We start from the raw sequence: 57,671 nt of genomic DNA on the forward strand, positions 1-57,671 counted from the left end.
ACGACCGGACCCCGGCGCGACGCGCCCGACCGCATCCGACGGGTGCGCATCACCAGGGCTCAGACAGCGAGGATCGCGACGACCGCGAGGTATCCGCCCAGGAGCAGGGTGCCCTCGAAGCCCAGCCGACCCCATCCTCGTACCTGCCGGACCAGCAGGCCGCCGAGCAGGATCGCGGTCATCAACAGGGCCGCGGCGGTCAGGAACAGCTCGTCGGGTCCGGCCGCGTGATAGAGCGAACCGCTCCGGTGGAACACGTCGCCGACGACCAGGTTGAGCGCGTCCAGGCAGTTGCCGCCGAGAACGGCGGCGACCGCGAGCGTCAGTGCCCCCCGGCGTACGGCGGCGATCGCGGTGATGGTCTCTGGCAACGCGTTGATCAGGCCCATCAGCACGCCCCCGACGAAACCGGCGCGCAGACCGGTGGCTTCGACGAGGCTCTCTCCGGCGAGCGCGATGGCCCATCCGCCAGCGGCGACGGTCGATCCGATCAGGACGAAACCGAGCCAGAGTCGACGCAGTGGCGTACGGTCCAAGCCGCCGTGACCCGCCGGACGGTCGGGACGCGTCTCCGTGGTGTCGACCGCTTGCCAGTACGGCGTACCGTCGGTGGAGTGAATGATCATGACACCGCCCACATAGCAGCCGACCATGACCACTGACACCGGATGGATTCCGAGCAGAGTGCCGTCCGGGGTGTAGGTGCCGACGAGCGCGAGCGCGAGCAGCGCCACCAGCAGGCACCCGAACAGGAGATTGGAAAGGGACGCGGTCGCGTGTTCGAGGTTGACCCGGCGATGGAACAGGTCGGCGACGGCGACCGCCGTGGTCTGCGCGGCGATCCCTCCGACCGCGTTGCTGTAGGCGAGCTGTGGCGCGTCGCCCGCAGCGGTGACAGCGGTCGTCACTATGCCGGACAGCGAGGTCACGAGCCCGAAGAAGACCGCGCCGAACAGCGCCTCGCCCCATCCGGTCCGGTCGGCGAGCGCGTCGCCGACCGCCACCAGCCGGATGCTGCCCACCACCGTGAGGGCCCCGGCGATAGCGAGGATCGCCACGCTCCAGGAGGCCGACAACACAGAATCCGACATAAAAGACATGTTTTCATATGTCGACCCAGGTGGAGGGCATTGCCCCGCAGGTGACATCCCCGCCTCGACCAACCACCGAGAACTCCGGATAACACTCGACCGCTCTCGTCCGAACTTGTCAGCGATCCCTCAGAAACACTTGCTATCTTCGGCAATCACCAAGATCCATTTTGGATCAACCGTCAACTCCGGGTCACCACGGCGACATCGCCCGGAGACACGCCAGTGAAAGGAATGTACGTGGTCTTCAAGAAGATGCTGGGAGCTCTCGGCATCGGCGCCCCCAGCGTCGACACCGTCCTGCCGAACCCCAACACCCGACCCGGCCTCGTGCTCGCCGGCCAGGTCAACCTCACCGGGGGAAGCCACGACGCCCGGCTCGACCAGGTCACGGTCAGCCTCGTCACCCGGGTGGAGGTCGAGGCCGGCGGCGAGGAACACGACGCGCTCGCGGAATTTCACCGAGTCGGGGTGGGCAGCGCCATCGCGCTCGGCCAGGGACAGCACCTGTCGCTGCCGTTCCAGATCCTGATCCCGTGGGAGACCCCGGTCACCGACCTGTACGGCCACCGGCTGCACGGGATGACCATGGGCCTGCGCACCGAGGTGGCCATCCCCGGGGCGATCGACCGAGGCGACCTCGACGCGGTCCATGTCCACCCCCTGCCGGTGCAGGAACGAATCCTGGAAGCCTTCGCCCGACTGGGCTTCACCTTCAAGGGCGCCGACCTGGAGTACGGCCGGCTGCACGGTGTGCCCCAGACGCTGCCGTTCTACCAGGAGATCGAGTACTACGCCGCACCGCAGTACGCCTCCGGGATTCGGGAGGTGGAGCTGACCTTCGTCGCCAGCGAACACGGTGTCGACATCGTCCTGGAGTTCGACAAGCGAGGCGGCCTGTTCACACCGGGTCACGACTCGTACGGACGCTACCGCGTCAGCCACGCCGACACCGACCGGGTCGACTGGACCGCCCAGGTCGACGGTTGGGTACGCGAGGCCCTGTCCCAACGGCAGGGTCTGCTCGGCGGCCATGGCCACCCGGGATACGGACATCCGGGGTACGGACATCCCGGTCATGGTGGGCATCACCGCGGCGGCGGGATGGGTGGCGTCGTCGCCGGAGCGGTCGGCGGCGCGGCGCTGGGCTTCGCCGGCGGCATGGTCGCTGGCGAGGTGTTCGACTCCTTCGGTGGCGACGACGACGGCGGCGGCGAGGAGTTCTCGGAGGAGTGATCGGCGGCGCAGGCCCTGGTACGCCCGCGTCCGGCTGGAACCAGCCGGACGCGGGCACCCTGGCCCCTACCAGTCGACGTAGCGAAACGCCACGAACGCCAGCGGCATCGACGATCGGTGATCGGCGACTCACGTCACGATGACACCCGTACGAGCTGGCGCGACGGCCGGGAATAGCTGCAAAAATAGCAGCATCAGCAATGACGCACGGCAACAGCGATAGCTGTGACCTTCAATTCCCCGGTAGCGCGGCTCGACCAGACAGTTGTCGAAGCGTTTAGTCATCCGCCGTTCAGGAATGTCGCCAGGTACGGCCACTCGTTTATCGACGGGCCGGCCGAGAGCCTCATCGAGGGGCACGGCACGCACTGCGGGCCGCGCCCTGCAGAGCCAGCGGCCGGCACAGATTACAAGAGATCGCCACGTAGTCGGTCGTTTAGTCCAACTCGGACAAAATAATTACGACCAGTGCAGAGATTCATGGCAGTCACTCGCAGTCGACCATTGCGATGTCGACCGATATTGATTTAGCTTGGGACGAGCTGACCGCCATACACGGCCAACCCGTTGCGAGCGGTGGCATTGGCACGACTGGCAAGGGTGGCGACGTTGCGTATCCAGGTCCTCGGCCAGATCTCCGCCTGGCGCCACGGTATCCAGCTGGATCTCGGACCGGCGGCTCAACGGGCCTTCCTGGGCCTCCTTGCGATCACGTGCGGCCAACCGGTACGGGAGGCCGAGATCAGGGCTGCCGTGTGGGCTGACCGACGGCCACCGCCGACCGCCCGCAACGTGATCCAGACACACGTCAAACATCTCCGCCGGCTGTTGGAGCCCGACCGGCGGCCCCGTACCCCTAGTACGGTGCTACGGCAGGTCGGTGACGGCTACGCACTCCAACTCCCCGCAGCGGCCATCGACGTGATCAGATTCCGTCAGTTGGTCACCGCAGCGGTCGCCACCCAGCGTGGTGGCGACCCGCAGCACGCCGCCGATCAACTCGAACAGGCGCTGGCTCTCTGGCAGGGTCCCCCCTTGGCCGACATCCCGGTGCTGGCCGGCCATCCCAAGGTCATCGCCCTCGTCGGTGAACGCCACGCCGCACTCGCCCGATACGGCGAGGTCATGATCGCCGCCGGACGCGCCGCCGACGCGATCCCGGCGCTGGAGGAGGCCGCCGCCGCGCAACCGCTCGACGAAGCGGCACAGGCTCGGCTGATCCGCGCCTGTCACGCCGCTGGCCGGCGGGCCAGAGCGTTCCGGGCGTACCACGACGTTCGACACCGGCTGGCCGAGGAACTCGGGGTGGATCCCGGAGCGGAGCTGACGGCGGCACACACCGCGCTGCTGCACGACGAGGAGCCGCAGGCGTCGCCGGGTCGCCGGGTGCCCCTCCCGCAGCCGCCGGATCATCGACCGGCTCTTCCCCGGCCGGGCACCGCCACGGCGGGCACCGCCGGGGCGCGACCGCGCCCACTGGTGCAGCACGACGAGCAGACAGGCACGAATCGGCGACCCGGGTCGGCCGTCGCACCCGCCCCGGCACAGCTTCCTGCGGACATCGCCGACTTCACCGGCCGGACCAGCGAGTTGAAGCAGCTCGACACGCTACTCGCCGACGCGTACCGACCGGCTGGTCCCACCAGCGGCGACCCGCCGGCGGTGGTCATCTCCGCGCTGTCGGGCACAGCCGGGGTCGGCAAGACCGCTCTCGCGGTCCGGTGGGCCCACCGGAACCGGGACCGCTTCCCGGACGGCCAGCTCTACGTGGATCTGCAGGGGTACGACGCGGAACAACCGGTCTCCCCGGGCCAGGCGCTCGCCGGATTCCTACGCGGACTCGGTCTCACCGGACCGGACCTGCCGCTGGATCCGGAGGAACGGGCCACCTGCTACCGCAGCCTGGTCGACGGCCGGCGGATGCTGATCGTCCTCGACAACGTGGCTTCCGCCGAACAGATCCGCCCGCTGCTGCCCGGATCACCGTCCTGTTTCGTGCTGGTCACCAGCCGCGACTCCCTGGCCGGGCTCGTCGCCCGGCACGGAGCTCGACGGATCGATCTCGACCCGCTGCCGTTGGCCGACGCGGTGGCGTTGATCCGCCGGTTGATCGGAGCCAGGGTGAGCGCCGAACACGCGGCGGCGGCCCGGCTCGCCGCGCAATGCGCCCGGCTTCCGCTGGCCCTGCGGGTCGCCGCCGAGATGGCCGCGACCCGCCCCGGTACGCACCTGGTCGATCTGGTGCGCGAACTGGCCGATCAGCACCGACGGTTGGACCTGCTGGACGCCGGTGGGGACCGGCGTACCGGCGTACGGGCGGTGTTCTCCTGGTCGTACCTGCATCTGCCGGCCGCCGCCGCCCGGGCGTTCCGGCTGGTCGGTCTGCATCCCGGTCCGGACGTCGAGCCGTACGCGGCGGCGGCGATCCTCGGCACCGACCTGCCGGACGCCCGGCGGCTACTCGAGCTGCTGGCTCGCGCGCACCTGCTGCAGCGCGGCACCGATCACCGCTATCGGATGCACGACCTGCTCCGCGCGTACGCCGTCGATCTAGCGCAGGCGCGCGACGCCGACGAGGACCGACGGCGCGCGATGACCGCCCTGTTCGATCACTATCTGTGCGCCACCGCCGCCGCGATGGATGTGCTGTATCCGGCCGAGCGGCACCGCCGGCCCGAGGTGACCGAATCTACGGCACCGGTGCCGTCGACGAGCGACGCCGGGGCCGCGCGGGGCTGGCTGGAGCAGGAGCGCGCCAATCTGGTGGCCAGCGTCGTACACGCCGCTGGTCGGGGCTGGCCGGAACACGCGCGGCGGCTGGTACTGACGGTGTTCCGCTACCTGGAGGGTGCGGGCCACTACCCGGACGCGGTGACCGTGCACCACCACGGTCTCCACGCCGCGCAGGCCACCGCCGACCGGAACTCCGAGGCACACATGATGACCAACATCGCCGTGGTCTACGGGATGCAGGGGCATCGCCCGCTGGTCGCCGACCATCTGCGGCGGGCCCTGGCGCTGTACCGGCAGACCGGCGAACGCGCCGGTGAGGCGCGGGCGTTGGGCAACCTTGGCGTCTTCCATGGTCGGCAGGGCCAGTACGGCGTGGCCAGCACTCATTTGAAGCAGGCTCTGCGGTTGCTCCGCGAGACCGGGGAGACCCACGGGGAGGCCATGGCGTTGGGCAATCTCGGCTGGGTCCACATGCTGGAGGGCCGGTACGGCGAAGCCGGCGAGTATCTCGGGCGGGCGGTCGACCTGTGTCGACGGATCGACCATCGGGTGGGACTGGCCTTCGCCTTGGATTCGCTGGGCCAGTTGCAGGCCCGTCTCGGACGGTTTCGCGACGCGGCCGAACACCACGGTCGGGCGTTGGCGATATACCGACAGACCAGTCAACCGGTCGGCGAGGCGTCGGCGCTGATCGGACTGGCCGACGCGCTGCTGCGGGTCGGTGATCCCTTAATCGCCCGCACCTACTACCAACGGGCGTTGGCGATCTCGGCCCAGATCGGCGACCGGGCGCAACAGGCACGGGCGCACGCCGGACTCGCCAGGGTGGGGCACCACCTGGCCGACGACGTATGGGAGCACTGGTGGCAGGCGCTGGCCCACTACAGCGCGATCGGTGCGCCGGAGGCCGACGAGATCCGCGCCCGGCTCACCGCCGCCGACCGGCCGGAACCAACCCGGTCGCCGGGCGAACCGGAGCGTGTCGACCACGCGATCGACACGCCGCTGGTCACCGGGCCGGCACCGGGTCGGTGACCGCCTCGGATACCGCGCCGGGGGGTGGCGCTGTCGCGCGGATCCGCCGACGATGCAGCACCTGCGCCAGCAGCAGCCCACCGGCACCGATCGCGACGTCGCTGAGCACCGAGACCAGTCGGCTGGCCAGCACCACGGTGCTGGCCAGCGGCAGCGGCAGCACGGTGGCGAGGGCGAGGGCGAGCACCGCCTCGCGGACCCCGATACCGTCCGGCGCGACCATCACCAGCAGGCCGGCGACGGTCGCCAGCGCGAACCCCGCGACGCAGATCAGGTACGACCGGCCGGCCGGGGCGCCGGCGGTGACCGCCAACAACCAGAGGTGGTGCCCGGAGACGATCCACGACAGCGACTGGGTGACGATCGCCGATCGGATACCACGCGGTGACGCGGACACCTCGGGTGCGGGCCGGCGCAGCAGCCGGGCGGCCAGCCGGATCATCCGGTCCAGCAGATCCGGCCGGACGAGCAACGCCACCACCGGCAACGCCGCTGCGAGCAGCCACCACATCCCGACCCCGGCGACCGAGGGACCCGCAGCGATACCGATGGTCAGACCGGTAAGGGCCACGATGCTCCAGCTCAGCATGAACACCGACGCCAGCCGGACCGGACCGACGTCGATCGCCTTGCCCATCCGCAGCAGCACCGGTAGGGCGACGAACCGGCCGGGCACGAACTTGACCAGGAATCCGACGAAGAAGATCCGGGCGGCGGTCCAGGTGTCCACCCGCGCACCGAGATCCAGGAAGACCGCCCGCCAGGACAACACGCCGAAGACCAGTCCGACACAGTTGATCGCGAACGCCCCGCCGAGGGCCAGGTACACGGTCGCGGGGTTCAGTGACGCGGTCAGCTCCCGGACCGGTGTCCAGTCCTGGGTCCGCAACACGGTCACCAGTCCGGCCGTGAGCAATCCGATGAACAGTACGACGAAGATCCGGTTGACCGCCCCTCGCCACCGTCGCCACCCGGTCGGCGATTCCGGGGTGATCGGTGGGGTCGGTGGATTCGGCGGGGTCGGCGGGGTCGGCGCTGCGCTCATCGGCCGGCTCCGGCCGGCACCGGATCCGGCCGGCCGTCCCGGGCCGCACGCGTGACGCCGACCGCCATCCCGGCGAGTTGGGTGGTGTGCATAAGGAAGTGCATCGCGACGAAGTACACCAGGAACCGGTTTCCCTTCCGGCGACGGACGAATCGCAGCAGTCCACGGTCGACGTACCCGAAGGTCGCGAACGTGGCGGCCGGTAGCAGGGCCAGCCACCAGGAGAACCCGGCCAGTGGCAGGGTGAGCAGGGTGAGCCAGCAACTGGTCATCGCCGTCACCGCCGCGACGTCCACTCCGGACGCATTGCCATGATCGGGATCGGCCGGGCCGGCCCGGCGGCGGGGCGCCCGACGTCGACGTCGACCGGCGACGACGGTGGTGGCGAGCAGGCCGCCGTAGCCGATCGCCCGGCCGACATGTTCCCGCAGGTACGGCCACAGTCTGTCCACGTCGTCGTGACGCCCGAGAACCTCCTCGCTCATCCAGATCTCGTAGCCGGCGGGCAGCCGGGTGCCGAACTCGATGTCCTCGGCGTCGCGCAGGTTCTCGTCGAAGCCACCGACTTGCTCGAAAACGTGCCGGGGAATCGCGGTCAGCGCGAACAGCGTCGCGTCGGCCGGTCCTGCGCCCTGACGCCGCCAGTAGTGCTCGAACAGGGTCTTGTAGACCTCGACCGGGCCGTCGACGGCGAGCGGCTCGGCGTCGTAGATCCCTTGTACCACTCCGCAACGCGGACGTCGGTCGAGGACGGCCAGCGCGTTCGCGATGGCGTCCGGGGCCAGCGCGATGTCCGAGTCGACGAAGAACAGCACGTCGCCCACGGCCGCCGCCGCCCCGGTGTTGCGCGCGGCGGACACCCCACGATTGGTGGGCAGGGCGATCAGCCGGCAGTGCTGGCCGGCGGCGATCCGCCGGGACTCGTCGGTGCTGGCGTCGTCGACGACGATCACCTCGACCGGCTGGTGGGTCTGCGCGTGCACCGCCGCCAGGCAGGCCGCCAGCGTCTTCGCCTTGTTGTGGTTCGGGACGACCACCGAAACGCGGGCACCGCCGGTCACAGTGAGACCGACACAAGCTGCGGGCGATGGTCGGACATGCTGTCCGGGTCACCGAACTCGTACCGGTGCACGGCCACACCGTCGGAGACCAGCACCCAGTCCAGCCGCCACAGCGATGTCTGCTCGGTGGGCCAGGACGCCGGATAGAACGACCGGTTGGTGGAGACGGCGTCGCGCAGCTCCGACGGCAGCCGCCGGGTGTCGCCCATCACCGAGGTCATGTTGAGGTCACCGGCGACCACGATCGGATTGTCGTTGGCGGCGACGTCGTCGGCCAGGACCCGCAGCTGCGGCAGCCGGCGCTCGCGCTGGTCGCGGATCGTGCGATGGAACTCGGCGCTCCACACGCTCGGACCACCGACCCACACCGGTACCGGCAGGTGCGCGTTGTAGGTCGACAGCACCCGATCGCCGACCCGCACATCGACTCGCAGTACCTGATACTGCCAGAAGTCGGTGAAGTCGGTTGGCGGCGGCGGGGCGTCCGGGGCCTCCAGCGGCGTGGACTCGACGATCGGAAACCGGGACAGGGTCACCAGCTCGCCGATCATCGCCACGTGGTAGCCGGGCAGTTCCCGACGCAGCCGGGCCAGGTCGTCGATCGGCACGAACTCCCCGTCGACCTCCGCCAGGTATTCCTGCAGCAGGTAGACGTCGGCCCGCTGCGCGCGCAGCAGGCGGTAGAAGTCATCGGCCCGACCCGGTGGATGCCAGTAACCGGTGTTCCAGGAGACGATCCGCAGCGCGTCAGCCGGCACCTGCCCGGCCCCCCGCAGCGGGCCGGGCAGGTTGACCCCGGTCATCCCGATCCCGGCCAGCAACGCGGCCGCGCTCAGCAGCGCCGCCGGTCGGCGGGTCCGGCGGCAGCCGGCCGCGGCGGCCGCGAACAGCACCGGTACGGCCAAGAAGGTGATCGGCGGCAGCAACTCGGCCAGCAGCCACCACCAGACCCGGCCACGCAGCGCCAGGTGGACGAGAACGAACACCAGCCACAACGCCGAGCCGACCACGAAGATCCGGCCCAACCACCGCCGCCACCACCGACCCCATGGTCCCGGTCCCGCCCCGGCGGCGGGTGCGTCGGCGGCCGGCTGCCCGGAGGCGTCCGAGCGTCCGTCCAGGACCGGCGGTGGTGCCGTCATGCGGTGACCTCCACGGGAAAGGTGCTGTCGTAGAGCTGCCGGAACGGCCGCGACAGCAGCCATTGCAGGACACCCACCCCGATCCCGGCGGTGATGGTCACGTTGACCAGGAAGTGCACCGCGACGAAGAACATCAGGAACCGAGCCCCCCGACGTCGGTAGGCCAGCAGGTACATCTGCTGGTCGACGGCGACCGACCCGGCGACCAACGCCAGCGGCGCGATCAGCCACACCGGACCGAACAGCGCGGGCAGTGCCGCCGCCGGCAGGGCCGCGGCAGCGGCCAGACTACCCCAGGCGCGCGAGGCGGTCTCGAACCCGGTGGCGAAGCGCCGGGCCCGGGCGTACAGCGGAATCCGCAGCCGGGCCCGGTGGAACAGCTTGCGGAGCAACGGCACCAGCTGATGGTCGTGGTCGTGACGGCCCCGGACCCGGGAGGTCAACCGCAGCTGGTGGCGGCGGGAGATCCGGTAGCCGTAGTCGACCTCCTCGGTCTGCCTCAGCGCCGGGTTGAACGGACCGACCTCGTCGTACACCGTACGGCGGATGGCGCACATCGCCGGGAACAGAAACGTCACGTCGCCTTCGCCACTGATCGACCAGTGGTGGTACTGCAGGCCGCGATAGCGGGCCACCAACGTGTCATGCAACAGCGGTTCCGGGTCCTCGATCCCGCACACCGCACCAATCCGTGGTTCGGCCTCGAGCAGCGCCACCGCCTCGGCGACCGCGTCGGGCGCCATCGCCACGTCGGCGTCGAGGAAGAACAAAATCTCACCGGAGGCGTGGGCGACCCCGATGTTACGGGCACGACCGCAGCCGCCGTTGTCCGACAACGCGATCACCCGTACACCGGCCGCCTCGGCCACCGCCACCGAGTCGTCGGTGCTGTGGTCGTCGACGACCAGCACCTCGATCGCCGGGTAGGTCTGCTCCGCGACGGATCGCAGGCAGACCGACAACGAGTCGGCGTAGTTGTAGCTCGGCACGATCACCGACACGAGCGGCGTCGACATCAGAGCGCCTCCGCCGGCTTGTCGTACAGCCGCCGGAACGCCCGCGAGGTGAGCCAACTGGCCAGCCCGGTGACCGCCGCGACCGCCATCACCACGTTGAGGAGGAAGTGCATGGCGACGAAGTATCCGACGAACAGCGGGTTGCGTCGGGCGGCGACGAACCGGTACATCGGCCAGTCGCAGCCCAGGTAGCCGACCGCGACGAGTGCCGGCACCAGCGCCCACCACGGCCCGAACAGCACCGGCAGGACCGTGCTGAGCACCACCGCCAGCGCCGCGACGCTGCTCCAGGCGCGGGGGCCGCTGCGCAGCCCGCCCGGGAAGTCCGGGTTCGCCGCGTACATCGGGATGTGCAGCATCGTGCGGGTGAACACCTTACGGATCAGCACGCCGAGTTCGTGGTCGTGGTCGTGCACGCCGCGTACCGCCGGGGTCAGCCAGATCTCGTAGCGGCGCGCCATCCGGAAGCCGTAGTCGGCGTTCTCGGTCTCCCGCAGTCGCGGATTGAATGGCCCGATCTCGGCGAACACCTCGGCCCGCATCGCCAGCAGGGCGGTGTACATCGTGTGGATCCGCCCCTCGTCGGCGATCAGCCAGTAGGACTGCTGCATACAGCGGTACTCCTCCAGCAGGCTGTCGCGGATCAGCGGCACCGGGTCGTAGTTGCCGCAGATCGCGCCGATCTCGGGTCGCTCGGTCAGCAGCGTCACCGCGTTGGCCACCGCGTCGGGTTTGGCGGCCACGTCGGAGTCGACGAAGAACAGGATGTCACCGTTGGCGTTGGCCGCGCCGAGGTTGCGGGCGACCGACGGTCCGCCGTTGACCGGCGTGCGCACCACCCTTACGCCATAGGACTCAGCGACCGCCACCGAATCGTCGGTGCTGCGGTCGTCCACGACGATGATCTCCATATCGGGGTACGTCTGGGCCCGCAAGGCGGTCAGGCACAGGCCGAGCGCGCGGGCGTAGTTGTAGTTCGGCACGATGACCGACACGAGTGGTTCAGGCATGGGCGGTCCACTTTCGGGTTTCACGGCGACGGGTTTCACGACGACGGCTGGTGGTGGGCGGCGAACAGAGCGACGCCGACGACCGCCGCCAGCAGGGCGGTGGTCGCGACGATGAACCGGTCCCGCAGCAGGGTCCGCACCGGGTCGCCGCCGCCCCGACGGACCAGCACCGCCTGCAGGTAACGGGACACCCCGAACAGGGTCAGCGGCACCGCCGCCAGCAGCAACGCGTTGCGGTACACGCCGACCGGCGCCTCGGACCGCAGGTAGAGCAGGAAGCCGACGACCGCGACGGTCGCGTTCACGGTGAGCAGCTGGTCGACCAGGCCGAGGTTGTAGCCGCGCAGGGCCGGCCGGTGCGTCGCGCCGGCGACCGCGAGTTCCTGCCGGCGTTTGCCGAGGATCAGCACCAGGCAGGTGGCGAAGACCGAGGTCAGCAGCCAGACCGCCACCGGCCCGCCGGTGGCGGCGTAGCCGAGCACGACCCGCAGCACGAAGCCGGCGGCGACGACGCAGATGTCCAACAGTGGTACGTGTTTGAGCCACCGGCTGTACGCCAGGTTCAGCCCCAGGTAGGCGGCCAGCGGCCACCAGGACATCGCCGGGCCGGCCGTGATCGCCAGGATCAGCAGCGCTCCGAGCACGGCGGCGAACAGGGCGGCGCCGGCCGGGGAGATCCGGCCGCTGGCGACGGGACGGGCGCGTTTGACCGGATGCCCTCGGTCCAGTCGTCGGTCGGCGACGTCGTTGACGGCGTACACCAGTGACGAGGCGAGGGTGAACAGCAGCACCGCCCAGCCGATCCGGGCCAGGGTGGTCGCCGACCAGACCGGGGCGTCGAGCAGCGCGAGCGGTACGGCGAACAGGTTCTTGATCCACTGCCGGGGGCGGGTCAGGGCGACCAGGTCCGCCGTGGCGCGGGTCAGGTGGCCGGCGAGCCGGGCCACTCGCCCGGACCTCCCGGGCCGGCCGGACCTCCCGGACCTCCCGGGCCGGCCGACGGTAGGTGGTGCCGGGGCGGGGGCCGGTGTCGGACCGGCCACCACGTCGACAGCGGTCATGGGCACCTCCTCGGCTAGAAGAAGACCTTCGCGGCGCCCAGGACACCCTGGCGCCACGGGTCGCGGCTGGTACGCCCGTTGCTCGCCGCCACAGCGGGACCGCTCCACCGCGCGCGCCACCAGCGGAAGGTCTCCAGGACCGCGTCCTGGTTGCTGTATCTGGGGGTGAACCCGAGCCGTCGACCGGCTCGGCCGATGTCGACGTAGGAGTCGGCCATCAGCTTGTGCAGCAGCCGCCCGTACACCGGCGACAACCCGGTACGCTCCAGCAGGCCCAGCGCGGCCCGGGCCGGACGGGCCGGTAGCGCCACTACCCGTTTGCCGTGACCGGCGGCGTCGAGCACCGCCTGGAAGTCGTCGCGGAGGGTGCCGAACTCGGCCGCCCCGATGTTGTACGTGTCGTTCGCCGTGTCGGCCGGGGCGTGCAGCGCGGTGACGACGGCGTCAACCAGATCGGCCACGTGCAGCATCTGGATCCGGACGCCGCCGTCACCGAGGACCGGAAAATTGCGCCCTTCGTGCGCCCACTGGAACAGCATGGCGAACAGGCCCATCCGGCCCGGGCCGAGGAACGTCTTGGGCCGCAGCACCGTCAGGATCAGGTCGTCGTCGCGGTAGCTGACCGCCAGCCGCTCGGCGTCGGCCTTGGCCGTGCTGTAGCTGTCGACCGGGGCGTACGGATGGTGCTCCGGGGTCGGTACCTGCCGGGGCAGACCGTAGACCGCGGTCGAGGAGATGTAGACCAGCCGGGGAACCTTGGCGCTGCGGGCCGCGTCGAGCACCGTCCGGCTGCCCTCGACCACGATGGACCGGATCTGGTCGGCCGGGTAGCTGGGCAACGCGGCGGCGCAGTGCACCACCGCGTCGGCGCCGGCGAACGCCGCCGCGAGGACCGAGGGATCCCGGACGTCACCGATCAGGTGCCGGTAGCCGCTGTCGGCCACCTCGGCCGGTGGCTCGCGTAGGTCGACTCCGGCGACCGCGACGCCGTCGGATCGCAGCCGGGTCACCACGGCGGAGCCGAGCATGCCGGCGGCCCCGGTGACCGCGATCACCACAGCGATCCCACCTTCTGCGCGACGAACCGGGTGAGCAGGCGGGTCAGGCCCTGGTCGAGAACGGTCTCCAGGCTGTCGAGGAAGTACTCGACGTCTGTGTCGCTGGCGACCAGCGGCGGGCCGACCACCAGTGGGCTACGGCCGTTGAGCGTGTAGTAGGTGTAGATGTCATGGTCCCGGTACAGCGCGCTGATCACGGCGGCGGTGATCAGCTTGGTGCGCAGCAGCGGATCCCGGGCCAGGCCGGCCGGGGCCAGTTTCGCGGCCAGGTCCAGCACCCGGGGTCCGCCGTCGACGAACACACCCCACAGGGCCCCCGAACCGGTGACGTCGGCGACCGCCTCGGGATGCTGCTTGGCGATGCGGCGCAGGCCGGGGGCGAGCAGCCGCTCGATCCGCCGGGCCTGGGCGGGATAGTCGTCGTCGACGGCGATGTTGATCGCTTCGATCGCGGTCGCGCACTCTTCGCCGAACCCGTAGTAGGTGGTGGACGTCGAGTGCAGCAGGGCGTCGATCGGGCTGTCGTAGGCCCGCCGGAAGACCGGTTCGCGCGCCACGTACGCCGAGATCGACGACTTGCCGCCGCCGAAGGACTTGGAGGTGGTCAGCACGTCGGGCAGCAGGCCGGGGTAGCGCATGAAGTAGAACAGGCTGCCGGTCTTGCCCCAACCGGTGTAGATCTCGTCGAAGACGAGGACGATGTTCTGCTCCGTGCACAGTTCGCGTAGTCCGCGCAGGAATTCCTCGGAGCACCACCGCATGGTGGAGGCGCTGAAGGGTTCGATCAGGATGGCGTACACGTCGTTCGGATGCGCCGCGACCGCCGCCCGGACGGAATCGAGGTCGCCGTAGGAGAACGACACGACGCCGGGAATCCCGGGAAACGCGAAGTGGTTCTGCGCGCCGCCGGTGAGACTCCCCGATCCGAGCAACTTGCCGTGGAAGCTGATGTCGGCGCGCAGGATCGTGTTGCGCCGACCGCCATGATACTTGTAGGCCAGTTTGACCGCGCCTTCGACCGCCTCGGCCCCCGAGTTGGGCAGAAAGGACATGTTCAGGTCACCGGGCAGCACCTCGGCGAGATTGTGCGCCAGCGCCGCCACGTACGGCGAGAAGTAGGTCTTGTGCACCTCCATCCGCCGCCGCTCCGCGAACCGACGCCGGGCCGCCATGATGCGGGGATGGTTGTGACCGTGGTTGAGGACGCCGACGCCGCCGGTGAAGTCGAGCACGCGTCGACCGTCCCGCAGGTACAGGTACGCGCCGTCGGCGTGGTCGACGAGCTCGCGGCCGAAGCCGAAGGACGTCATGAGGCCCACCTGGCTACGGTTGACGAACCGCCGGTAGAGGTCGTGCACCTCTTTGACGGACATTCCGTCGCAGTCATCGACGGTGAACAAAGTCGACACGCATCGACCCTTTCTCCAGAGCGATCGGAATGAGCTGGATCATCGATCCACGGATCTCCTGCCGCGAGTCGTTGAAATTGTGCCGGAACCGGTTGGACACGAACTGGATGGCGACTGAAGTACGACTGGACGTCTGTCAATGTCCACTTGCCGGTTGAGGCGAATGTGGCTACCGTCTCGCACAGCTAGGGACGGGGAACTCTCGTGCCACACCCGTGATCGACAAGGTGGTGTCCGTGCTCCCGGACGTATCCGTCGTCATTCCCGCCTACAACAGCGACCGCACGCTCCGCGCCTGCCTGTCGGCGGTCTTCGCCCAGACACACCCCCCGGTCGAGGTGATCGTGGTCGACGACGCCAGCACCGACCAGACTCGTGAGGTCGCCCGGCGGTTCCCGGTCACCCTGCTCGGCACACCGGTGAACCGGGGGCCCGCCGCCGCCCGCAACCGGGGTATCCAGGCCAGTCGCGGCGAGGTGATCTTCTTCGTCGACGCCGACTGCGCGCCCTCGCCGGACGCCGTCGCCGCCGCGCTGCGGGTGCTGACCGAGACGCCCGACGTCGACTGTGTACACGGGATCTACCTGACCGAGCCGCTCTACGACGACGGCCCGATCGAGGCGTACCGGCTGCTGCACGCCCACTACTGGCGAATGCGCAACACGGGTCGGGTCCGGACGGCGATCTTCGCCCTCTGCGCGGTCCGCCGCTCGGTCTTCGACGACGTGGGCGTGTTCGACGAGAACCTCCGCGCGTCGGAGGACGTCGAACTCAGCGACCGGATCGCCGCCCGGCACGGCATCTGGCTGTCCCCCGAGGTGACCTGTCGGCACGACGACGACAGCCGGCTCTGGCCGATGCTGCGCAAGCAGTTCGGCCGCTCACAGCTGCTGGTACCGGTCGCGGTCCGCGAACGCGGGCCGGCCGGGCTGCGCGCAAACCGGCCCGCCGGGGTCCTGGCCACCGCCGTCGCGGTCGCCACGCTTCCGCTGGCGGCGCTGACCCCGGTGCTGCTCGCCCTGCCGGTGCTGGCCGTCGCCGGGTTCGCCCTGGCGGATCCGGGGCTCGCCGGCTTCGTACGCCGGGAACGCGGCCTGGCGTTCCTCTGCTTCTTCCTCGCCGTCCACTTCCTGGTCCACCTGGCGATCGTCGGCGGAGCCGCCATCGGCGGGCTGCGGTTCCTCGTCGACCGCGACTTCGGTCCGAGCCGCGAGCTGGCGGTCGGGGCGGGCCGGTGAACGCCGTACCACGGCTGCGGGCGCGGGCGCTGGAGGCCGCGTTCCTCGGCGTACGGACCTACCACCGACTTCGGCCGACGACCCCTGCGGGGCGCGGCGGTCGGCCCGTCTTCCGGGTCGCCCCCGGCACCATCGCCCTCACCATCGACGACGGCCCCGATCCCCGGTGGACACCGGCCGTGCTCGACCTGCTCGCCGCCCACGGCGTACCGGCGACCTTCTTCCTGATCGGCGACCGGGTCGCCGAACACCCGGCCCTGGCCCGACGGATCGCCGACGCCGGACACGAGATCGGCAACCACTCGATGCGCCACCCGATGCCGTTCGCGGCCCTGCCCAGCGGCCTGATCAACGCCGAGATCGGTCAAGCCCAGCGGCGCATCACCGACGCCACCGGCACCGCGCCCCGGCTGTTCCGGGCACCCAGCGGCGGCTGGTCCGCCAACGTGCTGGCGGCGACCGCCGACGCCGGTCTGACCCCCGTCGACTGGACGGTCAACTCCAGCGACTGGAAGGAGCCCGGGGTCGGCCGCGTCACCCGGGCCCTGGCCCGCAGCGGCTCCGGACACGTCCTGCTCTGCCACGACGGTGGCGGCGACCGCTCGCAGACGGTGGCCGCGCTGTCCGTGGTTATTCCCCGGTTGCTGCGCCGTGGGCTCCGGTTCGTCGCGGTACCCGCGCACCCCGCCGCCGGTCGGGAAACGTGATGCCACGTCCGGCGTTGCACCTGGCCGCTCGGGTGGTCAACTGGCCGCTGACGGTGTTGATCCGGCCCTATCCTCGGCTGAACGCGCTCGTGTGGGACCTGCAGTACGCGCTCGGTCTGTGGCGCTATCTCGACACCTCCCCGGACAGCGGGCCGCTGGATCTGGTCCGCCGTCACGTTCCGTACCCCAGGATCCTGGATCTGGGCTGCGGAACCACGGCGAACCTCGCGCTGCCCCCGGGGCGGTACCGCCACTACCACGGGGTGGACATCAGCCGGGCGGCGATCCGTCGCGCCAGGTCGTTGCGCCGCCCCGACGCCACCTTCGAGGTCGCCGACGTGCTGCGCTACCGAGGCACCGAGACGTACGACGCGATCCTGTTCCGCGAGGTGCTGTACTACTTCCCGCCGGACCAGGCGGTCGGGCTGCTGCTACGGGCCGCCGGCATGCTCCGCCCCGGCGGCCGGATCCTGATCTGGGTCTACGACACGTCCAGCCCCACCAGTCAGGAACTGGTCGCCCGGATCCGGGACTGTGGGCTGGTCGTCCACGAGGAGTCGATCGACAGCGTGGCGCGGCGCCCGGCGATGACGGTCGTCCTCGGCGTACCCGGTCCCAGTCCCGCCGGGTTCGCGTCGTGACCGATCAGGTGACCCGCGCCCGGATCGCCGGCGGACAGTGGATCGAGCCGGCGGTCGTGCTCGCCGTGGCGACGGCGGCCGGCACCCTCGCCGCGGCGGTCTACCAGCTGACCGGGCTGTTCTGGGGCGATCTGGCCACCTATCGGGCCGGCGCAGAGGCTGCCGGCCTCGGCGACGGGCACCTCTACCAGGCCGCCTACCGGGGCACCGACGGCATCGCACTCGGCTTCACCTATCCACCGTTCGCCGCGTTGCTGCTGCGACCGCTGGCCGCTGTCGGGATGCCGGTGGCGATCGCCGGCTGGACCCTGCTCAGCGTCGTGGCGTTGGTCGCGGTGATCCGGCTGGTGGTCCGCGAAACGGGTGTCCCGCGTCGACTGTCCACCCGGTGGACCGTGCTCTCCACCGTCGCCGCGCTGCCCGTCTTCGCGGTCTCCGGGCACCTGCAGGTCGGTCAGGTGGGGCTGCTGCTGATGTGGCTAGTCCTGGTCGACCTGCTCGCCGGACGGAACAGCCGGTGGTACGGAGTCGGCGTCGGTCTGGCCGCCGGCGTCAAGCTCACCCCGCTCATTTTCATCGGCTATCTGGTGCTGACCGGCCGATGGCGGGCGGCGGCCACCGCCCTGGCCACCTTCGCCGCGACCGTCGGCGTCGGGTTCGCCTGGCGATCAGCGGACTCCGCCTGGTTCTGGGGCGGCGGCCTGTTCGACACCGCCCGGGTCACCGCGGACCCGCGTACGGTGCTGAATCAGTCGTTGGCCGGCGCGGTGGCCCGCATCGACGACGTGGGCGAGTCGGGACCGGTCTGGCTGGCCTGCGCCGGGGTGGTCGCCGTCGCCGGGATGGCGCTCGCGGTCTGGGCCAGCCGGGCCGGATCCGAGCTGGTGGCGGTGCTCGTCTGCGCCGGCACCGGGCTGTTGGTCTCCCCTGTCTCCTGGCATCACCACTGGGTCTGGTGGGTACCGACACTGGTCGCGCTCGCCGTGGCCTGCTGGCGAGCGCGACACCGGGGCGGGGCCGTCGCGCTCAGCGTCGTCTGGCTCACCCTGGTGGGCAGCACCGGTTGGGTGTTGGCCAGCCCCGGCGGGTGGGACCTGCACTTCACCGGGGCGGGCCTGGTCTACAGCAACCTGTACGTGCTGCTGGCGCTGGCCGGGTTCGGCGTGGCGGCGTGGTTGCTGCACGACGGCCGGGCTGCACGACGGCCGGGCGCCTCGCCGTGACGATCGTCGATAGGCTGACATCCGGAGAACGTCAGCCGCGGTCCACCTGGTGCCCGAGGACCTGTGGGGCGAGCAGCACCGCCGTACCCGAGCCGTCCCGGCGCGGATCGACGGCCGGCAGGGCCACCGATTCGCCGGCCTCGGTCGCGCCCACCGGCCGTGGGCCGATCCAGGCCAGTTCCAGTCCGGATTCGTCCTTGAGGAAGCGCTGCGCGCGGACTCCCCCGGTCGCCCGGCCCTTGGCCGGGTACTGGGCGAACGGCGTCACCTTGACCCCCCGACCGGTCGACGTGACGACCATCGGCTCACCGTGCTGCGGATCGTCGGTCCGTACCGCGCCGAAGAACAGCACCTCGGCACCGGCGGTGAGGTGGATCCCGGCCATGCCGCCGCCCTTGAGCCCTTGTGGACGGACCAGCGTCGCGGGGAACCTCAGCAACGCGGCGTCGGTGGTGACGAACGCCAACGTCTCCGTCCCGTCGGTCAGCCAACTGGCACCCACCACCTCGTCGCCGTCGCGCAGGCCGATCACCTCGAACTCGTCGGAACGCACCGGCCACTCCGGCGCGCAGACCTTCACCACTCCCCGACGGGTGCCCAGGGCCAGACCGGGGCTGTCCTGCCGGGCCACCGGCACCAGCCCGACCACGTGTTCGCCGGCCCGTAGCGCGACGAGTTCGGCGGCGGCCATGCCGCCGGACAGCGACACCGTGCCGGGCCGGTCCGGCAACACCGGCAACGGCAGCACCTCGGTCCGGATCGCCCGGCCGGCGTTGGTCACCAGCAGAACCTGACCGCGTGCGGTCGCCGGGACCACCGCCCGAATCGCGTCGTGTCGGGTCCGGCCGGGTCGGCGGGCACCGTCGATCGACTCCTCGGACTGCGCGACGGTCCGGGCCACCAACCCGGTCGCCGACAGGATCACCTGGCACGGATCGTCGGCCACTTCCAGTGGGCCGGCCGGCGCGGAGGCCGCGAGGACCTCCTTCAGATCGCCATCGATCAACGTGGTCCGCCGAGGGCTGGCGAACTGCTTGGCCACCGCCGCCAACTCGTCGGAGACGACCTTACGCAGTACCTGCGGGTCGTCGAGGATCCGAGACAGCTCGGCGATCTCGGTTCGCAGCCGGTCCTGCTCGGCTTCCAACTCGATCCGGTCGAAGCGGGTCAGCCGGCGCAACGGTGTGTCGAGGATGTAGCCGGCCTGGACCTCGGAGAGCCCGAACTCGGCCATCAAGGCGTCGCGGGCGGCCCGGGCGTCGTCGCTGGCCCGGATCAGCCGAACCACCCGGTCGATGTCGAGCAGCGCGATCAGCAGACCGTCGACCAGGTGCAGTCGTTCCTGACGCTTTCTGCGCCGGTAGGCGCTGCGTCGGGAGACGACCTCGTAGCGGTGGTCGAGGAAGGCTTCGAGGAGTTCCTTGAGGCCGAGAGTACGGGGTTGGCCGTCGACCAGGACCAAGTTGTTCACGCCGAACGACTGTTCCATCGGGGTGAGCCGGTAGAGGTCGGCGAGCAGCGCCTGGGGGTTGACGCCGATCTTGCACTCCACCACCAGCCGGGTGCCGTTCTCCCGGTCGGTCAGGTCCTTGACGTCGGCGATGCCCTGCAGCCGCTTGGTCTTGTTGACCTCTTCGGTGATCTTCTCGATGATGCGTTCGGTGCCGACGCCGTACGGCAGTTCGGTGACCGTGATCGCCTGCCGCCCCCGGCTGCCCTCCACCTGGCCGATCTGCACCTTGGCGCGCATCCGCACCACACCGCGGCCGGTTTCGAAGGCCCGGCGTACCTCGTCGAGACCGAGCAGCAGTCCTCCGGTGGGCAGGTCCGGTCCGGGTACGAACTCCATCAGCTTGTCCAGGTCGGCGTCGGGGTGGCGGATCAGCCACCGGGCCGCCGTGACGACCTCGCCGAGGTTGTGCGGGATCATGTTGGTCGCCATCCCGACCGCGATCCCCGACGCCCCGTTTACCAGCAGGTTGGGAAACGCGGCCGGCAGCACCTTGGGCTCGGTCAACGATCCGTCGTAGTTGGGTTTGAGGTCGACGGTGTCCTCGTCGAGCTCACCGACGAGCAGCATCGCCGGCTGGGACATCCGCGCCTCGGTGTACCGGCTGGCCGCCGGGCCGTCGTCGGGCGACCCGAAATTGCCGTGCCCGTCGATGAGCGGCACGTTGAGCGAGAAGCCCTGCGCGAGCCGGACCATGGCGTCGTAGATCGCGGTGTCCCCGTGCGGGTGGTACTTGCCCATCACGTCGCCGACCACGCGGGCCGACTTGACGTAGCCGCGGTCCGGGCGATAGCCCTGCTCGCTCATCGAGTAGAGGATCCGGCGGTGCACCGGCTTGAGCCCGTCACGGGCGTCCGGCAACGCCCGGGAGTAGATCACCGAGTAGGCGTACTCCAGGTAGGAGTCCTGCATCTCGGTGGCCAGCGAATTGTCCAGCACCCGCGCACCGGCCTGGTCGAAGGCGGCCAGGTCGATCCGGGGCGGTCTGCTCTTGCTACGTGCCATCTGGGTATCAGCGCTTTCCTCGGTCGAGCAGGTGCTGCTCAGGCATCGATGCTTTCCTGGTCGACCCGGCCGGCCGAATCGATCAGCCAGTTCCGGCGGGGCTCGACCTTCTCCCCCATCAGCAGTTCCAGGGTACGGTCGGCCACGTCCGCGTCGTCCAGAGTGATCCGGCGTACCGACCGGGTGGCCGGGTTCATCGTGGTCTCCCAGAGTTCGTCGGCGTCCATTTCGCCCAGTCCCTTGAACCGGGGCACCGGGGTGACCACCTGTCGACCGGCGCGTTCCAGCCGGCGTACCGTCTGGTCCATCTCCGCCTCGGTGAAGGTGAAGATGGTCTCCGCGTTGCGACCTTTGGTGACGATCTTGTGCAGCGGGGGCATCGCCGCGTACAGCCGGCCGGCCTCGATCACCGGGCGCAGGTACTTGGCGAACAGCGTGATCAGCAGGGTACGGATGTGCGAGCCGTCCACGTCCGCGTCAGCCATCAGGATCACCCGGCCGTAACGCATCGTGGTCAGGTCGAAGGTCCGGCCGGTGCCGGCCCCGAGGACCTGGACGATCGCCGCCACCTCGGCGTTGCGCAGGGTGTCGGCCAGGTTGGCCTTCTGCACGTTGAGGATCTTGCCCCGGATCGGCAGCAGCGCCTGGTACTCGGCGACCCGGGCCATCCGCGCCGAGCCGAGCGCGCTATCACCCTCCACGATGAACAGTTCGCTGCGCTCGACGCCGGTGGACCGGCAGTCGACCAGCTTGGGTGGCATGGACGCGCCTTCCAGCGCGGTCTTGCGCCGGGCGGCGTCCTTCTGCTGTTTCTGGGTCAACCGAACCCGGGCCGCGTCGACGACTTTCTGCAGGACCGTGCGGGCTTCGCTTCGGGTCTTGCGGTCCTCGACCCAGGATTTGACGTGCCGCTCCACCACGGCCTGCACGACGCGGGTGATGCCCGCGGTGGACAACTCGTCCTTGGTCTGCGAGGTGAACTGTGGCTCAGGGATCCGGACGTGGACGACGGCGGTCATCCCTTCCAGCACGTCGTCGACGGTGGGCGGGTCCTCCTTGGGCTTGAGTAGTCCCCGGGTGTTGCGCACCGCCTCGACGATCGCCCGGGCCACGCCCCGCTCGAATCCCTTACGGTGCGTACCGCCGTGGACGTTGCGGATCGTGTTGGTGAAGCACTCGACGATCCGTTCGTATCCGGTGCCCCAGGCGAGCGCGATCTCGATCTCGGCGCGGCGTTCGACGTCGGGCTGCATGACGCCGTTGGCGTCCGCCGCGTTCTCCTTGTAGCTGCCGGTGCCGTTGATCAACAGGGTGCCGGAGACCGGCTTGTCCCCGGTCGGGGTGAGGAAGTCCACCATCTCCACCAGCCCCTGTGGGTGGTGGTACACCTCCTCGACCGGCTCGGTGCCGGTGGCGTCCCGCAACACGTAGGTGACCCCGGGGACCAGGAACGCGGTGTTTCGCAGTCGGGCCCGGACGGCGGCCACGTCCAACGCGGCACCCGAATCGAAGTAGCGGGCGTCGTACCAGTAGCGGATGGAGGTGCCGGTGGCCGCGCCACGCTTCATCCGGCCGGTGTCCCGCAGCCCGGATTCGGGGGTGAACCCGGCGGCCGGGCCAGGTCCGTCGAACACTCCGGGGACGCCGCGCTGGAACGACATCTCGAACACCCGGCCGGCGCGCTTGACCTGTACGTCGAAGCGCAGCGACAACGCGTTCACCGCCGAGGCGCCAACACCGTGCAGGCCACCGGACGCCTTGTAACCGGAGCCGCCGAACTTGCCGCCGGCGTGCAGTCGGGTCAGCACCAGTTCGACACCGGACAGGCCGGATCGGGTGTTGATGTCGGTCGGGATGCCCCGTCCGTCGTCGTCGATCTGCACCGAGCCGTCGGCGTGCAGGGTCACCTCGACCCGGGTGGCGTGCCCGGCGATCCCCTCGTCGGTGGAGTTGTCGAGGATCTCGTTGAGCAGGTGGCCGACGCCCCGGCTGTCGGTCGAGCCGATGTACATGCCCGGGCGCTTGCGGACCGCGTCCAGCCCTTCCAGATGTGTGAGGTCGTCCGCTCCGTAGAGCGTCTCAGGTTGTGCAGTCAACGCGTCGAACTCCCCGGTGCCGGCAGGTGGGCCACGCCCGGTGGCAGGCGGGACCACACGGCGACCCGCAGGTCACCGCCCGGAGAGCCTAGCTGCCGCGACCGACACCATGACGCCGACCTAGCGAACGGCAACGGCCGGTGTCGACGCCGATTCCGATCGGGCCGGCGGGTACGCGGCCCCGATGGCGCGGTGGTCTCCGCACGTGGCGGAGCCGGTGCGCGAGACGAGCTCGCGCACCGGCTCCGTACGGTACTACGTGAGCTGGATCGATCAGCTGGAGCTACAGGTCGGGGTCATTCCACCGCCCGTGCCGGTGCCCTGGAAGCCGAACTGAGTCGACTGTCCGGCACCGATCTGTCCGTTCCAGGGTGCGTTGGTGAATCGCACGGTGCCGGTGCTGCCACTGGCCTGCGAGTTCCACGCGTTGGTGACCGCCGCTCCGGACGGCAGGGCCATGGTGACCGTCCAACTGCTGGTCGCGGCGGATCCGGCGGTGACCCGTAGGTTCGCCACGAAACCACCCGGCCACTGGTCGATCGAGATCACCGAGGCCGTACAGCTGCCTCCGCCCGGCGGCGGGGAGGTCGGCGGTGCGGTCGTGGGCGGGGCGGTCGTCGGCGGGGCCGTGGTCGGCGGGGCCGTGGTCGGCGGCGCGGTCGTCGGCGGCGCGGTCGTCGGCACCGGGGTGGCGCTGTTCAGTGCGGCGAGGGTCGCGTCGTACGCCTGCTTCTTGTTGCCGTTGCACTCGAACAGCAGTGGGGTGCCGCCGCTGCGCCACGAGTCGCAGTCGCGGACGCCCCAGACGGTGATGCCGGTGCAGCGGGCGACGGCGAGGCAGTCGTTCACGACGTTGCGGTAGGTGTTGGCCTGGGTGCTGCCGGAGCCTTCGATGTCGAGTTCGGTGATCTGCACGTCGACGCCGAGGGCGGCGAAGCTGGACAGCGTGGTGCGGTAGTTCGACGGGTACGGCGAACCGCTGTTGAAGTGCGACTGCAGGCCGATGCAGTCGATCGGCACGCCGCGTTGTTTGAAGTCGCGGACCAGGTTGTAGGCGGCCTGGGTCTTGGCCCAGGACCAGTTGTCGATGTTGTAGTCGTTGTAGCAGAGTTTGGCGCCGGGGTCGGCGGCGCGGGCGGCGCGGAACGCGGCTTCGATCCAGTCGTTGCCGGTGCGTTGCAGGTTGGAGTCGCGTCGGGCACCGGTGCTGCCGTCGGCGAAGGCCTCGTTGACCACATCCCAGGAGTGGATCTTGCCCCGGTAGTAGGAGGCGACCTGGGTGACGTGGTTGAGCATCGCCTGGCGCAGCGCGGTGCCTTCCATGCTCTGCATCCAGCCGGGCTGCTGGGAGTGCCAGGCCAGGGTGTGGCCGCGCACGGCCATGCCCCGGGAGATGGCGTGGTTGACGATCCGGTCGCCGTTGGTGAAGTTGAACTGGTTCTGCTGCGGCTCGGTGGCGTCGAGCTTCATCTCGTTCTCGGCGGTGACGCTGTTGAACTCCCGGTTCAGGATGTTCACGTACGTCGAGTCGCTGAGCTTGTTCGCGGCGACGGCGGCACCGAAGTAGCGGCCGGACTGGGCGGCGGCCGCACCGAGTGTGGATTCGGCGGCGCTGGCGGAGGTCGCGTAGAGCAACGCGGCGCTGGCGGCGACCGCGACCGCTGCGGCGGAGGCCAGCAGGGCGCGACCTGTTCTCGTCCGTCTGCCGACGGATTGGTGGGTCATGTCGTATTGCCTCTCGGGTGCGGGGTACGGACGGGCACGGTTCCGACACTCCATCGACTATGGTCGAAGTAATGCTGCCCAGATGCTAACGGAAGTTTTCCGGTAACTCAACGGCAACACTGTTGCCCAGCACAGCGCGACCAACCCACCCCAGGACGTGACGACACCGAGGACTTCGTCGCTCACCCGGAGGTCAATGGCTACCGAAAGTTCCGCGCGCCGCCACCCACCGCAGTGGGCAGCATGCGGCGGGCAGCATCAGGAGCGGCCCAGCGCCATCGCCGGTCCGGTCGGTGACGTGAGGAGCGACGATCCACGCTCGCCGATCCGGCGTCGAAGCCGGGGTCCGCAGTGGCGACACACCACGATCCCCGACTCGACCGGGTACCACCCGAATCGAAACATCCCACAAGGTGTATAGGTCACCGATCACCCCTCAGGGAGGATTGTGTCCGTGATGCGGGTGGTAGCCAGGTGATGTTCACCGCCATCACAATCGAACATTGGTGGATGCGGGACGGAGTGGATAACTTCGAGCCTCAGGGTGGACGACGGGTGGAGGCTGGATGACGCATGGCAATGCCGTGTATCGCTACACGAACACAGCGATATTGTCGGTCGCGGCCCTGGAGGCACCGGTCGTCGTCACCTCCGATCAGTTCGACGACCAGCTGAGCGAGACCTATCGTCGGCTACGACTCCGGCCAGGGATGCTGGAGCGGATCGCCGGGATCCGCCAACGGCGTTGGTGGCCGGAGGGCTTCAGTTTCGCCGACGCGGCGGCGATGGCCGGAGCCAAGGCACTGTCCGAGGCAGGCGTCGACGCCCGCGACGTCGGTCTACTGATCAACACGTCCGTGTCGCGCAGCTATCTGGAGCCGTCGACGGCGGTGGAGATCCACCACACCCTGGAGCTGCCACCGTCGGCGTTGAACTTCGACATCGCCAACGCCTGCCTCGGGTTCGTCAACGGAATCCAGGTCGCCGCCAACATGATCGACGCGGGTCAGATCCAGTACGCGCTGGTCGTGGCCGGGGAGAGTTCCCGGGAGGCACAGCAGGCGACGATCGACCGGCTCCGTGGCCGCGACTCCACCCGGAACGACGTCCGGGAGCAGTTCGCCACCTTGACCCTCGGTTCCGGCGCGGCCGCGATGGTGCTGGCACCAGCGGACACCCATTCACACGGTCACCGCCTCATCGGCGGCGTCGGCCGCGCCGCGACGCAGCACCACAGGCTGTGTGTCGGGGACAATACCCGCATGCGGACCGACGCCAAGGGCCTGCTCGACGCGGGTGTGGAGCTCGCCGAGGCCACCTGGGCACTCGCCGGATCATGGGGATGGGACACCATGGAACTCTACGTGATGCATCAGGTCTCGGTGGCCCACACGCGCGGTATCGTCGACCGGCTCGGCCTCGACCCGCGACGAGTCCCGGAGACGTTTCCGCTGCTGGGAAACATCGGCCCGGCCTCACTGCCGTTGACACTGGCCCACCACGCCGAATCACTCCGGCCCGGGGACCGGGTGTTGTGCATGGGAGTCGGCTCCGGCTTGAACACCTGCGCGCTGGAGATCGTGTGGTGACCGGCCGACCCTCGGCGTCGTCACCCGGACTGCCCGGACTGGACAGTGCCTGGTCACGGTGGGTCACCGCGGTGGACAGCCAGGGCGTACGGCGTACCTGGCACGTTCTGGACACCGCCGCCACGACGAACCCGGCGGACCCGGTCCGAACCATCGGGACGCTGTTGTGTGTCCACGGCAACCCCACCTGGTCGTACCTGTGGCGGCACCTACTGGCCCGGTTCGACCGGCCGGACGCACCGCCATGGCGGGTGGTCGCCGTCGACCATCTCGACATGGGCTACTCCGAGCGCACCGGCACGGTACGCGGGCTGGCGCAGCGGATCGACGACCTCACCACGGTCACCGACGCGCTGGGTCTGACCGGGCCCGTGGTCACCGTCGGACACGACTGGGGCGGATCCATCTCGTTGGGCTGGGCACTGCGTCACCGCGACCAGCTGCGCGGCGTGGTGCTGACCAACACGGCCGTGCACCAGCCAGCTGGATCGCCGGCCCCCGCCCTGATCCGGCTGGCCGGACTTCCCGGTGTGCTACCCGCTGTGACCGTGTGGACACCGACCTTCCTGCGGGCCGCCCTCGCGTCGGCGTACCCGCGGCTGCCAGCCCCGGTCCGGGAGGGCTACCTCGCTCCCTACCCGACGGCGCGGCGCAGAACGGCGATCGGCGGTTTCGTCGCCGATATCCCGTTGCGACGCGACCATCCGAGCTGGCCGGCGCTGTCCGAGATCGCAAGGGACCTGCACATGTTGGCGCCCACACCGGCGCTGCTGCTGTGGGGACCACGCGACCCGGTCTTCGGTGACGCGCACCTGCGGGATCTGCGTACCCGGCTGCCACACGCGCGCCTGCACCGGTTCGAAGACGCGGGTCACCTGCTTCCCGAGGACGCCGACGTCGCTGGAGCGATCTCCCAGTGGCTGGCCGATCTGGACCACCCGCCCACCGCCCCGCCGGCACCACCGGAACCGGCCGCACCCTGGCGTCCCTTGTGGACCGCACTGGCCGAACGGGCCGAACGGGCCGACGACCGCGCGGTCGCGCTGGTCGAACTTGCCCACCGGGGCCGACGGGTCAGCTGGTCACTGCTGTGGCGGCGAATCCGGCAGATCGCCGCCGGCCTGTCCGCCTCCGGGGTGCGTCCCGGCGATCGGGTGGCGCTGCTCGTTCCACCCGGCGCCGACCTCACCGCCGCCGTCTACGCGTGTCTGCGCGTCGGCGCGGTGATCGTGGTGGCCGACCCGGGGCTGGGCCTGGCCGGGATGAGCCGCGCACTGCGCAGCGCCGACCCGGCGTACCTGGTCGCCGTCGGACGCGGGCTCGCCCTCGCCACGGCCATGCGGTGGCCGGGACGGCGGATCGGGGCCGGCGTGGGGGCCGCCGCGATGGGCGCGCTCACCCTCGGCGGGCTCGCCCGTCTCGGTGCCGGCACGGCGCGACTACCGGCAGCGCCCGGCCCGGACGACGAGGCGGCGGTCCTGTTCACCTCCGGCTCCACCGGGCCGGCCAAGGGCGTCGTCTACACCCACCGCCAACTCGCCGCGATGCGGGACGCCCTGGTCCAGCTCGGGGTCACCGCCGATACCGGGATCGTCGCGGCGTTCGCGCCGTTCGCCCTGTTCGGGCCGGCGCTCGGAGCGCCGTCGGCGATCCCCGACATGAACCTGGCCGCACCCCGGACGTTGACCGCCGCCGCGCTGGCCGACGCGGCGGCCGCGATAGACGCTACGACGGTCTTCGCCTCGCCCGCCGCGCTGCGCAACATGGTCGACACCAGCGAAGCGGTGGACGATCGACAGCGCACCGCGTTGGAGCAGGTGACGTTGCTGCTCAGCGCCGGTGCGCCAGTGCCCGCCGCGCTGCTCACCCAGACCCGGACGGTGATGCCCAAGGCACAGCCGCACACCCCGTACGGGATGACGGAAGTCCTTCCGGTCACCGACATCACCCTCGACGAGATCCTCGACGCCGGGCCGGGTGACGGAGTCTGCGTCGGCCGACCGTTGCCCGGTGTCGAGGTGGCGATCGCCGCCCTGGACCCGACCGGCACACCCGCCGACCGACCCGGCCACGAGCCGGGCGTGACCGGCGAGATCATGGTCCGGGCCAGGCACGCCAAGCATCGTTACGACGCGCTCTGGCTCACCGAACGGCACAGCTCCCGCAACCCGGGCTGGCACCGTACCGGCGACGTCGGCCAGTTGGATCCCACCGGCCGGCTGTGGGTACAGGGCCGGCTGGCCCACATCATGGTCACGTCCGACGGTGTACTCAGCCCGGTCGGCATCGAACAGCGGATCGAGACGGTGCCGCAGGTGGCCCGGGCCGCCGTGGTAAGTGTCGGACCGCCCGGCGCCGCGCGGGTCGTGGTCGTCGCCGAGACCCGGCCCGGGGTACGCCGTCCCCGGCTGGCGAGCCGGGAACTCACCGAGGCCGTCCGCGCGGTCGCCGACCCGCCGATCGCGGCGGTGCTGGTGGTCCCCGCCCTGCCCACGGACATCCGGCACAACTCGAAGATCGACCGTACCCGGCTGCGTCGCTGGGCGCAGCGGGTGCTCGCCGGCGGAAGGTTCAGCGGCCTGTGAAGATCCTGGTCACCGGTGCCAGCGGCATGCTCGGCGGTGCCGTCGCCACCGCCCTGCGAGCACGTGGCGACGCCGTACGCGTCCTGCAGCGTCGACCCAGCGGCCTGACCGAGGTCGACGAACGACGCGGCGACATCACCGATCCGGCGGCCGTCCGCGCCGCCGTCGACGGGGTCGACGCCGTGATCCACCTGGCCGCGAAGGTGTCGATGGTCGGCCCGTGGCACCAGTTCGAGCGGACCAACATCGGCGGTACGGCCACCATGCTGGACGCCGCCCGGGCGGCCGGCGTGACGCGGTTCGTCCACGTCTCCTCGCCGTCGGTCGCCCATCACGGTGTCGGTCTGGTCGGTGTCGGTGCCGACGAGGCCGACCCGCAGCGGGCCCGGGGCCACTACGCCCGCAGCAAGGCGTTGGCCGAGTTGCGGGCGTTGGCCGCCGACGCGCCCGACTTCGCCGTGGTGGCGGTCCGCCCGCACCTGGTCTGGGGACCCGGCGACACCCAGTTGGTGGGCCGGATCGTCGAGCGGGCCAGAGCCGGCCGGCTGGCCCTGGTCGGCCAGGGCACCGCACTGATCGACACCACGTACGTGAGCAACGCCGCCGACGCGCTCGTCGCCGCGCTGGACCGCGCACCCGAGGCGGACGTACACGGGCAGGTCTTCGTGGTGACCAACGGTGAACCCCGGACCGTACGGGAACTCGTCGACCGGATCTGCGTCGCCGCCGGCGCCGCGCCGCCGAAGCGCCGAGTGCCGGTTGCCGTGGCCAAGACGGGCGGTGCCGTGGTGGAGCGGCTCTGGTCGGCGCTTCGGCGCGCCGACGAGCCACCCATGACCCGGTTCCTGGCCGAGCAGTTGTCCACCGCGCACTGGTTCGATCAACGCCGGACCCGGCAGGCGCTGGGCTGGTCGCCGCAGGTCACCCTCGACGAGGGCTTCACCCGGCTGGCGATGGCGTACCGGCGCGGCGTCGACGCACCCTCCCGGTGAGACGCTCCCGGCGGGTGTCGCTCGTGGGCGGCACGGCATGCCCTGACTACTCCCGCCAACCGGTCAGCTCGATCCCCTTGGCCAGTTCGACCCGGAAACCCAGCGCGACCTCACCACTCTCGCCCGGCGCGAGCGACAGCCGCCAGGTCAGCTCACCCAGCTCCGTACGCTCGACCGGCGGCGGCACGACGGTCGTCTCCCGCACCACCACCGACTCGTCACGCGACACCGGGAGCTGATCACGCACCTCGACGATCGCCGGGCGGGGCGTGTGGTTGGCGACGGTGACGCGGTACTCCACCTCCCGCCGCCGGGTCGACCCGAGCGTGGCCTTGGACTCGACGCGCCGGTGCAGTTTGCGCTCCACCCGCAGCCGGTCGTCGACGCCCAGCGCCAGTTCGGTCTCCTCACCCGGCGCCCACATCGGCAGCGTGGTCGACGCGACGAAGTCGGCGTCGTGGAACACCGCGGCCGGACCGGGGAGCAACGTGTGCTCCGACGTGTTGCCGACCGTTGCCCGCAGGTGCGCCTCGGCGGCGCGGACCGGTGCGGTGACGTGGTCCAGCCGGACCGGCAGTTCCAGCACCGCGATGGTGGCCCGGTGCGCGCTACCGTCGGCCGGCACCGCCACCGGGCGGGCCGGGCGGTAGGTGGCGGCGCTGACCCCCTGCTCGACGTCGGCGACGCTTTCCCGTAGCCGGGGCGGGGCCGCCGCCGAACGAGCCGGGCCGCCGGCTGCCATAGCGCCGGGGGCCGGCATCTTGGCCATCATGTCCGCCGACATCGTGCGCGAGGGCGCCGGCCGGAGCCGATCGAGATACCAGGGCGACAATTCGGGTACGCCGGTCGTCGCCGCTGGCCGGGCGGTGGACAGGCGAAGGTCGCACTCCGGCCAGTCCTCCCCGGTGGTCTGGCTGACCATCCCGAACCAGGTGACGGTCATCGTGGCGTCGACCAGTCGCAGGTCGTAGGAGGGTTGCCAGCTCGCCCCCTGCACCAGGTAGGTCAGCTCCAGCTCGACCTCGGCCTCGGCCTCGGCCTCGTCGATCTCCACCGCCACGGTTACCTCGACGGCCAGCCGATCCGGCTCCCGCTTGCCGTGCGCGGCGTCGAGGTCGCGTCCGACCACGGCCAACTCCTCCGCCAGCTCGGTCCGCCGACGGGTCAGCCCGCGCCGGCGGGCACGCGAGTCGGCGAGCTGAGCGGCCACCGAGTCGGTGAAGGCGGCCACGTCGCTCAGCGCGGCGTCGCCAGCGGCCAACGCCCGGGCGTATGTACTGCCGGCCCGCTCGGCCAGCCGGGTGAGGAACTGTCCGCGCTGCTCCTCGATCCCGTCCGCGTCGTCGACCTCGGCCAACTCGTCGGTCAACTCACGACGACGCTGTTCCAGGCCGACGACCTGCGGGTCGCTGCTGCGGGCCTGCCGCCAGGTGGTCACGTCCACGCCGAGCACGGTGGCCGCCCCCCGACCGCCGACCCGGACCGAGTCCCGCCGAAGGCCGAGCGGGAGTGGCGCGACGCGTACCCGATGCTGGCCGGCGGCCAGCCTGGCACCGCCTCGCCGGGTCACCCGGGCCCGGTCCGGATAGACGGTGACGCCGACGATGGGTGCGTCGATCTCTACGGTGTTCACGGCGGCGAGGATAGTCGAGCCGCGCTCGCGCCCCCCGTTCGACGGCAACGTGGCGGGCGGCAGCTGGCGCGCTCAGTGCTCGGGCGCGACGGCTGACCGCCACTCCTCGGCCGGGGTGAGCGGGACGGGTGTGGGGCGTTCGACCGTCGTCGTCAGTTCGACCCGCCGGCCATCGGCGGCCGACCGGAGCAGGGCGGTCATGACGTCGAGTACGTGCAGTGCCACCTCGCCGCTGGCCCGGGGCGGACGCGTTTCGGCCGCCCGTACCAGGTCGATCAGGCCGACCCCCCGGGCGGCGGCGACGTAGCCGGCCCGCGGTGCGAGCGTGTGCCATCCTGGATCACCGAGCGCGAGATGGCGGACCTCGCCGTCGAAGGTGTTCGGATCGGGTACGGCGAGGGTGCCCTCCTCCCCCAGCACCTCAATCGGCGCGGCCGTCGTCGCGACACCGTCGAAGCTGGTCGTGAGGGTGCTCAGGGCACCACCGGCGTGTTCCAGCACACCGGTCACATGAGTCGGCACCTCGACCGGGATCCGCTGCCCGAGGCGGGGACCCGAACCGATGATCCGGGTCTCCCGCAGCTGGCTGGCCGCCCCGATCACGGCACGGACCGGCCCGAGCAGGTGGATCAGCGCCGAGATGTAGTACGGCCCCATGTCCATCAGCGGGCCGCCGCCCGGGGCGTAGTAGAAGTCGGGGTCAGGGTGCCAGCGCTCGTGTCCCGGAGTGACCAGGACGGCCGACGCGGACAGTGGGCGCCCGATCAGTCCATCGTCGATCGCCGCCCGGGCGGTCTGCGTACCGGTGCCCAGCACGGTGTCCGGCGCGCAACCGACGCGGACGCCGGCCGACACCGCCCGGTCGATGATCGACCGGCCCTCGGGGAAGGTGACGGTGAGCGGCTTCTCGACATAGACGTTGCGGCCGGCGTCGATCGCCGCGTCGGAGATCTCGGCGTGCGCCGCCGGGATCGTCAGGTTGAGTACCGTCGCCACGTCGGGGTGGTGCAGCAGCCGTTCGACGCTCACCGCCGCGGTGCCGGGGATCGTGGCGGCGGCGGCGACAGCCCGGGCAGCGTCCAGGTCGGCCACCGCGACGACCCGCACCGTGGGATGGTCGACGAGCGTTTTCAGGTACGCGCGGGAGACGACCCCGAGGCCTACGACGCCGACGCCATGCGGGTCGCCCACACCATGCCCCTTTCGATGACGGTACGCACACCCGGGTGTTCCAGCACGTCGAGGCTGTGTCCCGGAGTGGTCACGACGATCCGACCCGCTCCCCAGTTCCGGGTCCAGATCGCCGGCGAAGTGACCGGCCGCTGCCACGGATGCCACGCCCGCGTCGGGTGGGTGGTGGTGGCCAGCACCTCGATCAGGTCGTCGTGCAGCACCCAGTACTGCTCGGTGACCAGGTCGAAGTCGGCGATCCCGGCGGTGATCGGGTGGGTCCGGCCGAGGTCGGTGATCGTGATCGAGTGCGGCAGGAAGTTGTCCGTCTCCGCGCCGCTGCGTTCGCACGGCTGGATGCCCGGGTGGGTGGCGAACTGGCCACCCACCAGGTGTAGGTAGTCGGAGCTGGCACGGAACGAGTCGACGATGCCGCCGTGCCAGCCGGTGAAACCCGTACCGGCGACGATCGCCGCGCCCAGACCCGCCACCTGCTCCCCGGTGATCCGGGACATCGTCACGCACTGCACGATCAGGTCGGTGTCGGCCAGTTCGGCGGCGTCGGCGTAGATCTCCGCCGACTCCTCCACCCGTACCGCGTAGCCGTTGCGTTCGAGGAACGGGATGAACAAGTCTGTCGCTTCGACCGGCCGGTGCCCCTCCCACCCGCCGCGGACCACAAGGGCTCTGCGTCGCGTCACACCTGCTCCCTCCCACGGGTCCGGCACCCGGGCCACCGTCGCTGCCCGGTCGACGCCCGAGCGTTCGACCATCGACAACCGTACCCGGGCCGCCGCCCTGGGCGGTTATCCCCGCCAGGCTGACAAGACCTCCGAAGGACCCCACACCACATCCACTTTGGTCGAGTCGATCTGGGGCGACAAGCCGCTGAGGGAGATGATGCAAGCCCGCAACGGCCGTACTCGAATCCGGGTACCTGGGTGGCGCCCGCCGTCAGGTCGGCGAGGTCGCGCGGGTCAAAAGGACTGCCGAGCCATTTGACGGAACCCGCGAAGTAGACGTTCCCTGCCACCGGTGCCCGGTCTGCGCCGACGATGTCGATCTCCGGATCGAACTTGCGGTTCCACCAACCTCCAACCGCCTGCACGTCCGACCAGGGCAGGCTTCCGGCGATCGCGGCGAGTTCCAGGGACTCCCGGATGAGCGGTTCAACGGCGCGGCCACGCCATCCCTTTCAGCGCCGCTGGACGAGTTTGAATGCCGCTTCCGGTCGGCCTCGACGGGTCTGGTCCTGGGCGCTACAAGAATCGCTAGGCCCGTCGGCCCCCAGGCGGTCCCCAGCTACGCGCGGTCTAGATCAGCAATCCCCTACCGGAGCACGATGCGCTAGAAGCCGCTGACCAGGGCCTATCCCCTGGTCAGCGGTTTCTTTAGCAAGTGTCGGGACGGCCGGATTCGAACCGACGACCCCTTGACCCCCAGTCAAGTGCGCTACCAAGCTGCGCCACGTCCCGCCGCCAGCAGGCCTACGCCCCGGCAGCCGCTACAGCGTAGCGCACCGGCGATCGAGACACCGCATCGGCCCGCGCCGGCAGAGTCAGCCGAGGGTCAGCCGTGCGCCTTGCCCCGCCCGCCCGGGCCGACCTGCTTACGTGGCCGGACCGACACCTCGATCGGGGTGCCTTCGTACCCGAACTCCTCCCGCAGCTTGCGCTCGACGAAGCGCTGGTAGCCGGCGTCGAGCGGGCCGGTGGTGAACAGGACGAACCGGGGTGGTGCGATGCCGGCCTGGGTGGCGAAGAGAATTCTGGGTGCCCGCCCCCCGCGTACCGGATGAGGGGTGGCCTGTGCCAGGGCGGTGATCCACTGGTTGAGCTGACCGGTCGGCACCCGGGTCTCCCAGCTGGCCAGAGCGGTGCGCAACGCGGGCGCGAGCCGCTCCACCGATCGACCGGTCTTGGCCGAGATGTTGACCCGGATCGCCCACGGGATACGCCGCAGGTCCCGTTCGATCTCCTTCTCCAGGTAGTAGCGCCGGTCCGCGTCGACCAGGTCCCACTTGTTGAAGGCGATCACCAGGGCCCGGCCCGCCTCGACGACCATCGACAGGACCCGCTGATCCTGTTCGCTCAGCGTCTCGCTCGCGTCGAGCAGGACGACCGCGACCTCTGCGGCTTCGATCGCCCCGGCGGTACGCAGACTCGCGTAGTACTCGGTGCCGCTCGCCCGGTTGGATCGCTTGCGTAGTCCCGCCGTGTCGACGAACTGCCACGGCTCGCCGCCGATCTCCACGATGCTGTCGACCGGGTCGACGGTGGTGCCGGCGACCGCGTCAACCACCGCGCGGTCCTCGTGCGCGAGCCGATTGAGCAAGCTGGACTTGCCGACGTTCGGCCGGCCGACCAGAGCCACCCGACGGGGTCCACGCGGGCCGCCCTCGCTGATCGGGGGCGGGTCCGGCAACGCGTCGAGTACGGCGTCGAGCAGGTCGCCCGAGCCCCGTCCGTGCAGGGCGGAGACCGGGTACGGCTGACCGAGCCCGAGCGACCACAGCGAGGTGGCCTCGACCTCGATGGCGGCGTTGTCGGCCTTGTTGGCGATCAGCAAAACCGGTTTGGCGCTGCGGCGCAGCATCTTGACGGCCGCCTCGTCGACGTCGGTCGCCCCGACCATGGCGTCGACGACGAACAGGACCACGTCGGCGGTCGCCACCGCCACTTCGGCCTGGGCCGCGATGGCCGCCGCCCGGTCCCGGGCGTCCGGCTCCCAGCCGCCCGTGTCGACGACGGTGAACTGTCGACCTGACCATTGGGCGTCGTAGGGGACCCGGTCCCGGGTGACGCCCGGGGTGTCTTCCACCACCGCCTGCCGGCGGCCGATGATCCGGTTGACCAGAGTGGACTTTCCGACGTTGGGTCGGCCCACGACGGCGACGACCGGTACCGGGGCGCTGGGCTCGGCGGTCCGGGCCACCCCGACCGGCTCGTCGGCGACACCGTCGGCGATCATCGGGCGGTCCGGTCATGGAGCAGATCACGCAATCGGGCCACGACCTCGTCGATGCCCATCTCGGTGGTGTCCAGCGCGACCGCGTCCGGGGCCTGCTGCAACGGGTCGGCGGTGCGGGTCGAGTCGAGCCGGTCACGGCGGGCGAGCGCTTCGGCGGTCGCGGCGACGTCCGCGGCGGTCTCCGCGCTGCGCCGGTGCGCGCGGGTCTCGGCGGATGCGGTGAGGTAGACCTTGAGGTCGGCGTCGGGCGCCACCACCGACCCGATGTCACGTCCTTCGACCACGATCGGCGCGTGCGCCGCGATCAGCGCCCGCTGTTCGACGACGAGCATTTCCCGTACGGCGGGTACGGCGGCGACCGCCGAGACGGCCGAGGTGACCTCGGATCCTCGGATCTCGTCGTCCACCGCGACCCCGTCGGCGACCACATGGGGTGCCGCCGGGTCGGTACCGATCGACAGCGTGACGTCAGCGGCGACCTTTTCGACGCCGTCGGCGTCGTGCGGGTCGACGCCGGCCCGCAGCACCGCCCAGGTGACCGCCCGGTACATCGCCCCGGTGTCCAGGTAGCGTGCGCCGGCGACGCTCGCCAGTCGCCGGGAAACGGTGGATTTGCCAGATCCGGACGGACCATCTACCGCGACCACGAAGTTCCCGGTCCGCGCCTGCTCAACCACCGTCACTCCTCCTCGCCTGCATCGTCGTTCCCAGTCGTCCCACCAGGTACCGCGTACCGCTCACCCTGGGGTGCCCACCGAACCGGTCCATCATGCCTGGTCAGCCATCCGTCGCCGCGAAGAGGGCGGAGACCTCGGGATTGCCGAGCCGGCGGGTGCGGCCGGGCCTGAGGTCGCCGAGGCGGATCGGCCCGATGGCGGTGCGGATCAGCCGCGAGACGGGATGCCCGACCTCGTCGAACAGTCGCCGGACGATGTGGTTGCGCCCTTCGTGCAGCACGACCTCGACCTGCGCAGTCCGCCCCAGAGTGTCCAGCAACGTGTACTTGTCCACCTTGGCTACCCCGTCGGCCAGTTCGACGCCGGCAAGCAACCGGCGTCCCACCACGCGGGGCAACGGACCGGCCACCTCGCACAGGTACGTCTTCGGCACACCGTACGAGGGATGCATCAGTCGGTGGGCCAGGGTGCCGTCGTTGGTCAGCAGCAACAGGCCCTCGCTGTCGGCGTCGAGTCGACCGACGTGGTAGACCCGCTCGTCGACCCGGTCCAGGAAGTCGGCCAGCGCGGTGCGGCCCTTCTCGTCGGCCATCGTCGAGACCACCCCACGAGGCTTGTTCATCGCCAGGTACACCAGCCTGCTGTCGGTGACGATCCGCTCACCGTCGACGTGGATGACGCTGACCTGCGGATCGACTTTGTCGCCGAGCTGCGCCACCCGACCATCCACTGTGACCCGCCGTCGGAAGATCAGATCCTCACAGGCTCGTCTGGAGCCGATCCCGGCCGCGGCCAGCACCTTCTGCAGGCGCTGCGCACCGCTGTTGTCATCGCTGGGCATCGGCTATCTCTTCCACGTCGTCGGGCAGGAACGGAGCGAGCGAAGGCAGCTCGTCGACGCTGTCCAAGCCCAGTTTCTCCAGGAACAGCGGGGTCGTACGGTAGAGGTAGGCACCGGACTGGGGCTCGGTCCCGCACTCTTCGATCAGCCCCCGGGACACCAGCGTACGGATCACTCCGTCACAGTTGACACCCCGGATCACCGATACCCGCGAGCGGGTCACCGGCTGTTTGTAGGCCACGACCGCCAACGTCTCGAGCGCCGCCTGAGTCAGCCGGACCGACTGCCCGTCCAGGACGAACCGTTCGACGTAGGCAGCGTATTCCGGCCGGGTGTAGAGCCGCCACCCGCCAGCCGCCCGACGCAGGTCGAACCCGTGCCCGGCAGCGGTGTAGCCGGCGGAGATCCGGCCCAGTTCCGCGGCGATCCGCTCGGTCGGCTCCTCCAGCACCTGCGCGAGTACCACCTCGGAGACCGGTTCGTCGACGACGAGCAGAATCGCCTCCAGCGCCGCCCGAAGATCCAGCGGTACGGACGGGTCCGGCTCGCCGAGCGGACCGGACGGCGCCAACGGGTCGGGCTCGGCCGGCACCGTCGTCCACGCCGGCGCGGTGAGTTCAGCCTCGGACGAGGCAGGTGGCACGGCGAGTTCAGGATCGGCCCAAGGCTCTGCGGGCTCGGCCCGAGCAGCAGACTCGGCCTCGACCCGATCAACGGACTCGGCCGGGGCGACGGACTCGACCCGGCCAGCCGGTCCGTCGGCCTGCGGCGGCGTCGACCGGGCCCATGGCGGTACCCACGCGGCAGCCTGTTCGGCGAGCGAATCAGGCTGCTCGTCACTGCTCACTGCGTCGTCTCCTTCGTCCGCGGCGGTTCCGGCGGCAGCGCATCGGGCGACGCGGCTGGCCGCTCCGGCGATCCCGCGTACTCGTCGATGGTGAGCTCCGCTCCCCCGTCGGTTCCACCTGTCCAGCTGACGGTCAGCTCACCAAGGGCCTGATCCTGACTGAAGCCGACCAGGCCTTCCCGGTAGAGCTCCAACAGCGCCAGGAAGCGGGCCACGATCTCCAAGGTGGACTCGCAGTCCAGGCAGAGTACCTGAAACGACGCCGAACCCATCCGGCGCAACCGGTCGCGCAACACGGTGGCGTGTTCCCGGACGCTGACCCGTACCTGATGGACGTGATCGACCGAGACGACCGGGACCGGGCGCGGGGTCATCGCCTTGAGCGCGAGCTTGGCCAGTCGCTCCGGTCCGATCCCGAGCACCAGCTCGGGCAGGGCTTGCGCGTAGCGCGGTTCGAGGGTGACCGACCGGGGGTAACGCCGCCCGCCGACCGCCTCCAAGCCGGCGATGTGCGCGGCGGCCTCCTTGAACGCCTTGTACTGCAGCAACCGGGCGAACAGCAGGTCCCGGGCCTCCAACAGGGCGAGGTCGTCCTCGTCCTCCACCTGCGCGGCCGGCAGCAGCCGGGCGGCCTTGAGATCGAGCAGAGTGGCGGCGATGACCAGGAACTCACTGGCCTCGTCGAGGTCCCAATCGTCACCCATCGCCCGGATGTAGGCGATGAACTCGTCGGTCACCTGATGCAGGGCCACCTCGGTGACGTCGAGCTTGTGTTTACCGATCAGCTGCAGGAGCAGGTCGAACGGGCCGGTGAAGTTGGCGAGGCGGACGGTGAAGCCGGAACCCTCCACGACCGGTGCGGCCACCGCCTCGGTGGCCTGCTCGGGGGCTACGGCATCGGCTGTCGGGGCGCTCACCAGTCGACCGTAGTGCACCTGCGTGGCGGGCCACACCGGCAGGTCAACGCTCCGCCTGTTGTGCGATCACCTCGCGGGCCAACTGCCGGTAGTTGCGGGCACCGGACGAGGCCGGGTCGAGGCTGGTGATCGGAGCGCCCGCGACGGTCGACTCCGGGAACTTGACGGTCTTGGTGATCACCGTCTGATAGACCTTGTCACCGAAGGCCTCGACGACCCGCTGCAGGACCTGACGGCAGTGCGTGGTCCGGCTGTCGTACATGGTGGCGAGGATGCCTTCGAGCTCCAGGTCGAAGTTGAGCCGCTCCCGGACCTTGTCGATCGTGTCGAGCAGCAACGCCACGCCACGCAGGCTGAAGAACTCACACTCCAGCGGGATCAGTACGCCGTGCGCGACGGTCAACGCGTTGATGGCGAGCAGACCGAGCGACGGCTGGCAGTCGATCAGGACGTAGTCGTACTCCTTGCGGATCGACTTGAGCACCCGGGCCAGGGCCATCTCCCGGGCGACCTCGTTGACCAGCTGGATCTCGGCGGCCGACAGGTCGATGTTGGCGGGCAGCAGGTGCAGACCGGCGACGTCGGTCTTGATCAGGACGTCTTCGGCGGTGACGTCGTCCTGCATGAGCAGGTTGTAGACCGACAGGTCGAGATTGTGGGGATTGACGCCGAGACCGACCGACAGCGCGCCCTGCGGGTCGAAGTCCACCAGCAGGACCTTGCGACCGTACTCGGCGAGCGCCGCACCGAGGTTGATGGTGGTGGTGGTCTTTCCGACGCCACCCTTCTGGTTGGCCATCGCGATGATCCGCGCCGGCCCGTGCCGGTCGGTCGGCATCGGCTCGGGAATCGGCTTGCGCATCGTGTAGGCCGTGGGGTCGGCCGGCCCGAGTTCGGCGCTGAGGTCGAGCCCGGCCTGCTGCTCCCGCAGCGTCGAGGTCCACGCCTCGGCACGGTCACTGTTGCCCGCCATGTCCTGTGCGCCCCCTCCCGACGACTGCTCGGCGCCGGAACCGACCGGCGTCTCCAGCGGTGTCGCCGCTGCGGGCTCGTCTGCCGCCGTACGATGCCCGCGCCGTTGCTCGACTGTACGCCACCGGCCGCAGGTGCGGCGGACACCGGCCCGGCGTGTCGACCCGGCACGACCTGCGTCCCGGTGCGCCGACCAGACGGGTGCCCGGCCGGTCAGCGGCGGGCCCGTGGGTGTGCGAGGGCGTACACCTCGCGCAGCCGGTCGACGGTCACCAGGGTGTAGACCTGGGTGGTGGTCACCGAGGCGTGGCCGAGCAGTTCCTGCACCACCCGGACGTCCGCGCCGCCGTCGAGCAGATGAGTGGCGTACGAGTGGCGCAACGTGTGCGGGGACACCGCGTGCACGCCGGTGTCGGCCAGCCCGGCGCGCCCGGCACAGCGACGCAGCACGGTCCAGGCGCTCTGCCGGGAGAGCTGGCCACCACGCGCGTTGAGGAAGATCGCCGGGCTGCCCCGGCCGGCGGCGGCGAGCGCCGGACGGACCCGGGTCAGGTAGGCCCGCAGCGCCTCGGCGGCGTACCGCCCGACCGGCACGATCCGCTGACGTCCGCCCTTCCCCCGCAACAGCACCACGCCGGCGTCGAGGTCCAGGTCGTCGACGGCCGCGCCGACGGCCTCGGAGATCCGGGCACCGGTGCCGTAGAGGAACTCCAACAGCGCCCGGTCGCGCACCTCGAGCGACACACCCGGGCGGTCGACCTCGCCGGCGGCGGCCAGGAGGCGCTCGACCTGGTCGACGTCGAGTGCACGGGGCAACCGTCGGGGTGGGGCCGCCGGACGGATGTCCCGCGCGGCGTCGACACCGGCGTAGCCTTCGCGGGCGGCGAAGCGGTGCAGTCCGCGTACGGCGCTGGCCGCGCGGGCCGTGGAGGCGACCGACAGCCGCGGTTGGCCGCCGTCGCCCGCCCGCAACGCGGCGAGGTGCCCGGTGACGTCGGCCGGCGTGACGTCGGCGAGGTCCCGCACTCCGGCCTGGGCGAGCGTGTCGAGGTACCGGTTCAGATCACGCCGATAGGACCGCAACGTGTGCGTCGACAGCCCGCGTTCGACGGTGAGATGGTCCAGATAGGACCGCACCGCCTGGCTGAGTGCCGGTGCCGGTGCCGGTGCCGGTGCCGGTGCCGGTGCCGGTGCCGGTGCCGGTGCCGGTGCCGGTGGAGTTTCGCCGCTCAGCCGAGGACCTCCGTCAACGACCGACTGGTCATCGCGTGGGCCTCGGCGACCGGACCGTAGGTGAGTTCGCCGTCGTGCGTGTTCAGGCCGGCGGCGAGCGCGGCGTCCCGACGCGCGGCGTCGCGCCAGCCCCGGTTGGCCAGTTCGAGCGCGTACGGCAGCGTCACGTTCGTCAGCGCGTACGTGCTGGTGTGCGGAACAGCGCCGGGCATGTTGGCGACGCAGTAGAAGACCGAGTCGTGCACCCGGTAGACCGGGTCGGCGTGGGTGGTCGGTCGGGAGTCTTCGAAGCAGCCGCCCTGATCGATCGAGATGTCGACCAGCACGCTGCCCGGCTTCATCCGGGACACCAGGTCGTTGGTGACCAGCCTGGGGGCCTTCGCGCCGGGTACAAGGACCGCGCCGATCACCATGTCGGCGTCCAGCACCGCCCGCTCGACCTCATAGGTGTTGGAGGCCACGGTCTGCAGATGCCCCTGATAGATGGCGTCGGCCTGACGCAACTTGTTGATGTTGCGGTCGAGCAGCAGGACCTCGGCCTGCATGCCGAGGGCGATCGCGGCGGCGTTCATCCCGGAGACACCGGCGCCGATCACCACGACCTTGGCCGCGTACACCCCGGAGACGCCGCCCATCAGGACTCCCCGGCCGCCGCCGGAGCGCATCAGATGGTACGCCCCGACCTGGGGAGCCAGTCGGCCGGCGACCTCGGACATCGGGGCGAGCAGCGGCAGCGCCCGGTCGGCGGTCTCCACCGTCTCGTACGCGATGCCGGTGACCCGTTGCCGCAGCAGCGCGTCGGTGCACTCCCGGGAGGCGGCGAGATGCAGGTAGGTGAACAGCACCTGGCCGGGGCGCATCCGGTGGTACTCCTCGGCGATCGGCTCCTTGACCTTGAGTACCAGGTCGCTGTCGTGCCACACGTCGTCGGCGGTGGCCAGCACGGTGGCGCCGGCGGCGGCGAACTCGTCGTCGGCGATGGACGAACCGACGCCGGCACCGGTCTCCACCAGCACCTGGTGGCCGGCTCGGACGAACTCGTGTACGCCGGCCGGGGTGATCGCCACCCGGTACTCGTGGTTCTTGACCTCGCGGGGGATGCCAACCTTCACGTCGATGTCACCTCTCTGCCCGGCGGCACTGCCCGAACGTCCCTGTCCGGCGCAGTGTAGATCCGCAGCGACGGCGGGGCCGGCCGCATGGTGCCAGCGGTACGGCGACGGGGTTGACGATCTGTCATCCGACCCGGCCCGGGATCATCCAGCCGGTTCGGCCCTTCATTGGGTCGGACGTAGGAGGCTTCGATAGCCGTACGGTCAGTGCCGCCCACCCACCGTCCCACTATATGGACCACCCGCCGATCGGAGCCACCATCGATCGCTACATTGCCCCCTTATGACCACTCCTCAATATCCAGGCGCCTCGGGCGTCTCGGACAAAAGCAAGGTCGTCGCCGGCATCCTCGGCATTCTGCTGGGCGGATTCGGCGTCGGCCGGTTCTACATGGGCGACACGAAGACCGGCGTACTCCAGTTGGTGGTAAGCCTGGTCACCTGTGGGCTAGGGGGAATCTGGGGCTTCGTCGACGGGATCCTCATCCTCATCAATGGTGGAGTGGACGGGCAGGGCCGGCCGCTGCGGGACTGACCTTCGGCCCGGCACCACCAGGATGCACCGAGTGCCGGATGGCCGGGGTTGTCGTCGACTCCCCCGGCCACCTGAGCCTCACCCACGCCAGCCCCGGGCCAGCATCCGTCGCCAACCGGCGATCAGCGGATCACCGGGGCGGTCGCCGGTCGCAGCGCCGCCCACCCGCCGGCCCGGGCCCGTGCGGCGGCCAGCAACCCGGCCACCGCCGCCGCGTTGGTGATCTCCCCCGCGAACACCATCCCTACCGCGTCGTCCAACTCCACCAGCCGTACCTGCATGTCGGCTTCCTCGTCGTGGCGCGCGTGCCGTTGGTCGACCGGCACCGGTGCGAGATCACGCGCGACGAAGATCCTGATCATCTCGTTGGAGCAACCCGGCGAGGTGTGCAGGTCGATCAGCAGATCCATCCGACCGGCCGTCAGGTCGGCCTCCTCGGCCAACTCGCGTCGGGCGGCGGCCGGCAGGTCCTCGCCGACCACGTCGATCAGCCCGGCCGGCAGTTCCCACAGCCGACGGCCCACCGGGTGGCGGTACTGGCGGACCAGCACCACCCGGTCCGCGTCGTCGATCGCCACCACCCCGACCGCGCCGACGTGACGCAGGTAGTCACGGACCGCGACGCCACCGCCGGGCATCGTCACTTCGTCGCTGACCACCGAGAACATCGTCCCGGTGAAGCGATCCGTCCGCGATCGGACCTGATAGGAGTCCTCGGGTCCGGACGTCACGCCGTACCGCCGGACGCGCCCATGTCCACCGGCAACTGGTCGGCCATGGAGTAGTCGATCACCGCGCCGACGAAGGCGTGGAACAGCGGGTGTGGCCGGGTCGGCCGGCTCTTCAGCTCCGGATGGGCCTGGGTGGCGACGAAGAACGGGTGCTCGGCACGGTCGAGCTCGACGAACTCGACCAGCCGACCGTCCGGCGAGGTGCCGGAGATCCGCAGGCCGGCTTTTTCCAGAACGTCCCGGTAGGCGTTGTTCACCTCGTACCGGTGCCGGTGCCGTTCGCTGACCTCGGTGGCCCCGTACGCCTGCGCCACGATCGATCCCTCGACCAGCCTGGCCGGGTAGGCGCCGAGTCGCATGGTGCCGCCCAGATCGCCCTTGCCGGCCACGATCTGCTCCTGATCGGCCATCGTCGCGATGATCGGATGCTCGACCTCCTCGTCGAACTCCGCCGAGTTCGCGCCGACCACGTCGGCCGCGTTGCGGGCCACCTCGATCGCCATGCACTGCAGACCGAGGCAGAGGCCGAGCACCGGGACGCCGTTCTCCCGGCCGTACCGGGAGGCACCGATCTTGCCCTCGATGCCGCGCACCCCGAATCCGCCGGGAATGACGATGCCGTCGACCCCGGCCAGCGCGGTGGCCGCGCCGTTCGTGCTCACGCACTCGTCGCTGGGCACCCAGCGGATCTGCACCCGGGCCCGGTGTCCGAACCCGGCCGCGCGGATCGCCTCGCTCACCGACAGGTAGGCGTCGGGCAGGTCGACGTACTTGCCGACCAGCGCCACGGTCACCGTGTGTCGGGGATGGTGCACCCGCTCCAGCAGGTCGTCCCAACTGCTCCAGTCCACGTCCCGGAACGACAGCCCGAGCCGGCGGACCACGTACGCGTCGAGCCCCTCCCGGTGCAGCACCTTCGGGATGTCGTAGATGCTCGGGGCGTCCGGGGCGGCGATCACCGCTTCCCGGTCCACGTCGCAGTAGAGCGACAGCTTGTGCTTGAGCTTGTCGGGAATCTCCCGGTCCGACCGGCAGACGATCGCGTCCGGCTGGATGCCGATGCTGCGCAGCGCCGCGACCGAGTGCTGCGTGGGCTTGGTCTTCAACTCACCCGACGGCACCAGGTACGGCACCAGCGACACGTGCAGATAGAAGCAGCGGTCGCGGCCGACGTCGTGGCGGACCTGACGGATCGCCTCCAGGAAGGGCAACGACTCGATGTCGCCGACCGTGCCGCCGACCTCGGTGATCACCACGTCCGGCACCAGTCCGTGCTCGTCCGGATCGCCCATCGCCCGGATCCGGGCCTTGATCTCGTTGGTGATGTGCGGAATGACCTGCACGGTGTCACCGAGATACTCGCCCCGGCGTTCCTTGGCGATCACGGCCGAGTAGATCTGCCCGGTGGTGACGTTGGCCTTGCACGACAGGTCCCGGTCGAGGAACCGCTCGTAGTGCCCCACGTCGAGATCGGTTTCGGCGCCGTCGTCGGTCACGAACACCTCGCCGTGCTGGAAGGGGTTCATGGTGCCGGGGTCGACGTTGAGGTACGGGTCGAGTTTCTGCATGACCACGCGCAGACCACGGGCGGTGAGCAGATTGCCCAGACTTGAGGCGGTCAGCCCTTTACCGAGTGAGGAAGCGACGCCTCCGGTGACGAAGATGTGCCGTACCGTCTGTGTCGAAAGGGCCAAGGCGTGCTCCCGTGGGTCGTCTGACTGGTCGTGCAGACCGGCGCGTCACTGGTGAAGCTGCTGGCGCGATCCACGGGACTCCACGGTAACACCTGCCGAAACGGCCGGTTCGTCGCCCTGGGTCGGCGGTCGTGCGGGGTGAGCAGGCCGGACCGCGTGCGCCGGGTGCGGCGCTCGCCCCGGATCGACGGGACCCGGTCCGGTCACCGGTCCGGTCACCGGTCTGGTGCGGTCCGCCGAGTGTCCCAACACCCGCAACGCGACCAACGTCGCCATCGGCACCGCGACCGCGGCCGCCGCCCCCGCCACGTCCAAGGCGGTACCGGACAGTCCTCCGCCGATCACCGCGGCGACCACCGTGCCCGCCATCGCGGCCCGGACCGCCGGGTAGATCCCGAACAGCCGCTTCAACCCACCCCACGGCTGCATCAGGCCGAACCAGACCAGCACCGCGCTGACCACCGCCAGTACGGTGAGCGGGCTGCCGAGCAGGGCCGACACGTTCGCCGCCGATGACCGGTGCAGCGTCAGCCCGGCCGTACCGTCACCCAGGGCGGTCAGGAAACGCCCCAGGCTGCCCCGCTCCGTCTCGGGCCGCTGCAGGTCGATCACCGCGAAACCGGCGGTGACCACGAGCCCGGCGATCGCCGCCCACGCCAACCGGTGGAAGCTCAGCCAGCCACCGGTGCTGATCGCGGCGGCGGCGCACACGCCGGCGGTGAGGGCGATCGCCCCCACCGGATCGGCGCCGAGGTACGGGCTGCCGATCACGATCACCGCCGTACCGCCGATCGTCACGACGACCGCCGGACGCCAGGTACGCCGTACCCGCTGGGCCAGACAACCGGCGGCGAGCAGTGTTCCGGCGATCAGCACACCGAGACCGACCGTGCCGAGACCGGCGTACCGGCCGCCCTCCGACGCGGAGTAACCGGTGACCCCGTTGAGCTGCAGCCGCGCGCCGGTGAGCACGTCGACCGCGACCACCACCGCCGCGATCGCGGCGACCAGTGCCATCGGACCGAGCGTGCGCCGGTACGGACTGCTCAGCCGGACCGCCGCCGTCGCCACCACCAGCAGCAGTACGGTGACCCCGGCCAACACGACCGCCGGCTGCCCGGTACGCCACCAGGGGACCGCGTCGGCGACCAGCGCCGCCGGGATGGCCAGTGCCGCCGCGATCAGCAAAACCTCGACCACGCCGTTGGCGCGGCGGGTCAGTGGGTCCGACCGTGGCCGTCCCGCCTCCCGGCGGGCCCGGTGCAGCAGCGGGACGACGGCGATGGCGAGCAGGGTCTGGAATCCGGCGAGCAAGGCGAAGAACCAGGCGGCGGCACGGCGCTGCGCGCGAGCTTCCTGATCCGCGTCCGCCGGCGCGGCCATCGCGTCGGCCAGGTCGGCCGGGCGGCCCGGGACCGGACTCGCCGGTTGCCCGATGAACAACCGCTCGGGCTGGTCGCGGTCCAGTACGTGCAGCGCGGTGGGAGCCAGGTCGACCAGTTGCAGATAGCCGTCGCGGCCGGTGGTCGGTGAGGTGATCCAGCCGTTCTCCCAACCGGGGCCGTCAGCGACGGCGACGTGCAACCGGGACGTCTGGCCGGTGTCGGCCAGTCCGACGACCAACACCAGGGACCGCTGCGGGCGGGCCGCCAAGACCCTGGCGAGCTGCGCGTCGGCCTGCCGGGCCGCCTCGGCCCGGCGCGCCGGGTCGTCGCCGGCGACCACACCGGCGTCGACCACGCTCAGCACACAGGAGGCGAGCAGGTCACCCGGATCCGGCGGGAGTCGCGGCTCGTAGCGGTCGACGCGGCCGAACGGACGCGCGGCCGCCAGCGCCGCGCCGGGGCCGACGGCGACGGTACAGCGCACCGATTCGGCCAACGCGCCGGGAACGGCGCCCCACGACAGTCGTTCCTGGTTGTGTCGCACGGTCGCCGCCTGCGACGGAAGATAGCCGCCGATGCCGTCCGGCTGGTCGACCGCGATGTCCGTCGGCGGGCACTCGCCCAAGACGGCCACCTGGTCGTACGCGGCGTAGTTGCCGGCGCCGAGGGTGACCCAGCCGTCGACCGGGCAGGTGGGACGCCGTGCTGACCGGACCGACAGCGACCCGATGGAACCCTGCTCGGCCAGCGCCCACAGCGCCGGGGTGGTCTGCGGGTCGACGTCGTCCCACCGCAGTCCCGGCACACCGACGATGACGACGTAGTCGGCACTGCGCCCGGACGCGCCGACCGCGCCCCGGTCCGCCACCGCGGCCACGCCGACGGCCAGCAGCACCGACATCAACAGCAGGGGCACGATCCGGTGGCGCATCAGCCACGCCCGTCCACGTGCCCGTCGTCCGGTCCGACCAGCCGACGGCCGGCATCGGCGCGACGGCCGGCATGGTCGACCAGGTCACGGTAGACGGCCCGGACCTGGTCGACGGTGTCGGCCTCGGTCGGCCAGTGGCGGGCCCGCGCCGGACCCCGTTCGGCGAGCTCGGCTCGCCGCTGGTGATCGGTGAGTAGCTCCCGTACGGCCTGGTCGAGCGCGTCGGGATCGCCCCGTGGGACCAGCACCGCCGCGTCGCCGACAAGGTCCGGCAATCCCCCGACAGCGGTCGCCACCAACGGTACGCCGGCCCGCAGCGCCTCCTGAGCGAACAGTTGACGGGCCTCCCAGTCGCTGGACACCACGGCGACGTCCGCGCCGAGCAGCAGGTCGGCGACGTCGTCGCGGTGGCCGAGCAGGGTGACGGGTGCGCGTACCGAGGAGATCCGGGCCGCCAGTGACAGATAGCTGGGCCCGGTGCCGGCGATCACCACCTGCGCCGGTGGTGTGAGTTCACGCCACCGAGCGGACACGTCCACCAGCAGGTCGTAGCGTTTCTGCGGGTGCAGGCGACCGACCGACAGGATCAACGGCTGGTGGGCTCCGACGCCGAACTCGGCCCGTACCGCCGCTCGGCTTCGTCGGGGCGGCGGCAGATCGGGGGCGGCCACCGGGCCGAGCCGGGCGTCCGGCGAGCCGAGCTCCCTGGCCCGGGCGACCAGGTCGACGGAGGCGCCCAGGCTGACCTGCGCGGACCGGGCGACCCGTCGTTCGATCCAGCGGGACAGCCGGCCCCGTAACCCGGTGGCGAGGACGCTGTTGTGCCAGGTGACCACGATCGGTGCCGCCGGCCGGGCGAGTGCCGCGACCAGTCCGGCCCGCAGGCCGTGCGCGTGCACGACGTCGATGTCGCCCGCGCACAGTCGCCGGACCGCGCGGATCGCGGCGGCGTCGGCCGGCGTCGGGTTGGCGGGGATCTCCACCGGGACGAAGGTCGCCCCGCCGTCGGTGAACCGGAACTGTTGCTCGGTGGCGAGTGGCCCACCGACCGTGACCCGAGCGCCGCCGGCGTGCAGACCTCGGGCGAGCGAGGCGACGTGCTGCCCGATCCCGCCGGTGCTGCTGGCCAGCAGCACCAGGACCGAGCCGGTCCAGTCGCCCTGTGTAGGATCGCTCACCGCGACACCGTTCCCTTCCTGTCCGGCCGGGCGGCGGCGAGCTTGCGCGCCCGGCGGATCACCACGACGACCATCGGTCGCAGATCCCGGCGATCGAATGGCAGGGCAACGGCGAGGAAGGCCGCCACCGCCACCGCCCCAGACAGCATGCCCTGCACCAGCGCACCGGGCACGGTCGGGGTGCCAGAGCCCACGCCGACGAGGTGGGCGATCACCGTACCGGCGGTGCCGGCGACGACGCCCGCGCCGACGCCGACGGTCATCGCCCGCCCCAGGCCGGCCAGGGTGGCCGGGCCCACGGCCCGACGTACCACGCCGATCAGCAGCACACCCATCAGGGACAGGCCGATCGCGTACGCCGACGCCAGCGCGAGCAGCCGGTCGGCACCGGGCAGCGCCGTGGCCAGCAGCATCGCCGCCAGGATCACCCCGAGCCATCCGGCCGCGATGGCCCCGGCGGCGGCGACCGGTCGGCCGGCGGCGTAGAGCGCCCGGGAGCAGACCGCGAACAGGCTGTAGCCGACCAGGCCGGGCGCGAATCCGACGATCCCGGCGGCCATCGGGCCGACCTGGTCGGCGGGAATCAGGAACGCGGCGACCGGACCCGCCACGGCGACGAGAGCCGCTGCGCCGAGGCAGGCGAGTAGGACGATGGCCCGCACGGCCGGTGCGAGGGTGGCCCGGTACACCGCCAGGTCACCACCGCTGTGGCTGGCCGCCAGCGTCGGGTAGGCGGCGGTGGCCAACGGGACCGCCAGCACCGACCACGGCAGCAGGAACACCGTCTGGGCGAGGGTGAACAGCACGACCGTGCCGGCGGGTGCGTCCGTGGCGAGACTGAGCCGCACCGCGACCAGGAGCGCGAGTTGTTGCGCACCGACGGTGACCGCGCCAGCGACCGCCAACCCGCCGATCGCCCGGCGGGCGTCGCCGGTGAACCGGTACGCCGGCCGCAGCCGCAGCCGGAGCCGACGCAGTGGCACCAGCAGGCTCAGCGAGAGCACGGCGACCCCGGCGGTGGTGCCGACGGCGAGCAGCAACTGGCCGGGCTCGCCGACCCCGGGCAGGTCGGCCAGCCGGCCCTCGCCGATCGCGAACGCCAGATACGTCCCGATCACCGTGACGCTGGACAGCAGCGGCGCGATCACCGGCCAGGCGAACCGGTGATGCGCCTGCAGCACGCCGGTGAGTACCACGGCGATGCCGTACAGCGGCAGTTGCGGGGCGAACACCCGCAGCATCCGCACCCCGGCCTCGGACTGGTCGGCGCTGATCTCACCGGCGAGGAACCCGATGATCGGACCGGCGGCGACGGCGACCACCACGGCGAGCGGAACCAGCAGGCTCATCGTCCAGGTGAGCAGCGCCGAGGTGGTAGCCGCGACGGTCGAGCGATCGCCGGCCGCGACGGCGCCGGCGAGCAACGGTACGACCATGCTGGCCAGCGCTCCACCGGCGACGATCTCGAAGATGATGTTCGGCACCGTGTTGGCGGCGGTGTAGATGTCACCGAGCCGGGTGGGACCGACCGACCAGGCGAAAACGGCGGTACGTCCGAATCCGGCGAGTCGGCTCGCCACGGTCAGCACCGCGATCAACGCCGCGGCGCCGGCGACCCGGGTGGCTACCGCGGGGGTGCTCATCGCCGGTGGCGTCAAGGTGTCCGGCGGCCCAGGGCGTCCAGCTCCCGTAGCCCTGGAGTACGCCCGATGACCTGGGTGAAGCTGACCCGTTCGCTGGTCGCGGTCAGCGCGGCGAGGACCGCGAGCGCGCCGGCGCGGCCGATCGGGCCGCACCGGTCGGCGATCGCCACGCCCAGCAGGGCGCCCAGGGCGTTCGCCCCGCAGTCGCCCAGCATCACCCGCTCGTCGAGGTCGTCGGGGAGGATTCCGACGACCGCGCCGGCGATGCCGGCCGCCGGGCCGCCGTGGGCGCCCCTGGTCAACGGGGCCGCCACGAGCAGGCTGGCCTTGGCCGCCCGGCCGGGCCGCAGATCGAGCAGGTTGACCAGGTTCGCGGTGCCGGCGATCACACCGGCGCCGAGCAGCAGGTCGGCACCGCGCCCGACCAGATGACGCGGTCGGCGTCGGGCGGGGTCCACGGCGAGTAGGGCCGCGGCACCCAATCCGGCTACGCCGACGCCGACGATCTTCACGACGCCGCTGGTGACCCGGCCGGCCCGCAGCGCGGCGAGGTGGCCGGCGAAGCCCTTGACGGCCCGTTGGTCGGGTCGTGACCCGGCGACGTCGTCGTAGAGGCCGACCGCGCCGGCCCCACCGCCCGCGACGAGTGCGGCGGCGGCCACCGTCGGGTTGGCCGCGCCGAGGGCGGCGGCCAACGACGCACCCGCGGCGACCGCCGGGCCACCGGCCAGGCTCACCGTACGGCCACGAAAGTTGGTCCGGTCCAGGGAGCCGGGAGACGCTGCCCGCCGGACGGCCCGCAGCGCGGCACGGGCGGCGAGTACGCCGGCCCCGACGACCAGCAGTCGGCCCAGCGGGCCTCGGTTCCACATCAGGGTCCACTCCGGGGGTTTGGGGAAGCGTGTTCGGTCCGTCGAACCGGCAGTCCTGGCTGGGTCCTACTGGCTCCGTCCTACGCTCCGTCTTTTCCTACTCGCTCCGTCTTTGCTCGCTGCGTGCCTCACTCGGGCTTTGCTCGCTGCGTGCCTCACTCGGGGCGTTTCGGCATCAGGGAGGTGGCGCCGGCACCGAGACCGAAATGCCCGGCCTGGCCGAGGGTGAACTGTTCGGCCAGGGCGAGCGCGGTGATCGTCTGACCGGCGGTGGTGTTGCCGTTGTCGACGGTCGAGATGCTCTGGTTCAGGGCCGGATCGCCACGGACCGCCGACACCAGGTTTCCGTCGCTGGAACCGGTGCCGGCCACCACCGTTTCGCTACCCCGGTCGAACTGGACCACCATGGTCACCACGGCGTTGTCCTTCTTGGCAGCGTCCCGGTCCACGTACGGCTGGCCGCTGACCACCACGACGGCCTCGGCGGGTCCGGTCACCGTCTGCTCGACGGTGACGTATCCCGCGTCGCCGTAGGCGTCCAGCACCGCCACGCGGTCGGCCGGAGCGACCGCCGGTTGCTCGGCGCGGTCGAGCAGCGCGCTGGCCAGCAACGCGCTGGAGGTCTCCACGCCGTCGCTGTTACCGGGCAGGCCGGTGGTCGGGACGGTGGGTCGGGCGGCGCTGGACGCCAACTCCAACAGCTCGACGCTGTTGTCCGGGTTGACGAACTTGTCCTGGACGTCGACCCGTCCCGTCACCGTCGCCCCGGCGAGGTCGAGCGCCGACACGACCCCTTCGACGTGGTCACGACCGCTGGGCAGGCAGATCACCAGGACACGACGACCGGCGAGCTTGTCGGCCAGCAGAATCGGGGCTGCCTCGGCGACGAAATCCTCTTCACGATTGACTTCCTCACGAAGACTGTTCACCGTTTCCCGCAACTGCTGATTATCCTTGCGCAACGCGTTCACAGTGTCACTAAGCGAGTCGGCGACCGGGCCGTTCAACGCGGCGGTGCCGACCACCAAGCCGATCGCCAGGGCGAGAAACACCGCGGTGAGCGACACCACGTGGTAACGGAAATTGATCACACCTGCCGCCTTATCGATCCGTCCTGGCGCTTTGCCGCTCCTGCTGGGAGTTCAGAAGAGCTGACCCAACTGGAAGACGAAATTGTCCCACCACTCGGAAGCGACTCCAAGGTAGGCCTGTCCGACCGTGGACACCGCGACGGCCGACGCCATCGCGGCGATGGCGGAGAGCACGAGCAGCAACAGCGATGAACCCGAAATGCTCTGCCGGTAGAGCCGGCTGACCCCCTTCGCGTCGACCAGCTTACCGCCGACCCGCAGCCGCGTCAGGAACGTGGAGGCCATTCCACCACGACCCTTGTCGAGGAACTCGACAAGGGTCGCATGGGTGCCGACCGCGACGATCAGCGACGCGCCCTTTTCGTCGGCCAGCAGCATCGCCAGGTCCTCGCTGGTGGCCGCGGCGGGAAACGTCAAGGCCTCCAGCCCGAGTTCGCGGACCCGGTCCATCCCCGGAGCGCGACCGTCCGGATAGGCGTGCACGATCACCTCGGCCCCGCAACGCAACACGTCGTCGGTGACCGAATCCATGTCGCCGACGATCATGTCCGGGGTGTAGCCGGCTTCCACGAGCGCGTCCGCTCCGCCGTCCACCCCGATCAGCACCGGCTTGAACTCCCGAATGTATGGCCGCAACACGTCCAGGTCAGCCTTGTAGTCGTAGCCCCGGACCACGATCAGGCAGTGTCGGCCGGCGATCCGGGTCTCCACGTCCGGGACGCCGACCCCGTCGAGCAGCAGATCCCGCTCCTGCTTGAGGTACTCCATGGTGTTGGCGGCGAAGGCCTCCAACTGGACCGACAACCCTTCCCTGGCGTCGGCCATCGCCCGTGTGACGGAGTCAGCGTCCTGCCGGACTCCGGCCGCCACCTGCTCGCCACCGATGAACACCGCCGCACCGTCGATCCGGACGGTATCGCCGTCGCGGACCCGTTCGAAAATCTCCTCGCCCAGGTCGTCGACCAGCGGGATACCGGCCTGGATCAGCACCTCCGGGCCCAAGTTCGGGTACCGACCGGACACCGACGGCTTGGCGTTGAGCACCGCCGACACACCGACTGCCACCAACGAGTCGGCAGCCACCCGGTCGACGTCGACGTGGTCGATCACCGCGACGTCACCTGGTCGCAGCCGGCCGACCAGGCGCTTCGTCCGACGATCGAGGCGCGCGGTGCCGGAAATCGTCCCGGGCTCGACGTTACGAACCCGGCGCAAGGTGGGTAGACGCATCCTGACCATCCTGGCATGGGGGGCAGAGAATTCCCGCACGACATGCTTCGCTGCGCCGTCGCGACCGCGAGTGCCCCGCCGCCCGACCCGGCGCACCCTGTCTCCAGCGAACCACATCAACGCCCGCCGACACCGGTCCGGGCCGACCCGCGTACGCCTCAGCCGCCGTATGCCTCAGCCGCGCCGTTCCCGGGCGGCGACCGCCAGCAGCTCCTCGGCATGGGCGATACCCAGATCCGAGTCGGGCAAACCAGCCAGCATGCGGGCCAGCTCCCGGGCCCGCTCGGTGTCCTCCACCACCCGTACGCCACTGGTCGTGACCGCTCCCCCGGTGTCCTTCGCCACCACCAGATGCCGGTCGGCGAAGGCCGCGACCTGCGGCAGGTGGGTCACCACCAGCACCTGGTGGCTACGAGCCAACCGGGCCAGCCGCCGCCCGATCTCCACCGCCGCCTGACCACCCACACCAGCGTCGACCTCATCGAACACCAGCGTCGGCGGACCGCCGGAACCGGCGAACACCACCTCGATGGCGAGCATCACCCGAGACAACTCACCACCGCTGGCTCCGCGTTGCAGCGGCAACGCCGGCGCCCCCGGATGCGCCAGGAGCCGCAGCTCGACCTCGTCGGCGCCGTCCGGTCCGATCCCGGCCCGGGTACCGTCCAGCGCCAGGGTCGGCTCGTCCCGCCCCACCGCGCGGGGCACCACCGCGACGTCGATCCGGGCATGCGGCATGGCGAGACCGGCGAGTTCCACGCTGACCTGGTCGGCGAAGCGGCCCGCCGCCTGCCGACGCGCCGCGGTGACCCGCCCGGCGAGTTCGGCGACCTCGTCGGCCAGTCGGGCCCGCTCCCGGTCCAGCTCGTCGAGCAGCTCGTCGGAGGTGTCCAGCTCGGCCAGCCGGCCACGGGCCCGGTCGGCCCAGGCGATCACCCCGTCGACGTCGTCGGCGTACTTGCGGGTCAACCCACGCAGCGCCATCCGCCGCTCGTAGACGGCCTGCAGGCGGTGCGGGTCGGCATCCAGCCCGGCCAGGTAGGCCGACAACTCGGCGGCGACGTCACCCACCAACGTCGCCGCCTCGGTCACCCTGGCCGCCAGGTCACCCAGGGCGCGATCCACACCGGCCTGCGCCTCCAACGCGCGACGGGCCGCACCGAGCAGACCGGTCGCGTCAGGGGCGTCCTCGGCCAGTTCCGCGCCACCGGCCAGCGCCACCGCCGCCACCTGTGCCGCCGTACGCAGCCCTTCGGCATGTTCCAGACGCTGCGCCTCGGACTTGAGGTCGTCTTCCTCACCGGGCTGCGGATCCACCCGGCTGATCTCGTCGAGGCCGAGCCGGAGCAGGTCTGCCTCCTGGCTGCGTTCGCGGGCGTTGCGTCGCCGATCGGCGAGGTCGTCGCTGACCTGTCGCCAGCGGCCGTACACCTCGCGCAGCGATTCGAGCAGCTTCTCGTGATCCGGGCCGGCGAAGCGGTCCAACGCCGCCCGCTGCTCGGCCGGACGCAGCAGACGCAGCTGATCGGACTGCCCGTGTACGGCGACCACCTGCTCGCCGATCTCGCCCAACACCGACACGGGCATGCTCCGGCCAGCCACGTGCGCCCGGGACCGTCCCTCGGCGGTGACGGTCCGGGCGAGCAGCAGCACCCCGTCGTCGTCGGGTTCGGCCCCGGCGTCGGAGATCCGGCCGTGCACCGCCGCACCGGTGGTGCCGATCAGCCTCAGCCGGCCCTCCACGATGGCACGACCCGGATCGGCGCGGACCCGACCGGCGTCGGCCCGACCTCCGAAGAGCAGCCCGAGCCCGGTCACCACCATCGTCTTGCCGGCCCCGGTCTCACCGGTGATCACGTTCATGCCGCGGGTCAGCGGCAGCGTGGTGTCCTCGATGACGCCCAGCCCGGTGATGCGCAGCTCTTCCAGCACAGCCACCGACAGTAGTAGCGGCGGGCGACGTTGACCACCCGGGTGCCGGGGCGACCTGCCGTCGAGAAGTCGGCGGGCGGACACCGCTCGCCGCCAACCCGAGTCGAGCGACACCGATCCTGATCAGCGCCGGTTGCCGCGCCAGCCGTTGACCGGCAGGTCGAACTTGGCCACCAGCCGGTCGGTAAACGGGCGTGGATGCAGCCGCACCACCCGTACCGGCAACCCACCCCGACGGACCGTCACGCGGGCACCCGGCGGCAGGTCGTAGACCCGCCGACCGTCGCAGCAGAGCACCGCGAAGGTGGTGTACGGGTCCACCGTGATCACGAAGGTGGAACTCGGCGCGGTGACCAGCGGACGGCTGAACAGCGCGTGGGCGCTGATCGGTACCAGTAGCAGTGCCTCGACCTCGGGCCACACCACTGGGCCGCCGGCCGAGAACGCGTACGCCGTCGAGCCGGTCGGTGTGGCGCAGACCACACCGTCGGCACCGTACCGCGACAGGGGGCGTCCGTCCACGTCGACCATCAGTTCCAACATCTGGGCCCGCTGGCCCTTCTCGACGCTGATCTCGTTCAACGCCCAGGACTCGATGGTCACCCCCTGGTCGAGCTCGGCCCGCACGTCCAGGGTCAACCGCTCGTCCACAGTGTACTCTCGGGCCACGACCTGGCGTACCGCCCGGTCCAGGTCACCGATCTCGGCCTCGGCCAGGAAGCCCACCTTGCCGAGGTTGATACCCAGCAGCGGCGCCTTCGCCGGACGGGCGAGCTCGGCGGCGCGCAGGAACGTGCCATCGCCGCCGAGCGCGAAGACGATCTCCACCCCGTCGGCGGCGGCCGGACCGCCGATCGGATGAACCCCGGGTAGGTCCAGGTCCTCGGCCTCCTCGGCCACCACCCGTACCTCGAAGCCGGCCTCGATGAGGTCGGCCGCGACGGTCCGGGCGTGGTCGGTGCTACGCCGCCGGCCGGTGTGGGTCACCAACAGCGCGGAACGCGCCCCTGGCACCGCCACCGGGATACCGCCGGAGGGGATCGTCGCGTTCACCGCGTCCTACCTTCTTCCATGACCGGGCCCGCCTCGACGACCGTCCTGACCTGTAGCGGGTCGACAGGTGGCGCACCGGTCCGAAACCAGACGAAGAACTCCACGTTGCCCCGGGGACCGGGCAGCGGACTGGCGACCACGGCCGCCACGCCCAGGCCGCGATCCGCACCGGCGCGCGCGACCGCCAGGACCGCCTCGGTACGCAGGTCCAGGTCACGCACCACCCCGCCGGCACCCACCCGTTCCCGGCCCACCTCGAACTGTGGTTTGACCATGAGCAGCAGGTCACCATCCGATCTGGTGCAGGCGGCGAGCGCCGGCAGGACCAGACGCAGCGAGATGAACGACAGGTCCGCGACCGTCAGCGCGACCTGGCCGCCGATCAGCTCCGGGGTGAGGGTACGCACGTTGGTCCGTTCCTGAACGCGTACCCGCTGATCGTTCCGTAGTGACCAGGCCAGCTGGCCGTAGCCGACGTCCACCGCCACCACCTCCGCCGCTCCACGGCGCAGCAACACGTCGGTGAACCCGCCCGTCGAGGCGCCGGCGTCCAGGCATCGACGGCCGGACACTGCCAACCCGGTGCCGTCCAACGCGCCGATCAGCTTGTGCGCCCCCCGGGAGACGTAGCCGAGCGTCGGATCGTCGCCGACCACCCGGACCGGATCCGCCGGGTCGACCATAGCGGCGGCCTTGCCGGCCGCGACGCCGCGTACCTCGACACGCCCGGCGTCGATCAGCGTTGCGGCCTGCTCGCGGGACCGGGCGAGTCCACGGCGGACCAACTCGACGTCGAGACGATTGCGGCGTGCCATG

Annotated in this window: 41 protein-coding genes, 1 tRNA gene and 4 pseudogenes; 11 read left to right on the forward strand and 35 right to left on the reverse strand. The window is 70.9% G+C overall.

The annotated features are described in order from the left end of the window. Positions 1-59 precede the first annotated feature (59 nt). A complete protein-coding gene (locus O7632_RS19900; protein ID WP_278116436.1) occupies positions 60-1,091 on the reverse strand; it encodes a cation transporter in 1,032 nt (343 codons plus the stop codon). Between the two features lie 240 nt (positions 1,092-1,331). Between O7632_RS19900 and O7632_RS19905 the strand changes: the two genes are divergently transcribed. Further along, a complete protein-coding gene (locus O7632_RS19905; protein ID WP_278116438.1) occupies positions 1,332-2,327 on the forward strand; it encodes a sporulation protein in 996 nt (331 codons plus the stop codon). 129 nt (positions 2,328-2,456) lie between these two features. Here the strand turns inward: O7632_RS19905 and O7632_RS19910 are convergent, their stop codons facing one another. After that, positions 2,457-2,687, reverse strand: a complete 231-nt coding sequence (locus O7632_RS19910) for a hypothetical protein (protein ID WP_278116440.1) — start codon at positions 2,685-2,687, stop codon at positions 2,457-2,459. Positions 2,688-2,936: 249 nt separating this feature from the next. On the opposite strand from O7632_RS19910, the pseudogene O7632_RS19915 reads away from it, so the two are divergent. Then, a pseudogene (locus tag O7632_RS19915) lies at positions 2,937-4,871 on the forward strand (BTAD domain-containing putative transcriptional regulator); the annotation flags it as partial. 519 nt (positions 4,872-5,390) lie between these two features. Then, positions 5,391-6,095 (forward strand): annotated as a pseudogene (locus O7632_RS19920) (tetratricopeptide repeat protein); the annotation flags it as partial. On the opposite strand, the pseudogene O7632_RS19925 reads toward O7632_RS19920, so the two are convergent. The 7 genes and pseudogenes from O7632_RS19925 to O7632_RS19955 all read right to left on the reverse strand — a co-directional run bounded on the left by O7632_RS19925 (position 6,070) and on the right by O7632_RS19955 (position 14,798). After that, positions 6,070-8,229, reverse strand: a pseudogene (locus tag O7632_RS19925) (glycosyltransferase). The pseudogenes O7632_RS19920 and O7632_RS19925 sit on opposite strands and share 26 nt — an antisense overlap. Continuing rightward, entirely contained in the window at positions 8,198-9,343 is a 1,146-nt protein-coding gene (locus tag O7632_RS19930; RefSeq protein WP_278116442.1) for an endonuclease/exonuclease/phosphatase family protein, read from the reverse strand. Before O7632_RS19930 ends, O7632_RS19925 begins: the two are co-directional and overlap by 32 nt. Continuing rightward, a complete protein-coding gene (locus O7632_RS19935) occupies positions 9,340-10,359 on the reverse strand; it encodes a glycosyltransferase family 2 protein (protein WP_278116444.1) in 1,020 nt (339 codons plus the stop codon). Before O7632_RS19935 ends, O7632_RS19930 begins: the two co-directional genes overlap by 4 nt. Beyond that, entirely contained in the window at positions 10,359-11,369 is a 1,011-nt protein-coding gene (locus O7632_RS19940; RefSeq protein WP_278116446.1) for a glycosyltransferase family 2 protein, read from the reverse strand. The genes O7632_RS19935 and O7632_RS19940 overlap by 1 nt, the downstream gene beginning before the upstream one ends. A gap of 35 nt (positions 11,370-11,404) precedes the next feature. Then, on the reverse strand, positions 11,405-12,430 hold the full coding sequence (locus O7632_RS19945; RefSeq protein WP_278116448.1) for a UbiA prenyltransferase family protein: 1,026 nt from the start codon (positions 12,428-12,430) through the stop codon (positions 11,405-11,407). 14 nt (positions 12,431-12,444) lie between these two features. Beyond that, complete coding sequence (locus O7632_RS19950) at positions 12,445-13,488, reverse strand: NAD-dependent epimerase/dehydratase family protein (RefSeq protein ID WP_278116450.1); 1,044 nt, start codon at positions 13,486-13,488, stop codon at positions 12,445-12,447. Next, positions 13,482-14,798: an aminotransferase class III-fold pyridoxal phosphate-dependent enzyme gene (locus O7632_RS19955; protein ID WP_278120213.1), complete on the reverse strand. Its 1,317-nt coding sequence runs from the start codon at positions 14,796-14,798 to the stop codon at positions 13,482-13,484. The genes O7632_RS19950 and O7632_RS19955 overlap by 7 nt, the downstream gene beginning before the upstream one ends. 326 nt (positions 14,799-15,124) lie before the next feature. Between O7632_RS19955 and O7632_RS19960 the strand changes: the two genes are divergently transcribed. Genes O7632_RS19960 through O7632_RS19975 form a run of 4 tightly spaced genes read left to right on the forward strand, consistent with a single transcriptional unit; the run spans position 15,125 to position 18,706 of the window. Then, positions 15,125-16,135, forward strand: a complete 1,011-nt coding sequence (locus O7632_RS19960; protein ID WP_347403637.1) for a glycosyltransferase — start codon at positions 15,125-15,127, stop codon at positions 16,133-16,135. After that, positions 16,132-16,842 (forward strand): polysaccharide deacetylase family protein, encoded by a 711-nt coding sequence (locus O7632_RS19965; RefSeq protein WP_278116454.1) that lies wholly within the window; start codon positions 16,132-16,134, stop codon positions 16,840-16,842. Before O7632_RS19960 ends, O7632_RS19965 begins: the two co-directional genes overlap by 4 nt. Continuing rightward, positions 16,842-17,483, forward strand: coding sequence for a class I SAM-dependent methyltransferase (locus tag O7632_RS19970; RefSeq protein ID WP_278116457.1), 642 nt, complete (start codon positions 16,842-16,844; stop codon positions 17,481-17,483). Before O7632_RS19965 ends, O7632_RS19970 begins: the two co-directional genes overlap by 1 nt. Positions 17,484-17,524: 41 nt before the next feature. After that, a complete protein-coding gene (locus tag O7632_RS19975; RefSeq protein ID WP_278120215.1) occupies positions 17,525-18,706 on the forward strand; it encodes a glycosyltransferase 87 family protein in 1,182 nt (393 codons plus the stop codon). A 31-nt stretch (positions 18,707-18,737) separates the two neighbouring features. Here O7632_RS19975 and O7632_RS19980 read toward each other — a convergent pair whose 3' ends face one another. From O7632_RS19980 to O7632_RS19990, 3 genes are all read right to left on the reverse strand, one after another. Next, entirely contained in the window at positions 18,738-21,221 is a 2,484-nt protein-coding gene (locus O7632_RS19980) for a DNA topoisomerase (ATP-hydrolyzing) (RefSeq protein WP_278116459.1), read from the reverse strand. A gap of 38 nt (positions 21,222-21,259) precedes the next feature. Beyond that, entirely contained in the window at positions 21,260-23,317 is a 2,058-nt protein-coding gene (locus tag O7632_RS19985) for a DNA topoisomerase IV subunit B (RefSeq protein ID WP_278116461.1), read from the reverse strand. Positions 23,318-23,590: 273 nt separating this feature from the next. After that, entirely contained in the window at positions 23,591-25,042 is a 1,452-nt protein-coding gene (locus O7632_RS19990) for an endo-1,4-beta-xylanase (protein WP_278116464.1), read from the reverse strand. A 566-nt stretch (positions 25,043-25,608) separates the two neighbouring features. On the opposite strand from O7632_RS19990, the gene O7632_RS19995 reads away from it, so the two are divergent. From O7632_RS19995 to O7632_RS20005, 3 genes are read left to right on the forward strand one after another with little or no spacing between them, the layout of a single operon-like run. Continuing rightward, complete coding sequence (locus O7632_RS19995; protein ID WP_278116466.1) at positions 25,609-26,631, forward strand: 3-oxoacyl-ACP synthase III; 1,023 nt, start codon at positions 25,609-25,611, stop codon at positions 26,629-26,631. Further along, entirely contained in the window at positions 26,628-29,216 is a 2,589-nt protein-coding gene (locus tag O7632_RS20000) for an alpha/beta fold hydrolase (RefSeq protein ID WP_278116468.1), read from the forward strand. Before O7632_RS19995 ends, O7632_RS20000 begins: the two co-directional genes overlap by 4 nt. Then, the gene (locus O7632_RS20005) at positions 29,213-30,208 is read left to right on the forward strand and encodes an NAD-dependent epimerase/dehydratase family protein (protein ID WP_278116470.1); all 996 of its coding nucleotides are present in this window, start codon (positions 29,213-29,215) and stop codon (positions 30,206-30,208) included. The genes O7632_RS20000 and O7632_RS20005 overlap by 4 nt, the downstream gene beginning before the upstream one ends. 46 nt (positions 30,209-30,254) lie before the next feature. On the opposite strand, the gene O7632_RS20010 is transcribed toward O7632_RS20005, so the two are convergent. From O7632_RS20010 to ald, 12 genes are all read right to left on the reverse strand, one after another. Next, on the reverse strand, positions 30,255-31,841 hold the full coding sequence (locus O7632_RS20010) for a DUF4139 domain-containing protein (RefSeq protein ID WP_278116472.1): 1,587 nt from the start codon (positions 31,839-31,841) through the stop codon (positions 30,255-30,257). A 72-nt stretch (positions 31,842-31,913) separates the two neighbouring features. Then, entirely contained in the window at positions 31,914-33,032 is a 1,119-nt protein-coding gene (locus O7632_RS20015; protein WP_278116474.1) for a Gfo/Idh/MocA family oxidoreductase, read from the reverse strand. Then, positions 33,002-33,712 (reverse strand): ThuA domain-containing protein, encoded by a 711-nt coding sequence (locus O7632_RS20020; RefSeq protein WP_278116476.1) that lies wholly within the window; start codon positions 33,710-33,712, stop codon positions 33,002-33,004. Before O7632_RS20020 ends, O7632_RS20015 begins: the two co-directional genes overlap by 31 nt. Positions 33,713-34,412: 700 nt before the next feature. Beyond that, positions 34,413-34,486, reverse strand: a tRNA-Pro gene (locus O7632_RS20025). 94 nt (positions 34,487-34,580) lie between these two features. Further along, positions 34,581-35,981, reverse strand: a complete 1,401-nt coding sequence (der, locus tag O7632_RS20030) for a ribosome biogenesis GTPase Der (protein ID WP_278116478.1) — start codon at positions 35,979-35,981, stop codon at positions 34,581-34,583. Then, on the reverse strand, positions 35,978-36,658 hold the full coding sequence (cmk, locus tag O7632_RS20035) for a (d)CMP kinase (RefSeq protein WP_278116480.1): 681 nt from the start codon (positions 36,656-36,658) through the stop codon (positions 35,978-35,980). The genes der and cmk overlap by 4 nt, the downstream gene beginning before the upstream one ends. A 100-nt stretch (positions 36,659-36,758) precedes the next feature. Then, positions 36,759-37,499, reverse strand: coding sequence for a pseudouridine synthase (locus O7632_RS20040; protein ID WP_278116483.1), 741 nt, complete (start codon positions 37,497-37,499; stop codon positions 36,759-36,761). Further along, positions 37,486-38,346 carry an SMC-Scp complex subunit ScpB gene (scpB, locus tag O7632_RS20045; protein ID WP_278116485.1) on the reverse strand — a complete coding sequence of 287 codons (861 nt, stop codon included), beginning with the start codon at positions 38,344-38,346 and terminating at the stop codon, positions 37,486-37,488. Before scpB ends, O7632_RS20040 begins: the two co-directional genes overlap by 14 nt. Continuing rightward, the gene (locus tag O7632_RS20050; protein WP_278120216.1) at positions 38,343-39,212 is read right to left on the reverse strand and encodes a segregation/condensation protein A; all 870 of its coding nucleotides are present in this window, start codon (positions 39,210-39,212) and stop codon (positions 38,343-38,345) included. The genes scpB and O7632_RS20050 overlap by 4 nt, the downstream gene beginning before the upstream one ends. A 94-nt stretch (positions 39,213-39,306) precedes the next feature. Then, entirely contained in the window at positions 39,307-40,236 is a 930-nt protein-coding gene (locus O7632_RS20055) for a ParA family protein (RefSeq protein WP_278116487.1), read from the reverse strand. 212 nt (positions 40,237-40,448) lie between these two features. Further along, positions 40,449-41,372, reverse strand: a complete 924-nt coding sequence (locus tag O7632_RS20060) for a site-specific tyrosine recombinase XerD (protein ID WP_278116490.1) — start codon at positions 41,370-41,372, stop codon at positions 40,449-40,451. 92 nt (positions 41,373-41,464) lie between these two features. Continuing rightward, positions 41,465-42,580 carry an alanine dehydrogenase gene (gene ald, locus O7632_RS20065; protein ID WP_278116491.1) on the reverse strand — a complete coding sequence of 372 codons (1,116 nt, stop codon included), beginning with the start codon at positions 42,578-42,580 and terminating at the stop codon, positions 41,465-41,467. A gap of 283 nt (positions 42,581-42,863) precedes the next feature. On the opposite strand from ald, the gene O7632_RS20070 reads away from it, so the two are divergent. After that, positions 42,864-43,115: a TM2 domain-containing protein gene (locus O7632_RS20070; protein ID WP_278116493.1), complete on the forward strand. Its 252-nt coding sequence runs from the start codon at positions 42,864-42,866 to the stop codon at positions 43,113-43,115. A 122-nt stretch (positions 43,116-43,237) separates the two neighbouring features. On the opposite strand, the gene O7632_RS20075 is transcribed toward O7632_RS20070, so the two are convergent. From O7632_RS20075 to O7632_RS20125, 11 genes and pseudogenes are all read right to left on the reverse strand, one after another. Continuing rightward, entirely contained in the window at positions 43,238-43,783 is a 546-nt protein-coding gene (locus O7632_RS20075) for an NUDIX hydrolase (protein WP_278120218.1), read from the reverse strand. Positions 43,784-43,842: 59 nt separating this feature from the next. After that, positions 43,843-45,540 carry a CTP synthase gene (locus O7632_RS20080; RefSeq protein ID WP_278116495.1) on the reverse strand — a complete coding sequence of 566 codons (1,698 nt, stop codon included), beginning with the start codon at positions 45,538-45,540 and terminating at the stop codon, positions 43,843-43,845. A gap of 219 nt (positions 45,541-45,759) precedes the next feature. Continuing rightward, positions 45,760-47,856: pseudogene (locus O7632_RS20085) on the reverse strand (hypothetical protein); the annotation flags it as partial. After that, positions 47,856-49,034: a glycosyltransferase family 4 protein gene (locus O7632_RS20090; RefSeq protein WP_278116497.1), complete on the reverse strand. Its 1,179-nt coding sequence runs from the start codon at positions 49,032-49,034 to the stop codon at positions 47,856-47,858. The pseudogene O7632_RS20085 and the gene O7632_RS20090, both read right to left, overlap by 1 nt. Continuing rightward, positions 49,031-50,677 carry a lipid II flippase MurJ gene (locus O7632_RS20095; protein WP_278116499.1) on the reverse strand — a complete coding sequence of 549 codons (1,647 nt, stop codon included), beginning with the start codon at positions 50,675-50,677 and terminating at the stop codon, positions 49,031-49,033. The genes O7632_RS20090 and O7632_RS20095 overlap by 4 nt, the downstream gene beginning before the upstream one ends. An 11-nt stretch (positions 50,678-50,688) precedes the next feature. Further along, positions 50,689-51,549, reverse strand: a complete 861-nt coding sequence (locus tag O7632_RS20100; protein ID WP_278116502.1) for a hypothetical protein — start codon at positions 51,547-51,549, stop codon at positions 50,689-50,691. A gap of 155 nt (positions 51,550-51,704) precedes the next feature. Then, positions 51,705-52,640: a copper transporter gene (locus O7632_RS20105; RefSeq protein WP_278116503.1), complete on the reverse strand. Its 936-nt coding sequence runs from the start codon at positions 52,638-52,640 to the stop codon at positions 51,705-51,707. A gap of 51 nt (positions 52,641-52,691) precedes the next feature. Next, a complete protein-coding gene (steA, locus tag O7632_RS20110; protein WP_278116505.1) occupies positions 52,692-53,870 on the reverse strand; it encodes a putative cytokinetic ring protein SteA in 1,179 nt (392 codons plus the stop codon). Between the two features lie 174 nt (positions 53,871-54,044). Next, positions 54,045-55,802, reverse strand: coding sequence for a DNA repair protein RecN (gene recN, locus O7632_RS20115; protein ID WP_278120220.1), 1,758 nt, complete (start codon positions 55,800-55,802; stop codon positions 54,045-54,047). Between the two features lie 123 nt (positions 55,803-55,925). After that, a complete protein-coding gene (locus O7632_RS20120; protein ID WP_278120222.1) occupies positions 55,926-56,822 on the reverse strand; it encodes an NAD kinase in 897 nt (298 codons plus the stop codon). Positions 56,823-56,851: 29 nt separating this feature from the next. After that, entirely contained in the window at positions 56,852-57,670 is an 819-nt protein-coding gene (locus O7632_RS20125) for a TlyA family RNA methyltransferase (protein WP_278116507.1), read from the reverse strand. Between the last annotated feature and the right edge of the window lies 1 nt (position 57,671).

The organism is Solwaraspora sp. WMMD406, assembly GCF_029626025.1.
Classification (GTDB): domain Bacteria; phylum Actinomycetota; class Actinomycetes; order Mycobacteriales; family Micromonosporaceae; genus Micromonospora_E.

Excerpts from the sequence above, each read along its gene's own strand:
- O7632_RS19900 (WP_278116436.1), bottom strand. The coding sequence starts at position 1,091 with ATGTCGGATTCTGTGTTGTCGGCCTCCTGGAGCGTGGCGATCCTCGCT.
- O7632_RS19930 (WP_278116442.1), bottom strand. The coding sequence starts at position 9,343 with ATGACGGCACCACCGCCGGTCCTGGACGGACGCTCGGACGCCTCCGGG.
- O7632_RS19935 (WP_278116444.1), bottom strand. The coding sequence starts at position 10,359 with ATGTCGACGCCGCTCGTGTCGGTGATCGTGCCGAGCTACAACTACGCC.
- O7632_RS19940 (WP_278116446.1), bottom strand. The coding sequence starts at position 11,369 with ATGCCTGAACCACTCGTGTCGGTCATCGTGCCGAACTACAACTACGCC.
- O7632_RS19945 (WP_278116448.1), bottom strand. The coding sequence starts at position 12,430 with ATGACCGCTGTCGACGTGGTGGCCGGTCCGACACCGGCCCCCGCCCCG.
- O7632_RS19955 (WP_278120213.1), bottom strand. The coding sequence starts at position 14,798 with ATGACGTCCTTCGGCTTCGGCCGCGAGCTCGTCGACCACGCCGACGGC.
- O7632_RS19970 (WP_278116457.1), top strand. The coding sequence starts at position 16,842 with ATGCCACGTCCGGCGTTGCACCTGGCCGCTCGGGTGGTCAACTGGCCG.
- O7632_RS19980 (WP_278116459.1), bottom strand. The coding sequence starts at position 21,221 with ATGGCACGTAGCAAGAGCAGACCGCCCCGGATCGACCTGGCCGCCTTC.
- O7632_RS19990 (WP_278116464.1), bottom strand. The coding sequence starts at position 25,042 with ATGACCCACCAATCCGTCGGCAGACGGACGAGAACAGGTCGCGCCCTG.
- O7632_RS19995 (WP_278116466.1), top strand. The coding sequence starts at position 25,609 with ATGACGCATGGCAATGCCGTGTATCGCTACACGAACACAGCGATATTG.
- der (WP_278116478.1), bottom strand. The coding sequence starts at position 35,981 with ATGATCGCCGACGGTGTCGCCGACGAGCCGGTCGGGGTGGCCCGGACC.
- O7632_RS20040 (WP_278116483.1), bottom strand. The coding sequence starts at position 37,499 with ATGCCCAGCGATGACAACAGCGGTGCGCAGCGCCTGCAGAAGGTGCTG.
- O7632_RS20055 (WP_278116487.1), bottom strand. The coding sequence starts at position 40,236 with ATGGCGGGCAACAGTGACCGTGCCGAGGCGTGGACCTCGACGCTGCGG.
- O7632_RS20070 (WP_278116493.1), top strand. The coding sequence starts at position 42,864 with ATGACCACTCCTCAATATCCAGGCGCCTCGGGCGTCTCGGACAAAAGC.
- O7632_RS20075 (WP_278120218.1), bottom strand. The coding sequence starts at position 43,783 with ATGTTCTCGGTGGTCAGCGACGAAGTGACGATGCCCGGCGGTGGCGTC.
- O7632_RS20095 (WP_278116499.1), bottom strand. The coding sequence starts at position 50,677 with ATGAGCACCCCCGCGGTAGCCACCCGGGTCGCCGGCGCCGCGGCGTTG.
- O7632_RS20100 (WP_278116502.1), bottom strand. The coding sequence starts at position 51,549 with ATGTGGAACCGAGGCCCGCTGGGCCGACTGCTGGTCGTCGGGGCCGGC.
- steA (WP_278116505.1), bottom strand. The coding sequence starts at position 53,870 with ATGCGTCTACCCACCTTGCGCCGGGTTCGTAACGTCGAGCCCGGGACG.
- O7632_RS20125 (WP_278116507.1), bottom strand. The coding sequence starts at position 57,670 with ATGGCACGCCGCAATCGTCTCGACGTCGAGTTGGTCCGCCGTGGACTC.